A 57671-nucleotide genomic window follows, 5' to 3' on the forward strand; every position below is an offset into this window, starting at 1 on the left:
AGACAGCATGGATCTCGCGGAAATCAATATTGATGAGGCGACGGTCACGACGAGACTCGCTTCGATCGTCGAGGACCGGGATCTGAGTCACTACATCCTTTAGCCCCGCAGGCCTCATGCCTAGCGCAAAGGACGCCATACTTTCCGCTCATTCGCCCGAGGCTCGCGAGCGGTGGGAAGAAATGCAAAGCCGCTGCCCGACTCGCGGAGCTTTCGATGACTTTGATCTCGTTACCGGCCTTTCCCACGTTCAGCAGTTACAGTGCGAGGTCCTGGTCACCTCTGTCGACAACGAAGACCAGTTCGGCGCCATCCTTCCGTTCCGACGAATCGGACCCTTCCGCGACGCCATCCTTCCAAGATTCTGCCCTACCTCACCGGTACTGATCCCGACGGACGCCCCGGTCGCGGTACGGAGTGCCGCCATCGAGTCGGCACTTGCGTGCATGGCCCGTCGGTATCATCGTGTGAGTCTTCATCTTACCGCTGACGTCACCCCGCTCGTTTCGAACGATGCCTGGGGTTCCACACCTCTGTACACGTATCGATTGGACCTGACAAAGCTGACAGCTGACATTACGGCAACCTGGTCGGCTGGAACGCGACGCCTGTATCGCAAGAACGTCGAGTCGTATCGAGTCGAAGAAACGGCCGACACCGCCACGGCGGTTCAGCTCTGCTGGAACTCGTACGCTCGTGCGGGACGTCCACTGCCCATCGATCAACGAGCAATGTCCGAGTTCGCGCATCAGCCGCCAGGTGATGTGTCAACACGAACATTTCTCGCCACCAACCGTGACTCCAACGTTTCCGAAGCCGGACTGGTGGTACTTCAACACGGCGGCATGGCCTTCTACTGGATCGCCGGAAGTATGCCGGGGCCCGGCATGACCGTTATGATCGGTCATGTGCTGCAGGTGTTGCGTGAAAGCGGCCTCACCGATTTCGATTTTCTGGGCGCAAATACGCCTTCCATTGCCGAGTTCAAGCGTCGCTTCGGCCCGACGTTGCACGAGTACACCAGGATGGCCTCCTCCCGGTCGTGGCTACTGGATTCCCTGCTCGCAGCCAGAAACAGATTCCGGTAGCGTCGGTGATGTCAACGAAAGCCGCTAGTCCTACTCGATCCGTCGCCGAAGCCCCAACGTGGCTCGTACTACTCTCGACTGTACTTGCGGCATTCGCAATCTGGATCTTTCGATACGACTACTCCTGGGGTTCTGGCGACCAGGACGAATTCGTGCCGTACCTGTTGCACCTGCTGGACGACAGCCTCCTTTCTGAGGACTGGTTTGTCGGTACGCAGACATCTCAGATTGGCGTCCGCACGTTTTTTGTCTGGCTGCTCCGGATTATTTGCGTCGCGCTACCGCCGCATCTCGCCGTGGCAGCACTTTTTGTCGCATCCTGGGTTGCGATTGCGATCGGAATCGATCGCCTCGTCAGAGTCCTGGGTGGAGGAAGTCTTGCAAGCGCTGCCGCCATTGTTGTGGCACTCTGCCTGACGCCGAAGTGGACGCTGGGCGGGAATGACCTGGTCTATACGATGCTAGTCCCGGAGATGGTGGCGTGGGCGTGGGCACTGCCTGCTCTGCTGTGCTTCTTCCGGCGTCGGTATGCTTTCGCTGGTGTTCTGCTTGGCGTAGCGAGCTGGTTTCAACCGCTTGTCGGTATCCTGGTGGCGGCGATGCTGGCTCTATCGGTGATTCTGGAAAAACGCAATCGTAACGGCTGGCGCCATGCCATAGTCCTCAGCTCGATCGCAGCCGTCCTCGCTCTGCCGGTTCTGATACCGATCGGCCTGCAGAGTCTAGGGGGCGACGCCGCAGCCGACACTTCTCCCTCAATTCTGTTCATACTCACGCAGTTTCGCGCGCCCCACCACTACGTCCCGTCGTCGTTTTCTTTTGGCTCATGGGCGAGGGTGGGGCTCCTTGTCGTCGTCGCCCTTGCGCTTGCGTTTCTACGTGGGCGGCGATCGCAAACACCTTCACAACCGGCGCCTGGAATCATCCTCTTGGCAATTGCGACTATGTGCCTTGCCTCCTGGTTCATGACCGAAGTAATTCCCGTAGATATTGTGGTCAAACTCCAGGTCTTCAAGCTGACAGTCATCGGCAAGCTCCTGTTGATCAGTCTGATTGCGACATCCGCGGAGTCGCTGCTTTATTCGAGGTCTTGGGTTCGCGACTACCGTGTGCAATGGATCGTCGCGGGAGCCTCAGCCGCCGTTTTCATGGCGTCGATCCTGGGCTCCATCTTGCCGAATACAGCGGACGTCCTGTACGCCAGACTATGGAGCGAACACTCGGAATCGGGCCTCGACGCATGGGCAAGAGACTCTTCGCCCTTGAATGCTCTATTTGTGGTCCCGCCTTCAAACAGCTCTCTCCGCAGTCATGGCCAGCGAGCAATCGTTGTGAACTACGCGGCTGTCCCGTTTGCACCACCCGACATGATGGAGTGGTACGCCCGACTGAGGACGGTCGCGCCCGTTCCGCAGCCAGCTACTAGCCACAGTCTTCGACTGCAACTCGACAGTTCCTATTACGCTCAGACATGGAGCCACTGGTCGCAGGTCGCGGATACCTACGGAGTGGACTATCTTGTCCACCGCAGTTCCACGACAGACGACGTGCCGTTTGAGGTTTCATACCGCGACAGCGCGTGGGTTGTGTATCGCCTCATCCGGTCCAGTGCTGCCGCGGACTCCTGAGCGAATGCCCGGGTTGCCCCGTACTCTCCACATCGATGTATGCGCGAGCTTGTAAAGCCGGTTCTGACGCTTCTCTCCGGTTCGGTTTTAGCACAACTCGTCATCTATCTCGCGCGTCCGGTCCTGACGCGCCTGTTCACTCCGGAAGAATTCGGCATGTTCGGCTTCTACATCGCGTCGGTGGCTGTCCTGTCGTCAATGTCCACCGGCAAGTTCGACGATGCGGTCGTACTTCCTCAGGATCATCGCGATGCGTGGTCACTGGTGGGTGCCAGCGTTTCGGTAACGTTGGCGCTTGGGTTGTTTATTCTCGCGCTGCTACCAATGCGTTCGGGACTGGCTGCACTCCTCAAGAACCCGGAGGCGGCCGAGTATCTCGTCTGGCTTCCCCTCAGCATTCTCCTTGTTGGAACCATCCGCGTATTTGACTCCTGGCTCACAAGGCTGAGGATCTTCTCCGGCGTGGCGACAGGACGTGTGGCGTATGCCTTCACGTGCACGCCGTCCCAGGTCGCAGCCGGATCGATGGATGCCGGTGCCGGAGGACTGATCGGAGGGATCATCGCTGGACAGACCGTCCAGGCAGTCGTTCTTGCTTACCGCGGCTTCGCCGGCAAGCGCAAACTGGAAACGCTTTCCATGCGTCTGGCGGATATCCGGAAAGTGGCGCGTCGCTACCGTCGATTCGCCCTGTTCGGGGCTCCCGCCTCGGCTCTCAACGTCGCGTCAGTTCAGACGCCCGCGCTCTTACTGCTCTTCTTCTTTGACGCAGCAGTGCTCGGGCAGTATTCGATTGCATACGCGTCACTCGGCGTACCGCTAACGCTGCTGGGAACGGCGGTCGCACAGGTGTATTACGTCAGCGCGTCGGACGCTGCTCGCACGAACAGGTTGGCGGACATTACGGAGGGTGTCGTGACCCGCCTGGCCGCTATCGCCACGCTGCCTCTGGCGGCGATTGTGGTGGTCGGGCCGGATCTCTTCTCCGTCGTCTTCGGGGAGACCTGGCGTGAGGCCGGCACCTTTGCGCAATTCCTGGCACCGTGGATATTCTTCCTGCTCCTTGCCGCTCCCCTGTCGAGACTGTTCGACGTACTCGAGAAGCAAAGAGAACTGCTGTTCTACAACGCCGCGCTGCTAGTAACCCGCGCAGCATCAATTATCATCGGTGGAATTGCCGGTAGTGAGGTCCTCGCCATCGCGCTGTTCGGACTGACCGGTGCCGCCCTGAGCCTGTTACAGATTTTCTGGATGATAAGACTGTCCGGTTGGTCCGTTCTGCAGGCACTAAGGCGATTCGCCCGCTTCGCTGCGATATCCCTGCCCTTTCTCGCGGTCATCTGGGGAGCTTCCCGCTTTCTCAATCCCCCGTCCGTCTCGGCAGTGACGGTTCTCGCTGTACTTGCCTACGTTCTCGTGCTTCACAGACTGGACGCAACTCTCTTTTCGATTCGCTCCGACACGACGGCCGAAGATCCGCCGGAGGCCTGACGAAGGGCCACCCAAACGCACCGACAATCTCAAGCCCGCGTCACAAAGCGACGCCGATCTTACGGGCCGGGGTCCGGCGTCGCGTCGACCGGTTGGCTTTTAGAGTCGCTCCGATCGAGTTGGTCCTTGAGCTGCAGGATGGCTGGAGGCTCACCGGTGACTGTGAGACGATCGCCCGGCGCAATGATCGTCTGCTGTGTCGGTACGACCATCGAACCGGAACGCTCGATAAGCGACACGGTGGAGTCAACGGGAAGATCCAGATCCTTGACCTGCCTGCCCGCAAACCGGCTTGCCCGAGAATCCTCAGCGACCGAGATGAACAGAAATCGCTCCGGATCAAGCAGGCTCTCTCTGATTTCCTGCTCCGTCACTGCATTTCGCCAGCTCGGCATAAAATCTTCGTCGTCGATGCGACTCGCCAGACTGGCCAGGATCCGTAGATGATTTCCCGGATGTTCCTGGGGGCTCACAAGAAAGACCATCGCATACACGGGTTTCGTCAGGTCCGTGTATGCGTCATCAGACACGTCTTCCATGCTGATCGTCAGGCCCTTTTTGCACCGCACAACAAGCAACTCGGGTTGCTCAATATTCGGCAGACGATAATGGGGCAGTGCGACCCCTTCAGCCACGGGCATGGCGCCGTATCGAGCCCCCTGCATGAAGCCCGACATGAGCGTCGACGCAGTGACAGGAAGTCGCTGGGCAAACATGGATGCAGCACGCTCTGTGAGTCGTTCAAACGGAAGCGGTTCATCCAGATCGATGACAAGCGCGTTCGCGACGAGTCGGTCAAACTGACTCTGGTCTTCGAAGTCCCGCGCCTTCGCAAACGGTGGAAGGAACACCGCTACCCGGTCACCTGGCATCGGCGTAACGAGCTTGTCGGCCGATGCGATGTGCAGCTGCTCCGCTCGCGCAATGAAAAGCAAGATCAGATCGTCGTCATATCGCTTGAGCAAATCCTCAAACGGCAGTGCTGTCGTCAAATGAAACGTTCTAATCTCGCCTCCAGCTGTGAACCGTTTCTCGAGGTCGGCATAGCCTCTGCTCTCTCCGAAGAGAACGTGGCCGCGGAGGTGTTGAGCAAGTGTGCTCGTAGAATCAGTAACCTCATCCGATTCCGATCTGTGAGCAAGCTGTAAAATCCCGCTGGTCTCAAAGATCTCTGAGAAATTCAGGCACGCTAGAGAGTTGACTTCATCATTTGGTGTGAGTGCCAGGAAGCGACCTATTCCACCTAGCTCAAGGTCGTCGACAATGGTCTCGGAGAGCGCATCCGCGACGACCGCCGGGAGCTCGCGCTGTCTGGCGTCCGCGACATTCTCGGCATTTGCGTCTATCAGCATCACCTCAAAACCAAGTTCACGTACTGCCATCGCCATTCGCTGAACCCACAGGTTAGCGCCCAGAAACAGTACGCCCTGCGGATTCGGATGAGCAAGGCCAAGTTTTCGTGCCAACTGCGGCACCGTGAGGCCATAGATGGCCACCGTCCCAACAATGACAAGGAAAACGGTCGGAACGATCGCCGGAGCGTGTTCGGGATAGATGGGACTCAGTCGAAAAGCGAACAGTGACGCCACGGCCGCAGCCACAATTCCACGCGGGGCCAGCCAGGACAGGAAGAGTTTTTCGCCCCATTGAAGCGGCGTACCGACCGTCGACATGAGTACGGCGAACGGCCGAACAAGCAGGATCAAGATCGCCAGAAAGGCAAGGGCGGAAGGCTGCAGCATATAATCCAGCGCGCTCGCATCCAGCTTCGCCGACAGCAGAATGAACAGCGTTCCAATCAAGAGGACCTGCAGGTCTTCCTTGAACTCAGAAATCCGGCGCACCCTCACCCACTTCTGATTGGCCATCATGATGCCAAGCAGAGTTGTTTCCAGGAGTCCGGACTCCTCCTGCAGGCTGTTTGAAAGTCCAAACGTCCCAACGACAATTGCCAACGCCAGCGCACTCTGCAAATAGTCGGGCACGAGCCGCCGATGAAGCATGAAGATCAGAACAGCGGCCCCGATAACGCTGATGCCCACACTCGTGGCTATCGTCAGAAGCAGACCCTCAAGTGCGTGGAATGCGACCGTCGAAAACGCCGCTCCGTCTCCGGCCACGACCGATCTCTCCACAAGCAAGATGGTCTCCAGGACCAGCACGGCCAGAATCGCTCCTACTGGATCGACCGTTATTCCCTCCCACTTGGCAACCGCACCCACGCGGCCCGTGGGTCGGATATGCCTCAGGAGCGGAACAACCACCGTAGGTCCGGTCACAGTGACAATGGCTCCGAGGAGAATCGCGAGGCCCAGAGGAAATCCGACGACGAAGTATGCCGCAATGCCCGCCAGCACCCAGGTAATCAGCACGCCGATCGTTACCAGATTCAGGACCGATGTCCCGACTTCACGAAGTTCGGAGAGCCGGAGGCTGAGGCCACCCTCGAACAGAATGATTCCGATGGAGATCGATACGAAGGCATACAACCAGTCTCCTTGCAACGACTCCGACGGGAGCAGTCCCGTTATCGGGCCCGCGACAAATCCGAACGCAAGCAGCAGCAGAATGGATGGCAGTTTGAAACGCCAGGCGAGCCACTGAGCGACAATCCCCAGCACGATTACGCCAACAACGCCGATGAGGATTTCTTCCATGAGAGACTAACGGTTGACGCGACCCGGTTCCCGGCCAAACATCCACATGTGCCCCAACCTACGAATCCTCTCGAAAACCGTCACCGTCAACGGTGCTGCCGGTCGCTCGAAGAGGAACCGAGGGCGGCCGTGGAGCGGACACGAGCACGTCGGACGCGATCAGAGGATCGAGCGAAACGTGTCCGGAAGTTCGCCGTCAGGCTCAGTGGGAGCCGATCGAGACTGCCCGTTAGCACCGGAGCCACAGAAGGCGTCGAACGCTTCCACCAGATCCATGCCGATGGCGGACGCGCTACGGCCTTCAATGTGCCTGCGCTCAAGGACGAACACCGGGTCTCCGCCACGAAACAGCGCGACAAACGGTGATGACGGCGGGATTCCGGGGAGATACGAGCGCGCCTGCGCCGTTGCCTCCAGATCCTGCCCGGCGAACACTGTCACATACGTGTCTGGCTGGCTATTGCCAGATTGTCTGGCGAGCGCAACCGCCGGCCGTGCCATGGCTGCGGCGCACCCACACACTGAGTTCACGACGAGGAGTACGGTCGACGTATCATCCTGGGCATCAAAAACTGCATCAACATCTTCAGGTGTCTTCAGTTCGTTGATTCCAAGCCGGGTGAGTTCCTCGCGCATGGGGGCAACGAGAGCTTCGGGATAGGGCATCTGCAAGCAATTGAGGTGAGCGAAAAACGAGCGCTCCCCGATAACGTGATAGCGGTCAGGATTGATCCTGGCGAGTCGACTACCGGTTAACACGCGATATGAAGCGCCGATAATGCAAGAATGGAGGGTTCGTGCCCGGCGGGCCCATTCATCGTTCTCCGGACTTAAGTGATGATACACCACCATCTAGCGTCCCTGTCGTTTGCGGTTGTCGTACTGCTCGTTGCGGGCTGCAGCGGCGCCGGCGCATCGCGTTCTGCAGAGCCCAATGAAGACTCCGTTCCGGTACGAAGCCTTCCGGAGGATGTCAGTGACGCGAAAGCCGAGCTCGTTTCGCAGATAAATCGATGGCTGGGTACGGCGTACCGCTACGGCGGCACGGACGCCTCCGGATTCGACTGCTCTGGATTCGTACGGCGCGTCATGCGCGATGCCTTCGACGAGTCCTTGCCTCGGACCACCCGGGCCCAGATGCGCGTCGGATCCGAAGTCAAACGGACAGATCTACGGACGGCAGACCTGGTCTTCTTCCGCACCCCCGCTCGAAGTGATCACGTAGGAGTATACCTGGGAGATGGTGAGTTTGCACATGCATCGTCTAGCAGCGGAGTGATGATTTCGCACCTCAGCGAATCCTACTGGTCGAAATCCTATCGGACCGCTCGCAGGCTGTTTCACCTTGAAGATATCAGCGACTCGGACCAATCATCCGAGACACACGCGGCTCCATCGAGCGCCGCTCGACTTGCCACCGCCCCCCCAACGTCCGGGCGCGTCGGTTGGTGAGCTGAAGTACTCACAAATAGACGCCCGAATCGGATCTTTATCGCGGAGACTGTGTTCATTTGAAATCTGGAACATCCGCGCTTTGCGACCACCTGCCGCCGCCGTCGACTCACCGACTGTGGCGATTCGTTTTTTGTGCGCGGTACAGACATCCCTCAAAGGCCACGATAGCAAGCAATATTCCGCCGTTATGAGTTCATCGAAACCCATCTACCTCACCGAAGATGGCCTGATTCGGCTCAAAGCAGAGCTCCATTTTCTCCGCACCAAAGAGCGGGCGCGAATCGCAGACGAGATCGCCGAAGCGCGTGCCCAGGGTGATCTGTCCGAAAACGCCGAATATGACGCGGCCAAAGAGGCGCAAGGGCATCTGGAAGCGAAGATTGCTAAGACTGCCGATGTCATTGCGAACGCACGGATCGTGGACGAATCGAAGGTAGACGATAGCAAGGCCTTCATCCTGTCGCGTGTGGAAGTCAAGAACAGAAGCAACGGAACGACCAACACGTTCACGCTGGTTTCCGCGCAAGAGGCGGACCTTGCGTCGGGGAAGATCTCAGTAACCAGTCCTATCGGAAAAGGGCTTCTCGGAAAAGCCGTGGGCGACGTCGTAGAGATTCAGGTTCCAGCAGGCAACGTAAGCTTCGAGATAGTCGGGATAAGTCGCTGACGTGAGCGGGGTTTCACGCCATGACGAACCGGGGCACGATCGATCCGCCCGGCACGCGGTTGAAGCGTGGCGTCGTTCGCTTGATCGTCGTCGCGGCGGCCATACTAATCAGCTACTGCGGATTCTGCGCAACGCTGATCATCACTTACCGGTGGATCGACCCTCCAACGACCACCGTCCAGATCCAGCGCCGCGTCGAGGCTCTCATCGGCGGTCGTGAATATTCCCGGACCTACAAGCCCCGTTCGGCGTCCGAGGTTTCGCCACACATCCTGACTTCAGCCATAGCTGCCGAGGACGGGCGCTTTCTTGAGCACCGCGGCTTCGACTGGGACTCGATCGAGACGGCCATGAGGGAAGGCAGGGGCCGGGGTGGATCAACCATTTCGCAACAACTCGCCAAGAACCTGTTTCTCACGACGCACCGGAGTTATTTTCGCAAGGGTCTTGAGTTGCCACTCACAATCTTGATCGAGCTCTTGCTCCCAAAGGACAGAATCATCGAGCTCTACGTTAATGTCGTCGAATGGGGCGATGGCGTATACGGCGCCGAAGCAGCAGCCCGGCATCACTATGGAGTGGATTCACGTAACATATCCAGACGACAGGCCGCCGCCATGGCGTCCTGTTTACCGGATCCCCGTCGGCGGCGGCCTCAAGTTGACGGCCGCTACACCAACATCATCCTCCGTCGGATGGACCGGATGGGCTACTGACCGCCTGATATGACTCCAGCAAACTCGATGATCGACCTGCGCAGCGACACGGTTACCAGGCCATCCCCCGGCATGCGTGCCGCCATGGCCGCAGCCGAGGTTGGCGACGATGTGTTCGGAGAGGATCCGTCTGTCAACCGGCTTCAGGAGGACGTAGCCGAACTTCTTGGCAAGGAAGCCGCGCTATTTGTGCCGAGTGGGACCATGGCGAATCAACTTGCCATCAAATCTCAAACCAGTCCCGGGGACGAGGTTCTTGTTGAGCGCCAGAGTCACATCTTCAACTATGAGTCCGGCGCGCCGGCGTTGCTGTCCGGAGTTCAACTTCACGTCCTGGACGGCGACGCGGGCGTCGTGCACAGTGAGCAGATTACGGCTGCGATACGTCATGGCTATTACTGGGAGACTCCGTCTCGCCTGCTGTGCCTGGAAAACACGATCAACCGCACGGGCGGAACCATATTTCCGATCCAAGAAATGGCCGAAGTATCGGCGACAGCGAGAGACGCCGGATTGTCGCTTCATCTCGACGGAGCGCGACTCTGGAACGCCGCTGCCGCGACCGGAATCCAGGAAGCGAGATACGCCGAACTATTCGACACGGTCACAGTGTGCCTTTCCAAAGGGCTGGGTGCACCCGTCGGTTCGTTACTCGCCGGCCCTGCTGATACCATCAAGTCGGCCCACCGGTATCGCAAGATGTTCGGGGGCGGAATGCGTCAGGCAGGAGTACTCGCGGCAGCAGGGTCATATGCCCTGGAACATCATCGGCAGAACCTTGGAGATGACCACGAGAAGATCCGCCACCTTGCAGAGGGGCTTGCACGAATTCCGAGATTTCGAGTTGACCGCGATCGAATCCAGACAAATATCCTGACCTTCCATGTGCTCGAAGGGACTTCGTTTGATGTAGTTGAGATGCTTCGTTCCAGAAACGTCCTCGTTTTACCCTGGGGTCCTGACATGATCAGGGCTACGGCACACCGCGATGTCTCGCTGGAAGGCGTGTCACGAGCCGTTGACATTATAACCGAACTCTGCGGCCGGGCGTGAGTGGATGATGCCGGTCAGTCGTCACGTTAATGGATGTGTAGGATGAGAGAGAAACGACAATTGGCCGATTTGCTGGACATCGCGACCCGCTACGGCACGCCCACATACGTCACCGACGCACGAACGATCGGCAGCCGAATCGAAGCATTGCGGAGGAGCCTTGGGAACTCGCTGAACAAGCTGCTTTATGCCCTCAAGGCCAACGCCTTGCCTGAGGTGGTCGAGCTCATGGGCGATAATGGTGTCGGTGTCGATGTGGTCTCGCCCGGTGAACTCGCCTTCGCGCTCCAACTTGGCTTTGATCCGAATGACATCTTCTTCTCCGCCAACAACATGACGAACGAGGAGATGGACTACGCCGTGTCCAGGGGCGTAGTCGTCAACATTGGGGAATTCTCAAGGCTCGAGCACTTTGCCCGGCAGTATTCCGGATCCCGGGTTTCGATCCGCATCAACCCGCAGTACGGTGCCGGCCATCATCGGCATGTCATAACCGCCGGTTACGACTCCAAATTCGGAATACCAATCTCGGATCTGGAGGCGGTAGCCGCCGTGGCTGCCAAATACGGTCTGGCCGTTGTGGGATTGCATCAGCACATAGGCAGCGGCAATCTCGACGTAGAACCGTATCGCATGTCGCTCGAAGTCCTGTATCGAGCGGCAGAGATGCTCCCGGCGCTGGAGTTCGTAAACATCGGGGGCGGACTGGGTGTCGCCTATGGCCCCGACGATGATGAGCTGGACCTCAACACCTTCGCATCGGTCGTATCAAAAGCACACAAGACCTTTATGGACCGCACCGGCCGGAAGGTCGAGCTCTGGATGGAACCCGGGAGATATCTTGTGGCCGAGGCAGGTGCCCTGCTCGTGCAGGTCAATACGATCAAATCCAGTCACGGACATACATACGTTGGCACCAATTCGGGTATGAATCACCTGATCCGGCCGGCGATGTACGGCGCGTATCACGAGGTAGTGAATCTGTCGAACCCGGATGGAGAGCGTCACAACTACGAAATCGTCGGCAACATCTGTGAGTCGAGCGATTTCTTCGCTCGCGATCGATCCTTGCCGGAGGCTCGCGAGGGCGACATCCTCGGGATACTCGATGCGGGAGCGTACGGCAGTTCCATGATCTCCGAATACAATCTCAGACCTGCACCAGCCGAGGTATACATTGACGAGGATGGACGCGCGCGGCTGGTTCGCCGGCGAGAGTCGCCCGGCGAACTCGTTGATCGGTTGCTCGCTCGTCGTCTCCAGGCTCCAGGCTAACCTGCCACCGTGACTGTAAGCGATGGCAATCCGATCGCCGTCGCTTCAAGGAGATCACCCGCGACCACGGGACCCACCCCTTCGGGCGTACCTGTGTAGATCAAATCCCCTTTCTCCAGGGTAAAGATCAGTGAGACGTAGTGAATCAGAAATGCGGGCGAGAATATCATATCCCTCGTATTCCCGGATTGGACAAGGCGGCCGTTGACCCGCAATTCCAGGGTAAGATCACTTGCATCGCCGACGGCGCCTGGCGCAACTATAGACCCCAATGGTGCGAACGTGTCGAAGCCTTTCGCAACGGACCACGGGTGTCCGCTTTTCTTGGCCTTAGACTGGAGATCCCGGGCAGTCATGTCGAGGCCGAGAGCGTATCCTCCGATACATTCACTCGCTTCTTCAATGGATACGGCGCGCGAATCACGCCCGACGACCACGACCAGCTCCACCTCGTGGTGAACGTCGTTCGTCACGGAAGGGATAACGACCTCGCCTCCGTCCGGAACCAGCGCGGTGGAAGGCTTGAGAAACAGCATCGGCTCGGCAAGAACCTCGCTCCGCATCTCTGCAGCATGTTTAGCGTAATTCCGGCCAACGCAGACCAGTTTCCCCGGTCTGATACGTTCACCAGAGATCGGCAATTCGATATCCATTCACTGAAAGAGATTGATTGGGCCGGTAGTTATTCATACTTTAGGTGGCTGAATATGCGCGTTGAACTCGCGCCATCCTCCCGCTCTCGCGTCGGTAGCCAATCCGGCGCTCCAAAGTAGAGAAACTCATGTATGCGATCGTAGAAATTTCTGGAAAGCAATACCGCGTCCAGGAAAACGACCGGCTCTTCGTACCACGCCAAGACGTCGAAGTTGACAAGTCACTTACCTTTGACCGAGTGCTCTTGCTCTCTAATGGCGATGATGTCCAGGTAGGAACACCGGTCCTTAAAGGCGCTTCCGTCAAGGCAAAAGTGTTGAGTCAGGTCAAAGCTGACAAGATTTTCGTCTTTAAGAAGAAACGCCGAAAGCGTTACCGGGTGAAAAACGGACATCGTCAACCGTACACCCAGATTGAAGTATCATCCATCAAGGCCAAGTAGAGACGCTTAGTCCAGCTGGGGCAATTTGCAGGTAGGGTATAATGGCACATAAGAAAGGAATGGGGTCGACGAAGAATGGTCGCGACTCCAAACCCAAAATGCTCGGCATCAAGACCTTCGGCGGCGAATTCGTCAAGGCGGGCGGCATTCTTGTTCGGCAAAGGGGTACCAAATTCCATCCCGGCACGAACGTTGGACGTGGTGGCGATGACACGCTTTTTGCACTCGCCGAAGGCCACGTGAGATTCACGCGAGGCCACCGCGATCGGAAGTATGTGCACGTCGATCCCGCAGAGTAGACGCGCACATTTACATTCCGATGAGTAGCTGAAAAGGGTCCCCACGAGTTTGTGGAGACCCTTTCTTCGTTTTCGCAGTAGGCTACAGGCCGCTGAATACGACGCGCGACATCTCCTCGATCGTCGTCTCGCCTGCGATGACCATTGCACGTGCACTATCCTGCAGCGTCAGCATTCCCTGCTTGATCGCAAGTCTTCCGAGGGCCGCCTCGTCGATCGCCTCCTCAGCTTCGACAATCATCTCCCGGATCTCAGGCGTGAACGGCATCGTCTCCGTAATGGCACGACGCCCCTTGTAGCCGACCCCCCGGCACGTCTTGCACTTACCTCCTTCCGTCGCATTGTAGAACGTAATCTTGTCTAGCTCTTCGGGCCTGAATCCAAGGTGCGACAGCTTGCTCTTCTCAATAGACGTCGCCGGCGCCTTGCAGTCCTGGCAGACTGTTCGGATCAATCGCTGTGCCACAACGAGGTTGATCGCGTATGCGATCAGAAACGGTTCAATGCCCATCTTGTAGAGTCGGCTTATCGAACTTGGGGCGTCGTTCGTATGAAGCGTCGAGAACGTCAGGTGACCCGTGTTCGCCAGCTTGATGGCCAGGTCGGCCGTATCCTTGTCGCGCATCTCTCCGACCATGACAATGTCCGGGTCGTGTCGGAGTATTGAGCGGAGGGCTTGATCCAGTGAGAGCTTGTGGCTCAGCTTCACCTGACGCACCTCGGGGATAACATACTCTACGGGGTCCTCCACCGTCAGCACATTGACTTTCGGTGTGACGACGTGACTCAGAGCCGCGTAGAGAGTCGTGCTCTTTCCGGAACCAGTGGGACCCGTTAGAATGACCATCCCGTACGGCTGGTGTATCGCCCACTCAAAACGCTCGAGTGCACTCTCTGCCAGACCGAGCTTTCGCAGATCCTTGATGACCTTTCGGTCGTCGAGGATCCGGATAACGATGCTCTCTGATCGAACCGTCATTTCGGCGTTCGCGATCGGCAGCACCGATACGCGAAACCGAATGAGCGCATTGTCGATCTCTCTCTGTATGAACCCGTCCTGAGCACGCTCCCGCTCGAATCGATCTACGTTGATACTGTTGTCCTTCACGACCGCGAGGAACGCCTCCGGGTGGACGCGGTCTTCAATGTGCCAACTGGTAAGCTCACCGTCGATCCGCAGTCGAATTTCGATTTCTTTACGGGCGTTCGGGAAGATGTGCACGTCGGAAGCACCCTGACGCACGGCTTCTTTCAACGTTGCTTCGAACAGGTTGATGAGCGCCGACCGATTGATCTCGGCCTCAAGCGCGTCCTCGTCAAAGAGTGCGCGCTCAGGATCGTCCACGGAGGCGCCCAGGTCAAACGCGAGCATGCCTTCCGCCGCCTTTCCAAAATCTCCCTTGCGGCGCCGGCGAACCTCATCAATGAATCCGTCAACCTCGACACGCTTCGCGAAACGGATCTCGATCTCCCGAAAACCAAGTTTCTGGAGCGTTCTCATCAGGTCCTGGCGGGCCGGATCGTGCGTGGCCATTATCACGCGTCGTCCTTCTGAGCCTTCCTCGATCTTTACAGGCGCCACGCGGAGTTGCTCGAGCCCTGCCCACTGATCGGCCGTAATTCGGGCACCAAGGCCCTTCAGAAAGTCGGTAGGGTCCATTCCCTCGAGGCTGATCGTCGCAAACGAATACACGATCGCGGCCTGTTCAAATACAATTTCCGGATCGATTTCCGGGTCTTCAGCCAGTTCTCGCCAGAGTGGGTAACTCGTGCCTCCCTCCTTCTTGACCCAACGGTCCCACGCCGCCTGCACATGTTGGATGAGCACGAGTTCCTCGTACAGGAGCTTGATAACAACCCGGTCCCGCAGATCAAGTGGGTTGAATGTGGTTGAGTCCGGCGACTCGGGAACTCCGGCGGATCCGTTCCCACTCGGGCTTGAATCGGGACGGGCTAATGCATCAGCCTGCCAGCGTTGGTCCTTGGATGACTCTGCCATAGTTGTGTCTGAGACGAACAGGAAATGGGCGGAACTTGAGCCGGAATGGAACACCGGTCAATGTTCGTTATCGGCCTCTGAAAGGGTCCGTTAAGGGATTGCAGGCCCCCTATTTTCGGAGTCGTGACCGCGACGTCGGATCGGCCACACGAAATGCCGCCACCGGCCGCACGATATCCTCGTGATCGGAAGCTCTTTCAGGTTCGTGGAATCGATTTCCACGTGACAGCGCTGTTTGTTGAAGAGGAGGACTCTGGATTGACAACATCCTTACGTACAAGGACAGTTCCTGTGATGCTTTTTAAATAAGTGTGATACAAGTGGTTATAGATAATTAGTAATGTAAAAATTGAAGTCTACCGAATCGCTGATCTCGTCGCCGCCACACCTTGGCGCGACACTTGCTTGCATGTGAGTAGCATTCCACCGGGTGCGTCGATCGTCACCAGATCACGCTCCCTTCCACTCTACCCGAGTATCGCCATGATTCATCAGATTCGCGCCGCGTCGGCTCAGGCTTTCCTTGCCAACTACCGACTTCCCCACCGCACTTTCGCGCAGAAGGACCCGAACTTCCCGGTGATCGGCCCGATCTGGGACGCTATGAAAGAGGGCGACTACCGGATCGCAGCCGGCCTCGTCACCGCCGAACTCGAAGGCCAGAGGTTATTCAGCGCCGAGGAAAAGACGGCCATGATGGTCGCTCTCGCCAATGCAGAAGTACTGATGGGCAAGACGGATCGCGCCAAAAAAACCGCAGGAAAGACGCTGGATCTGTTTCCAAACCAGTGGTCCGGCCATAGAGTCCTGATTCATGTTCTCCACCTGAAACAGGCCTACAAGGCCGCATACCTTCAACTGCGCAAGCTCGAGCCGGGCCCCGTGCCGCTGTGGGACTGCCCGATAGGAACCACCGAAAGACACACCGTCATGGCGGCCTGGTCCTGGCTGTTGGGCGAGTGGGAACGCGTCTCCACTCATCTGAAGAAAGCCTACCCAGACGGAATAGATTCGATGCCTGCTGAAATCCAGGAGGACTGGTTCAGGCTCTCGCTGTACCGCGGACGCCCACAGGACGCAGTCGCTGTCGCTTCGCTACTGATTGAGCAGCGCCCTGTCGACCTGGCCGATGAACTGCTGCAGACGTTCGTCCAGAATGGTTGGACCAAGGAAGCACTTCCCCTCTATCGTGCCGCATACGAGAGCGCACCACAGAGCCAGCTGCTTCGACGACGTCTCGTCGCGCTATGCATACGCGAGGGTGAACTGGAGGAAGCGCGGGATCTCACGCGGCCCGGTGCCCTCGACCTGGCAGCATAGGGAACGAGAACCGACGACTGTGCGCTGCTACCTGCGTGCCCGTAGCACGCACCGGAAGATTTTTCCGGAAGATCTTTAAGTCGCGAAGCCGAACTGGCGATAAGAACATTGTCAGCGGCATGCGACCCCGGTCGATAGATCGGGAAATCCCACGGGAAAGGTTCTGGCGATAATGGTTCCCCTGGGTAACGGACGGAATGGCGAACCGTCCCTCAGCGGCCTTCAGGTTACCTGGAGGCCGCTGTTTCTTTTTGCGAGAATCGGACTTCCGTGCTTCGCTACGCGGCCTTTCGGACGTCCGGCTCTGAATCGGGATCTGCCCGCAGCTCAACGATAGTCAGCGTGGTGTCGCCAGAATCATCAAGGTCATCCGGCCGCTCCGAAGCAAGCTGGACAACGTGAGACGCATCGGCGATGAACTCCGATTTCAAGGCGTTCAGCTGTACAACCTGCGACGCAGGTTCGGCCGGCGGGCACGCTTTGCGATTCGATTCCAATGGTTCCTTCATGGTCGTTCCATGCCGGTATGGGTGGCATGTCACTCCGACGCCGTAATCGTGCCAAACGCACAGCCGCACCTGTATCGTTCGTCGCAGATCTGACCCTGGAGCCTCTCGAAAAGCCAGAAAGAGCGATTCTGGCAGCCGAGTCGATGGCAGAGGCCATGCAGCTCGCGGACGATGAAGCGGTCGTTCGCGGCAAGCGTTTCCGGAAAGATGAGGGTTGCCCCCCAGCGGTCTACGAGATCAACCCGTCTTCGCGGTACTTCTTGAGCTTGTTTCGGATTGTGCGAGCGCTGATGCCCAGCTTCTGTGCCGCCAGCTGCTGATTGTTGTTCGTCTCCGACAGGGTTCGCAGGATCATGTGCCGTTCCATCTCCTCGATGGTCTCGATATTAACAGGAGCGTCCGCCCCGTCACCTCCGGCGACCAGGTCGGCGTCTATGAAGAAGCTGTCGAATACGTCAGTCTTTTCGACGGTGGTTCGCTCCGCGGAGAGCAATACACCTCGCTGCACCATGTTCTCAAGTTGGCGCACGTTCCCGGGCCATGAGTAGGTCATGAATTGATCCAGAAGCTCCTTCGAGACCTGCTTCGATGGCAGTCCGTAGAGCTCGCAGTACTTGACCACGAAGTGTTTCGTCAGAACCGGCACGTCCGACATGCGGTCCCTGAGCGGAACGCCGTTTACCGGAAAGACAGAAATCCGGAAGTACAGATCCTCGCGGAAATCGCCCTCGCGAATAGACTCGGACAGGTTCCGGTTGCTGGTCGCGATCACGCGCACATCAACCTTTTGAGGTTCAGAGGCACCGACCTTCATGAACTCGTTCTCCTGGAGGACCCTGAGGAGCTTCGCCTGGGTCGGCAGATCGATCTCTGTGATTTCGTCCAGCAAAAGCGTCCCCTTGTCTGCTTTCTCAAACGCACCGACCATATCATCGATTGCTCCCGTGAACGCACCTTTTCGATGACCGAAGAGATGGCTTTCAACCAGCTCGCGAGGCAAGTTGGCGCAGTTTACGGCGATAAACGGCCCGGAGGCACGGTCACTGCTCTCGTGGATCAACCGCGCCAGAATCTCTTTGCCAGTTCCGCTTTCACCCTGGATAAAAACCGGCGCGGCGTTCTGACTCACTTTCGGTATGACCTCCAGAAGCCGGGCAACGGACGGATGCTCTCCGATGAACTGAACGGTGGGTGCCGATCTCTTGCGCGCCGACGGGCTCTCGGCAGCCGCCCGCGGCGCTGCCTGCGTCTTCCTCTTCAGGACGTCCTGAATCCGTTCAACGACGAGAGACGGCTGAAACGGCTTCGCAATGTAGTCCACGGCTCCGGACCGCATGGTGCGCACGGCGTGCTGCACGTTCGCATGAGCAGTGATCATGATCACACCGAGATCAGGGTAATTCTGACGAATGTGCGCAAGCAGCTCGAGGCCGTCCATGTCCGGCATCATGAAGTCAGTCACGACCAGGTCGAAGTTCTCTGTCTTCAAATGCTCCACGGCCTTGACGGCACTGGAGCAACATGTCACGCTCATGTCGTGACGAGCCACAAGACGTTCAAACATCTTGTGAAGCATCACCTCGTCGTCGACGAAGAGGATGTGTGGAGTGTGGTCCATTGATCTCAGATTCCGGCAGCAATCACGGGTGGGTTGATGTCGAAGATACTAACTATCTCGACAGCTATGATGTCCATCCGCTAGCGGCCGGCTCAAACTCATCCTGTCCGAACCGCCCCGTCGAGAGAGGGGCTAGCGGTCGTCCGACCGACTATTCAGCGTTGCCCGGAGGCATCTTTGGGTCATCGTGCGGTAGGATTTTCCGAACGATTGCCCTGGTCCTAAGCGCAAGTCATTGAGATGGGCCACGTGCGCAACGTGCAACTCAAACGTGTGGAAGGGCGCGTCGCAGCATGTGCCCGCCGGATACGAGCGGCAATCTAACAGGCCCTCATGAGCTGAAATCCCTGTTTTTTGGCTGACCATTGCCGTCCGCCGGACGCGATCGATCGAACCGTTTATGTCAATCTGGCGAACGGCCGATAACGATAAAGTTGACGCATGCACCAGCTCTTCCGTCACTGGCATCAATCTTGGATTGCTTGCGCTCGCACTACCCAGGCATCCAACCCATCGGTCCTACCATGCGCGTTCTAACGCTTCAGTTCAGTGTCCTCATCGGGGTCCTGACATTTGTGAGCCAGATTACAAGCGGGATGGCACTCGAATCGTCGATGCTGCGCGGCCTTGCCACGGCATCCGCCATCTTCCTCGTCATGCTGCTGGGTGACCTCGCAATTCAGGCCGTTGTTCGGTCGCATTCACCGGCACAAGCTTCGTCCGCCCGGCCGGTCCCCAATCGAGACAGCGGAGATCAAAGCGACGCGCTCGCTGCCTAGACACCCGCCTCTCGCATCGCCAGTCATCGCCACATTACAACTGTTGATTCGCATGTCGCAAGATCTACAGAGTCTCGCCGTTCTCTACGCCCGCGATACATCCCCTTCGAACCGTGAAGCCGTCGTCGTCGCAGCGGTTCCACTCGTAAGGTCAGTCGTTGGTCGACTCAGCGTGCCCGATCATCCTCTGGCGGCACGCGAGGACCTGGAAAACGTCGGCCTGCTGGGACTGTTGCAGGCCCTGAACGGCTACGATCCCGATCGCGGGACACCGTTCGTTTCCTATGCCTACGGTCGCATCCGCGGAGCGCTCGTAGACTATCTCAGATCCATCGATGCCCTTCCGCGAGAACGCCGAAGGAAGCTGGCGCAGGCACAGCGGGCCATCGACATTCTGAGGCAAAAGAAGGCCGGTGAGCCGACCGACCACGAAGTCGCCGACTATCTTGAAATGACACTTGTGGAATACCACACGCTCCTACGGGACGCCCAGTGCCGCTTCGCTCTGTCGCTCCACGCACCCACGGACAGCGACGGTGAACAAACAGTCCTCGAGACAATTCCCAACGAAGAGACGCTCAAGGCTTTTGAGCGCATCGATACCAACTCGCTCCATCGGTACATTGGAACGCTCGTCAAGGAGCTGCCGGAACGGGAGCAAACGATCCTGGCCCTGTACTACTACGAAAGCCTGACGCTCAGGGAAATCGCCGCCCTGCTAGACCTCACCGAAGCACGCATATCACAGATCCTCGGCAAGATCCTGAAAACACTCCGTGCCCAGCTCGCCAAGACGCACGCACGCGCCGCCTGAGACCACACCGACGTCCATTTCTCGTCCGCCTCCTCGGTGAGCGGCTTGCCGTTAAGCTTGTGCGAAGCCGCAAAACAATTGGGCTGATTGCCAGTATATTTGTGTTTCCAGCCACCGGTCAGTAGCGAAACACGGCCCATCGACGCACAGCGTCAGATCGCAAATCGCATCCTGGACCCGGACCCACACAACAGCGATCCATTTTTCAGGTGATATAAGTCATGGGACTCATGACCAAGATGCGGGACAACACGGGCGTTGTCCTCTGGATTCTGGTGATTGCGTTTGGCGTCATCTTTATGCTCCAGGATACCAACGTCTTTGACGTTATCGGAGCAACGGGCAACATCATTGCCAAGGTGAACGGTCAGGACGTATCACTTGATGAATACAACAATTACGTCAACAACCAGGTGGAGGCCTATCGACAGCGCACCGGCGAGTCGATTCCGCCTCAGATTCTGGATTCAGAACGAGAGCGAGTATTCAACGAGTTGGTCGACGATCGACTGCGCGAGCAAGAGATGAGCCGAATCGGAATCGTCGTCACAGATGACGAGGTGCGGCAGATGGTTCTTGGCGACAACCCGCACCAGATAATCCGTACGTTTTTCGGTGACGGTCAGGGAAACGTCGACCGGGCGGTGCTACGCAATTTTATTGAGAATCCAGATGCACGGGAGGACCTGATTCGAATCGAGGATTATCTCCGAACCGAACGGCGGCGAGAGAAACTCGATCGCCTTATCGACGCGTCGGTGCGCGTCTCCGACCAGGACGTCCTCAGTGAGTACATAAGCCAGAAGAAGCGCATTAACGTTCAGTATGTGGCTCTTCCGTACGCACTGGTGCCGGATTCCGCGATAACGGTGTCCGAGCGCGACATCAGGAAGTACTACGACGAACATCTGTCGGACTACGAGCGCAAGCGCGCATATTCGCTGGTCTACGTCAGGAGCAGCAAGACGCCGACAAGTAGCGACTCTGCCGCGGTGACGGAAGAGCTGGTCCGGCTGAAGCCTCGCTTCGAGGCCGCCGAGAATGACTCCCTTTTTCTGGCCCAGAATTTCTCGGAGACTCCGCTTTCCGATGCCTTTTTTGGCCGTGGTGACCTGGATGATGCCATTGCCGAGGCGGTCTTCCAATCCCCCCGGAAAGGCGACGTGCTTGGCCCGGTTGCAGCTGGTGGCAGCATGCATCTCGTCAAGATACTGGATGTCAAGTCGGCGGATGACCCGTCCGTTCGTGCCCGTCACATCCTGATCAGGGCTGCCGAAGACGACAACGTTCAGCGAACGGCCGCGAGGGAGCTCGCTCGATCTGTCATGGAACGCATTCGTGCGGGCGAGGATTTCGCCGCAGTTGCTCGCGCGATTTCAGACGACACCCAGTCAGCTCGGGACGGTGGTGACGTCGGATGGTTCAGTAAGGGTCGCATGGTGAAACCGTTTGAAGACGCCGCCTTCGCCGCTCGCGTCGGGCGTTTGATCGGCCCGGTCGAAACCCAGTTTGGATATCACGTCATCGAAGTGACGGGTCGAAGCACCGATGAAGTTCAGATTGCGGACTTCGCTCTGAAACTTGCGCCCAGTGTCGCGACGCTGACTCGCGTGGAAGAAAATCTGGACGACCTGAAGTTCTTTGCCGAGGAAGAGGGCGGTTTCCGAGCAGAGGCCGAACGAAGAGGGCTGACCGTTCAAACGGTTCAGGTAGAGGCAGACCAGCAGTTCATCCCTGGAATTGGAAACAGTCGGGCCTTGCTCAATTTCCTTGCTACGGCCTCCGTGTCGTCCATCAGCCCGGTCGTGGAGCTGAACGACGATTTCATGGTCGCCGAGGTTACAGACATTCAGGAGGCTGGCTACCGGCCTCTGGCGGACGTTCGAGCTGAAATAGAACCGAGGGTTCGATTGGAGAAGAAGCGAGATGTTCAGCTGGCGAAGATGACCAACGCAAACGCATCTGGTCTTTCAGAGCTGGCGTCCGTTCTGTCAACTACCGTCAGAACCGCCAATGGATTGACTATGTCTGAGCCCGTTGTCCCGGGCCTTGGCCGCGAGCCAAAGTTTGTGGGAACCACCTTTGGCCTCCAGCAGGGTCAAGTGTCACGCCCGGTCGCCGGACAGAATAACGCGTTCGTTATCGACGTCCTCAGTATCGCCGAGCCCCCGGAGATCACAGATGCCGAGAAGGAACGCATTCGAAATCAGCTTCTGACGCAGAGACGATCACAGGTTCGTTCTCAGTGGCTAACGTCCATCCGTTCGAAGGCGGATGTGACCGACAATCGCCGATTCTTCTTGCAGTAGCTCCGCCCGTCTGTGCACGCCGCAGCTTCGTCTTGCGGGGGATTCACGCTTCGTGGTCGAAGCTTCCTCGGTACACTACCGCTGCCGGACCTTCCAGTGTTAGCTGCTCAATTCGCTCGCCATCCCGCCGGATGCCGACTGAAAGAACACCGCCCGGCATATGGACGCGGACGGTCGTGGCCTGACTCAAGAACCGCGCGGCAGACACAAGCGCCGCAGCAACAGCGCCCGTGCCACATGCCATCGTCTCGGCCTCAACGCCCTTCTCGAACGTACGGACATAGATTGTGGGCGTCGCCTTCGACCCGTCCACGTCACTTATCTGGACGAAATCAACATTGACGCCGGTCGGAGCAAAACCCGGATCTCGTCGAATTCGTGTGCCTAGACGCGTGACATCCACTGCGCCTACATCTGACGTGAAACACACGGCGTGCTCAGTACCGGTCCAGATCGGATAGGCGTCGATGTTCTCCCCGCTAATCCTGTCGGCGTGCAGCCCCCCGGTATCGACCGTCCGACAAACCAGGTCGAGACCTGGATACGGCGGTGGAAGGTACAGGGTCACCGAGTCTCCCGAGTCACTGATTTTGGCCCGATAGACGCCGGCCTCGGTCTCAAAAACCAGATTGGGCTCCGTGTAGCCCGCTCCACGGGCAAAAAGCACCAGGCAGCGAGCCCCATTGCCGCACATGGTCCCAATTGATCCGTCAGCGTTTAGATACCGCATCCGGAAATGATGGGCGGCATTCTCCGGCTCTTCGAGGGCCAGCAGCCCGTCGGCCCCGATTCCGAAACGACGCCGACAACGCTCACGCGCCATACTGGACAGCTCATGGTCGCCGAAGTTGAAGAAACGATTGTCGATCACGATGAAGTCGTTTCCGGCACCGTTCATTTTGGTAAATTCAACAACAAGCGAACGTGGCATCTCGCGACTTTGCTTTCGGCTGTACTGCCGATACCGATTCTTGACCCTTTGCTGTTTTCCGAAGCTACGCCAACGTTACGGGCACACCAACCATTGACTGAGAAACGTTACACGATCGAGACCGTCGAGCCACTGCTTCTTTTCGGGCTGAACGACGCATACCTGCGCAAGATCGAGTCCGCTTTTCCTGAGACTCGAATAACAGCTCGCGGAAACGAGTTGCTTCTGAAAGGCAGCGCCGATCAGCTGAGACTCATCGAGCGCATCATGGAGGAACTTACGCTCGCCATCGGCCGCAATGGGAACCTGACCGAGAACGACGTTGACACGGTGCTGGCGTTGTTCACAACCAATGGTGAGCGTGGTCCTGCGATGCTCGGAGAACATGTGGTTCTTTACAAGCCTGATGGAGGCACGGTCAAGGCGCGGACGCCGAACCAGATTGCGCTCGTGGAGTCTGCTCGAGGCCACGACATTGTGTTCGCGATTGGACCGGCCGGAACCGGCAAGACATACACCGCCGTCGCTCTCGCTGTCTCGGCATTGAAATCCCGACAGGTTCGTCGCATTGTATTGTGTCGACCGGCCGTCGAGGCAGGCGAGCGGCTCGGTTTCCTGCCAGGTGACTACCGCGACAAGGTCGACCCGTATCTCCGACCCCTCTATGACGCGCTGGAGGATATGATTCCGCGTGAGAAACTTGCGCAGTACATGGAGCAGAATGTTGTTGAGATCGCCCCGATCGCCTACATGCGCGGCCGGACCCTCCACTCCTCTTTCGTCATCCTTGACGAGGCGCAGAACGCCACAACCCAGCAGATGAAAATGTTCTTGACACGCCTTGGAACATCAAGCCGTGCTATCGTGACCGGGGACATCACGCAAATCGACCTTGCGAGTCGCTTCGACAGCGGATTGATCCAGGCAAGATCGATTCTGCCCGATGTGGACGGGATCTCGTTCGTCTACTTTGATACCCGAGACGTGGTGCGGCACAAACTTGTCAAGGACATTATCGCGGCTTACGAAAAGATGGAGAGCGACAAGACAGCCGGCGACCCGTCGTCGTAAAGCGACGAAGACGTCGCCTCTCGTCACCGCGCTCTATGGCCGGCCGGCTGTGCTCTCCTCTACCACTGCGTAGCAGTGGCGGCCCGGCGCCTTCGACGAGAGCGACGCGGGTCCTGTCAATCGCACCAGAATACCGTCCGGCCCATACGGAGGATGTCGTGATCGCTCTGCCATTGATCTTCTCCACGGTCACGCCTGGTTCGTCTCGCAACCTACTCTCCATCAATGGGTTGTCCAGTTCTGTCTGGCGCCACCGAGACACTTCTCGATAAGCCATGCCCTTGGCCATTCGTGAACTGCGAACGCTATCGGCGGGCCCGTCGATTCTCCGGCACGCGCTCAAAGACATTATCAATCAGGCGCGTCTCTCCAAAATGGACGGCCACGGCGGCAACCACGTGATCGCCGGCGGACAGCGTCGACATCGGCTGCAAGGATTCCGCGTCAACCACTTCGGCATATTGCAATTTCGCCAGTGGAGCCAACGCAACACACGCTTTCATAGCGTCCACCACAGCCACGGGATTCGACTCGCCTTCGAGAATGAGCCTCTGCGCTGTAGAGACCGCATCATGCAATACGGTCGCCTGCGCTCGAGCCTCCTCGTTCAGGTACTTGTTTCTCGATGAGAGAGCCAACCCGTCCGGCTCTCGAACGGTTGGACCACCAACAATCTCGATACCGAAGTTCAGATCGAGTGCCATCCTTCGGACGATCACAAACTGCTGTGCATCCTTCCGTCCAAATACGGCGACGGTTGGCATACACGAGTTGAACAGCTTCGCGACGATGGTCGTCACGCCTTCGAAGTGGCCGGGACGAAACGGCCCGCATAGATGATCCGTCAACGACCGGGGCACCACGCGTATCACCTGTGACGACACGCCGTTGGCATAGATGTCGTCGACCGTTGGCGCAAACACGGCGTCAACACCTCCCGCTTCTCCCAACCTCTTCAGATCGCCGGCCAGGTCACGAGGATACCTTCCGAAGTCTTCATTCGGTCCAAACTGCGACGGATTGACGAACACGGACACTATTACGACAGGAGCCGCTTCACGGGCCAGGGACAGAAGCGACAGGTGCCCGGCGTGGAGTGCACCCATGGTTGGTACCAGGGCTACGTCGTTACCGCGCTTGCGAGATGCAAGTGCTAACCTGCGCATCTCGTCAACATCGCTGATGACTTTCATGCATCCTCCCGAGAGTCCGTTGTTGTACGACCAAAATAGACTCCAAACTGCTGGCTTTTGCAAGTTGTCCCTACAGCCACAGGGACGCAACTCTCGGCGTCCAGGCATATCTTGAGTACGGGCCGGTGCCAGACAACCCCGGCCGTCATTTCAAGTGCCGCGACCTTACATAGAAGCCCCTAACACTATGTCCGAGTTTAGAATAGAGAAAGACTCCCTGGGTGACGTCCACGTGCCAGCGTCTGCTTACTACGGCGCCCAGACGCAGAGAGCGGTGGACAATTTTCCGATCAGCGGTTTGCGATTCTCGCGCCGATTTATCCAGGCGCTCGGGATCATAAAGCAGGCTGCCGCGGAGGCCAACCTCGAGCTGGGTCTTCTGTCAATGGAGAAGGCCGAAGTGATTGCCGCCAGCGCCCAGGCGGTGGTTGACGGGGAGCTCGACGACCACTTCCCGATTGATATTTTTCAGACCGGTAGTGGCACCTCCACCAACATGAATGCCAACGAAGTGATTGCAAATCACGCGTCGAAGGCCATGGGTGGCGACCTTGGCAGCAAGCTGGTTCATCCCAATGATGACGTCAACATGTCGCAGTCTTCCAACGACGTCATCCCGTCCGCGATGCATGTTGCGGCCCGATCCGCAATCGAACACGAGCTGCTGCCGGCACTCGATCGCTTCCTCGATGCGCTCCGGGCAAAAGAGGCCGAGTTCGATGACGTACTCAAGAGCGGGCGAACCCACCTTATGGACGCCACTCCGGTTCGGCTGGGACAGGAATTCGGCGGTTATGCGGCCCAGATCCAGAGCACGATAAAACGTCTCGAACGGGCGTCATCCGAGCTGTCGGAGCTTGCTCTCGGTGGTACAGCTACTGGAAGCGGTATTAACAGGCATCCCGACTTCCCCGCAAAAGCGATCGATCGTATTTCCAGTAAGACTGCGCTCGATTTTCACGAGGCTTCAAATCATTTCGAAGCCCAGGCTTCGAAAGACGCCTATGTGTCGTGCGCGGGTGCACTAAACGCCGCTGCCGTCTCGGTGATGAAGATCGCCAATGATATCCGACATCTGTCCAGCGGTCCCACCTCCGGTTTGTCCGAAATCAAACTGCCGGCGATACAGCCCGGTTCGTCGATCATGCCAGGTAAAGTGAACCCGGTCATGAGCGAGGCCATGATGATGGTTGCTTCACGCGTCATGGGTAACCACACCACCATTACGATTGCCGGGCAGCATGGGAATTTCGAGCTCAATGTCATGATGCCGGTCATGACGCACGCGATGCTCGAGAGCATCGTCATACTGACCGGGGCGTGTGATGCATTTCGTACGAACTGCCTGAACGGGATAGTCGCCGATCGCGACCGCTGCAAGGAGTTGTTGGAGTTAAATCCGTCCATAGCAACCGCCCTGAACAGCGCGATCGGCTATGACGCCGCGGCCAAAGTAGCCAAGAAGTCCGCCGCCGAACGCATCTCCGTCCGAGACGCCGCCAAGGCACTCGGACTCCTGGACGACGCAGAGCTTGATCGCTATCTGGATGTGAAGGGCATGACTGAACCGGGTATCCCGGGCGACTAGTACTTTCCTCGAATCGCTGCGGCGGCGACACAATAATCGGGCAGCGTCGAGCGTTATCATCCGCGTGTGGCGTGAGAGTGATACCTCCGTTAGGCTCAGCGCGCCGTGACCTCCGGGTTGCGGCGCGCTTTGCCGAAAAATGCCACGGGAGGCACCCGCCCGGCACGCTTTTTTCTAGACCAACATCAGAGTTGTTGCGACCATCACATCTGCCAATTTGTCTGAGAGAGTTGACAAAATGGAAGATCCAAATCGGTTTACAGGTATCATGAGCATCAAGGGAAAGGCATCGATCGCCGTCATTATAGTTGTCACATTTGTATCCGGAATCCTCGTTGCTACCGTCGGGACTAATGTTCTCGGGTTAGCCAACAGAGTGGGTAGCGATACCCAGGCCGGGACGCTCGTGGAACCCTCGAACGGGCCTGCGGAGTCATTGGCCGGCGCGGCAGTTGCATTTGAAGACGTCTTCGTACAGATCGCGGAGTCGGTGAACCCATCGGTTGTTCAGATCCGCTCCGAGCGAGTTTCAAAGACCGAAGGGTTCGCCACCAATCCCTTTGAAGGAACGCCGTTCGAAGACATGTTCAGGAGAAACATTCCGCCGCAGCAATTCAGGTCCAACGCCCTGGGCTCCGGAGTCATTATCAATGCCGACGGCCACATAATTACGAACAACCACGTGATCCAGGAAGCCGAGGAACTGGAAGTACAGATGTTCAATGGCGAGTATTACGATGCCGAAGTGGTCGGGACAGATCCAAACAGCGACCTTGCGGTCATAAAGATCAACGCTCCACAGGATCTCACCACCGTCAGGTTTGGCTCGTTCGATGAAGTCCGAATCGGCCAGTGGGTCATGGCGTTCGGTTCTCCACTCTCAGAGGATCTTGGAAATACCGTAACCGCCGGAATTGTGTCTGCCGTCGGACGCACAAGCCTGGCCCTTTCACAGCTCAACACCTTTTCTTCCTTCATCCAGACGGACGCCGCCATCAATCCGGGTAACTCGGGAGGACCGTTGGTTAACCTGCGTGGAGAGCTCGTGGGAATCAATTCGGCAATCTTCAGTCGATCGGGAGGAAGCCAGGGGATCGGATTTGCAATACCCGTCGACGTAGTGAGCAATGTGACCACTCAGCTGATTCAGACCGGCGAAGTCAAGAGAGCGTTTCTCGGCGTTTCGTTCGGTCCGGTTAGCCCCTCCCTCTCTGATGCTTTCGGTGTTCCGCGAGGCGCCGCACAGGTAGAGGGCGTTACCGCCGGGAGTGCGGCTGAAAATGCCGACCTCAAGTCAGGTGACATCATCGTCGCAGTGAATGGAGTGCAATTGAAGGACTACAACCAGCTACGCACAACCATTGCCAACATGCTGCCTGGCGAAAATGTTGATCTGTTGGTGGTGCGCGATGGAAAGAAGAGGACCATCACGGTAAAGCTCGGGCAGCGAGATGATGACGCTATTGCGAGAAGTGAGGATGCACCCACTGCCAATCCTGACACCGAATTGGAATCTCTTGGCATGACCATCAGAGACACCTCGCCCGATCTTCTACGACGTTTCGGATTCTCGGATGAGAGCCTGAAGGGAGCGGTAATCACTGAGATTGATCGTAGCAGTGATGCGTATCGCGAAGCCGAACTTCGGCAGGGTGATGTCATAACCGAGTTGGACAGAAAGCCGATTACATCACGAGCGCAACTGCTTCGGGCCTATGAGGCCGTGGATGCTGGCGATATGTTTCTGGTTCGAATTGTCAGACCCGCGGGAACGAGTACGCGGAGCTCTATTACGGCGCTCAAGAAGCAATAGGGATAAGCGGTAGCGCCAGAGGCCCCTCACTTCGGTCCCCGTGCCGTGAGGCGATTTCGGGACGCCCCGCGGAGTTCTGGCTGCAGTGGATGAAAATGCATAAGTTGCCGCTGATGACCGTCCGGTGATGGTCGACGACCAACCTTTGGGGTATCCCGTGTATGCCTGACCTGAAGCGTTTTGTGGGCCGTGTCGCTGACGCGATGGGACCGGCGGCCACACCCGAGAGGGTTGAATCAATCTCCAGACTCCTCTTGGACGAGATTCTGCAGTCCGGCAACACAGTTTCGCAGGCACCGGATTCGGTGCGACCGTCGGAGCACCGCGTTGTGGTTTCGGCCATGGGCCCCGGCATTGAGGCTGTTCGGGCGTCCATCTCACGCATCGTGACAGATATCGGCGGAGTGATCGTCGAAGTCGGCCGGGACCAGAATGAAGAACGCCCTGACCTCTTCATGGTTGTGGCACTTCCCGAGTCGGGCATATCGATCGCCGAACTTCAGACCAGGTTGGACGCCGTTTCGACTTCGAAGGACGCCACGGTGAGCGTTCAGCACGAGGAACTCTACAACGCCATGAACCGCTCGTGATTGCCAGCGACAGACGTTGATTGTGGGGGTGAGACTTTATGCAGCGTGAGGCCAGCGATCAACGGCAAATCTCAATCACGCGTCTCCATCTGGAGTCGGTGACGCTTGGAATCTCGTTGCGCGATTGCAGCAGCAGACTGGCGTCGACGGCTAAGGCCCGAATCTATGACAAGGTCAGGCGTGCCGGTGGGCAACTCGCCCGCTGCGTGAACGACACGGTGAACCACTACGGTAGTTCAGCGGAACACGTTTTCGCGACCGTGTCACCCGTTTCCACCTTGTTCGACGCAATGTCGGAGTCCGATTACGTTGGAATCGCCGAGACGCTGAATGCTGCAGCAATCGACATCGGTCTTGAGGCAATCGGCGGGTACAGCGCCCTCTGTTCAGCAGGAATGTCTGCAGGAGATCAAGCGCTGATCCGATCTCTGCCGGCTATGCTCAGCTCGACGGATCGCATGTGTGCCTCGGTGGAGTGTGCGAAATCGCAGAAAGGTATCGGCATTGCTGCGAGTGAACTGATTTCGTCAGTCCTGGCCGGCATCAGGTCGGTTTCCGGCCCCGCCGGTTACAGGCCCGACCGAATTTCCGTGCTCGCCAATGCGTCCGGCAACAGTCCCTACGTCCCCGGATCGTTTCATGGCATTGACGAGCCGGAAGTTGCGCTCCACATCGCCGTATCATCGAAGTACGTGCATCAACAGCTGCTGCACCGCATCGACGACGGGTCAAGTCTCGATGACGCGGCGGACGACGTCGCTAATCAGGTGGAGCGACTCAGGAGGGGTGGACGTTTTCTCAGCATTCGTTGCGCTGAGACACTCAGCCAGCGTTCCGGTATGGACGTCCGACCAGGACGAGTGGATATCTCGATGCCTGTCGCCGAAAGTTCAGTGATTCACGGCAATCGGACGGAGCACAACGGTGTCAGCGCTGCCTCTGCGAGAACTACGACTGAATCCGCGGCCCTGGCTGCACGTCAAGGACTGCTTTCGTTGGCTCGTTCGACATCCTCCTTCGCTGGCGCGCCCATCATCCGCCGCGTCGTCAAGCTTGATTCAACATCGTCGCCGCGAGAAGTGACCGGACTGATCCTGCCTCATCTCGCTGAGGCTGTCAGGAACGGCGTCGAGTTGATTCTCTCCATTGAATCGACCCGGCAGGCTTGACAGGTCTCCCGGTCAGGTCGTTCAGTCCGTATTCGCGTCTGTCGCAGGGGCCAATCTGGTCTTGACGACAACCTCCCCTTCCAGTGAGCGGTGCACAGGACAGCGGTTCGCGATCTGCTCAAGGCGTGACCGCTGCTCAACATCAAGGTCGCCGACCAACTGCAGTTCCCTTTCGATCACATCGATCATACCTGAAAACTCGGTGTCGCAGTCACAGTCACGGGCGTGAACCTTGGCGTGCGACAACCTGACCGACACCGAATCAAGTGGCCATTCCTTCCTGTCCGCGTACATCCGCAACGTGATGGCCGTGCACGCACCGAGCGCACCGACCAGGAGATCATACGGTGTGGCACCCTGATTCGTCCCGCCCACCGAACGCGGCTCATCGGCCACCAGCGAGTGCCCGTTTGCGAGGATCTCGGTTCGGAAGTGATCCGATCCGATCCGCGCCACGATACGGTTGTCATCAACCGGTGTCTCCTTTTGCTCCTCCTGAGAAACGCCTATGTATTTGCGAGCCCATGCTGATATCACGTGACCGACGTACAGTGAGTCCTGCTCCCGCGTGAGGAGGTGGTCCGCGTTGTCCAGCGAGATAAAACTCTTTGGATGCCTGGCTGCATCGAAGATCCTGGCCGCGTTTTCAATTCCAACGATGCGGTCGAATGGAGAGTGAAACACCGCAAGCGCTCGACCGAGTCGACCGATGTGCTCGGACGGATCGTGGCCCGCCAGATCGGCAACAAACTGCCGCTTGATGGTGAATGGTCGGCCGCCGAGATTCACCACTGCCGAGCCTTCGCCACTGATTTCTTCGATAGACTCTTCAAACAGATGTCTGATATGACCCGGATCAAATGGGGCGCCAATTGTAGCCACTGCGACAGCCGCAGGTATACTCGCAGCAACACGCAACACTGCTGCTCCGCCCAGCGAATGCCCGATCAGGATTCGCGGAGCCTCGAAGCGGTCGGCCAGCATGCGTGCAGCGGAACGCAGGTCATCTACATTGCTTGAGAAATTTGTGTCGGCAAATTCGCCTTTGCTCTCACCAAGACCGGTGAAGTCAAACCGCAGCACAGCAATCCCCTGCCGTGTGAGCGCTCGTGCGATGTTGCCCACGGCGCGGAGGTTCTTCGAGCATGTGAAGCAGTGAGCAAACAAGGCGAAGGCAACGGGTTCTTCATCCGGTGGGAGATCGAGTCTCGCCGCAAGCGTCTCACCACTCGCATTCTCAAAAGCCAGCTTCTTGAATAGCATGAATCTTTCTCCCTATTTCGGACTCGGAGTTTGTTCGTAACGAGCGACAACATTCCAGAACTGGCCCCGCCAGCGGCACATGTCAGGTAGTCTAAGTCAACGAGAAATCAATTGCACCGTACCAGCATTGACCCTCCTCCCTGGCCATGCTCTGTATTCAGAGAGCAGAGCTTGTTGCGAGGCTCTGCCGCCCGCGCGGCACGGAGGAAGTTACAGAACCTGCCGCCACCGTAGGACTCTACAACATTGCCTGGGTGTCGCGATTCAGCGGGCGAACCCAGACCGGATTGCAAAGAGAAACGTGGTGATTCTCGCTCCGGACGGGCTTGTCGTTGAGACCGTGGATATATTTCGCTACGGATCGTGCCGCCGGCGCGGACAATCTGTTCCGCCTCCGGTTTATCAAGACTCAATACGTCGACGTCATCGCGACTGGGATTCTTTCATTGACTACGCTTAACGTTCAGTTCGCAGACGGACGATCGCACGCGGTTGTCTTCGATCAGCTCGAGCAATTGCCCACGCAAATGGCTGCGAGAGGGCTCGGACCCGGTCCCTGCGTCATCGTAACGGATGACAATGTTGCCGGACTCTATTTGGAAAGGCTTGGTACTACTCTGGATCAAGCTGGTTATAGCACGTCGACGTTCTCCGTACGTCCCGGAGAATCTTCAAAGTCGCTGCGAGTTCTGGAGGAACTGTACGACACTGCACTCGGCGCGCGAGTCGATCGAGCGACACCCGTCATCGCTCTGGGCGGCGGCGTAGTCGGCGATCTGGCTGGTCTCGGCGCCGCCACCCTATTACGAGGAGTCCCGCTCGTCCATGTCCCGACAACTCTTGTGGCACAGATTGACAGTTCCATCGGTGGCAAGACCGGTGTAAATCACGCCGCAGGCAAGAACCTCATTGGCTCGTTCTACCAACCGCGTTTGGTCCTGACCGACATCGATGTCTTGCAGTCACTTGATGACCGTGAATGGAGATCGGGACTGGCTGAGATGGTCAAGCATGCCATGCTGGACAGCCATGAACATACGACGACGGTTCTGAGTTATTGGGAGCAGATCGTTGCGCGCAAAGCGGATACGCTGCGCATTGTTGTTCCGCGATCTGCTGCGTTCAAGGCGAGCATAGTCGCCGACGACGAAATGGAGCACAGCCGGCGCGCAGTCCTGAATCTCGGACACACGGTCGGTCATGCCATCGAGCGCGCAGCAGGCTATGGAGAGTTGTCGCATGGCGAATCCGTGGCGGCAGGTCTTGCGGTCGCACTCCGGATTTCGGACATGAAGTATCCTCGGCAGGACCGCGGCCTCGCATGGGATTTACTGCACCGACTCGGATGGCCGTCCACTCGACATCTTGACGTTCGCGATATCATGGACGGCCTTGCGACCGACAAGAAGGTCCTGTCCGGAATTCAACGATTCATTCTACTGCCCGCGCCGGGAAGCCCCGAGATAAGCACGACCGTGTCGATCCAGGATATCGAGGCCGCGTACGATTGGTTGATCAGGCCGAAATCGACCGGTGATTGAGGCACTATTGGCTCACTTGGTCGTTATCAAGGAGAGGCGGAGCGACCGTCTCTACATCCCCGCAACCCCGCCACGCGTCCGGTGTCCTTTCGCCCGCTGATCCATATCCCCAGAGGAGCGGCAGGAATAGCCCTCTTAGTTACCCTGCTATTGGTCGGCGGATTCTTCATCGCTACACGCACCGAGGTGGGGCGAGACGTTCTCAAGTCTGAGATTGAACGTCGCTTTAATAGTCAGGCAGACGGAACGCTTCGCATCGGCACCCTCACGGGCAATCTAGTCTATCGCTTCATCGCAAGGGATGTTGAGTTGCTCGATGACGAAGGCGCAATTGTAGTGCGCATTGACTCACTGGTAGCGAGCCCGCGCTGGAGAAGACTGGCGCAGGGGCGTGTAGAACTGGGACGCCTCCACGTTTTCGGGATGCATGCAAACCTCGTTCGGGACGTCGGGGGGGAGTGGAATCTTCAGAAGGCTCTCGCATCCAGATCGGTGCGAGACAGCTCCGACGTCGGACTGAGGTCCATTGCAATCGGAGACCTTCGAATTACCGGGTCATCCGTGTCAACCTCAAGCGCGGCTCCACCGTCCAGGATCGTAGAGAGTGGCGCCTTGTTTGACTATGAAAACTCTCGTCTGGCGATCCGAACTCTACATTCAATTCTGGATTGGAGGCCTTCGGACGCGCAGATTGATCTGATTCATTTTTCCGCAAGTGTCGAAGACAGAAACTTCGATCTGTCGGAGATGACGGGGCAGGTTGTTTTTAATGACAACACGATCCTGGCAAACCAATTCTCGATCAGCACACCGCGAAGCAGCGTTCAATTCAGTGGAGCGCTCGATAACCTGGAGAGCGAGAAAGCCAGTGATGCGCGAATCGATATCAGTCTCACGGCTGATCCGATTGATCACACCGAGCTCAGCCGGATTCTACCCAAAAGTCCATTTCGGAGCAGCACGGCAGTGGTCGCTCGGGTTCAGGGCCCTGTATCAGCGCTGGTTATTGAGGAGCTCAGCATGGCCCGCCGAGCGTCGCACCTGACACTCGATGGTACTCTGGTTGGGCTTCCCGATTCCCTCGACTTTGAAGTCTCTGTTACTCGTGGCACCCTTCGTCGCAAAGAGCTAAGAGAACTCCTGCTCGACACCAGTCCCCTTGATCGCACATATGTTGACAGCCTCGATATTTCATTGCTTGCCCGGGGGGTCATTCATGATCCGTTCGAAAGCGCGTCGATCTCGGGCGACGTCTTCCTGGATATAGGCGGTGACGCGGGTCGAGTCTCTGGGCGCGTTACGGCCAGCCATCCGACCGGTGAAGCATGGACTATCTCAAGCAACCTGTTCTCCGGCGACCTTCAACTGGACCGCGTAATACCGGGCCTCCGCGGATTCACGTCGATTAACGGCGACGTGAGTGTGTCCATGCGAGGATTTGTTCCAGCAGAAATGGAGTTGACGGCAGAGTTCAGCCTTGGCCAGTCGTCGATCATGTCAAGGACAGTCGACTCCCTGAGGGCGGTTATGGTTCTCGATGACGGACGCCTCCGGAGCGAGCTGCAGGCTTCACGCGGTGACGGCCGCGCCGAGGCGCGGGTTGAGGCGGACATTAGCGAGAAACCATATCGATACGCAGTTGACGCCAGCGTCGACCGGATGGATTTTGGCCCGCTGCTGGCGATCGACTCGCTAACGTCGTCAATCACGGCACGAGGTGAAGCGAAGATCAGCATGTCCGACTTGAATGATGTCATCGGCGAGTTTGCCATTTCGGTCGACAGTTCGCTCGTCGAATTTGCGGGGCGAAGTCGGCACATAGACCCGGGCACGCTTGCCGCGGAGTTAAGCCGGCCCGAAACCGGCATCTCTTCCCTGCTCATATCCGGCGACGTACTGGCCGGTGAGCTGAATGCGCGCGGTCAGCTGTCTACCGTCGCGGACCTCACGAGGCATTGGATACAGCAAATACGGGCCGCTCGGAACGAAGAGCTGCCTGCGACAGTCGCGATGCTGTCAGCCTCAGCTGATTCGATAGATGGTGATCCAGAGCTCGCGCAGCCCGTTGTTCTGAATGGCTCGCTTTCGGTATTGAATCCGGGTACACTTGGAGCCTTTCTGCCGGCATGGCCCGACGTAAGTGCGGCATTGAGAGCCGACTTCAGTGCGAATCTCGCCCGATCCAGAGCCTCCGTTCGCCTCGGCCTGGATGGAGACTCGCTGCAAGTAGGTCGTATTCGGCTGGACCGGTATTCCGGTTCGTTCTCAGCCTCGACGAATGAAGGTTCTCGCTTGATAGAGAATCTCGCCGTGGCTGGCTCATTCTCTTCCGAGCGATTTTCGATGGGGGGCAACGGCATTCGCGACATAGGTGTCGAACTCGAATATCGGGACACGGCGGGCGAGATTACAATCACAGCGCGCCAGGGTGAGCGGATCGGACCTCTCGATATATCCGCCGGCCTTGCTCTTTCATCCGATCAACTGGCGATTACACCCCGGCGCTTCAGCATGCGTGCCGGTGGCTATGATTGGGAGCTCACCGACACGTCTCCCATCCGCATTACGCGGAACTCCGTACGTACTTCGCTTCTGGCATTTCAAAATCCATCCACCGGATCGATCCCCGGACAACGGGTGGAGTTGCGCGGCGGTATTTCAAATTCACTGTCCGACCGACTGCTGATCACAACCGACGATGTCGATCTCGCTCAGGTGTCAAACATCCTCTCCATGAACCGGAGCCTGGCCGGGAGATTGGGCGGCGAATTCACTCTCTCCCGTCAGGACGGTACGCCCGTTGTGGAAGCCAGAGCATCCGTGATTGGCCTCGGGCTTGATGAGCGAATTCTGGGCGATCTGGTGATGTCGAGTTCGCTGACTCCGGGTACGGCTGAGGGCATCCTTGACCTGACGCTTTCTCCCACGACGCTCGATAGTACCGCAGGTACCCGAGTTCAAAACCAGGCGAAAGTCGCGGGCACCTTCAGCCTGCCGTCGTTCGATACGAACGGCAATCGAACCGACCCCGGATCTCTGGACCTGACCGCTGTGCTCGATCGAGCCGATCTCTTCTTCTTCGAATATATCTTCCCGGGCACCGTGCAGAACGTGACGGGGTATACGGCCGGCAGCGTTCATATCGGTGGAAACCTGTCGCGACCCGTCTTCGATGCAAGCTTGCAAATCGTAGAGGGACGCTTTCGTGTACCGCGCTTCAATCTCGCGATGGCCCTGACCGCTGACGTGGAGGTCGACAGATACGGAATTCATGTCAAGCGAGCCGACGTTGTCGGAAAGACGAACGGCTCGGTTCAATTGAGTGGAGATATCCTCTTCAACGACTACAAGTTCTTCTCCTTCAACCTGGAAGGCCAGCTGAACGAGTTTCAGATCATGGATGTCGCAAGCTCCAGAGAACTTCCATTCTATGGACACATCTGGGCGTCCGGAACCGCGACACTCAGCGGACCTCTATCCAAGACAGTGCTGCGGGCCACCAATGCGAGTGCAACATCAAGCAGCGAACTGTATATCCCGATTGTAGAATCAAGGGAGAGTTCCGATGCAGGGTTCATTGTCTTTGCCGATTCCACCGGTGAGATGCCGGACCTTGTTACGCTAACGCGAAGACGCAATCTGCTTTCAGGCCGTCCGACCGGCGAACGTGGGTTCACCGAAGGAATGGACATGGAGCTCAATATCGATGCGCCGCCCGGGTCCACAGTCCATCTTGTGATCGATCCCCTACTCGGTGATGTCATCAATGGAGTGGGTTCCGGCAGGATTCAGATCCTACGTCAGGAAGGCGAATTTCAGACGTTCGGATCGTTCCAGGTGAACTCCGGTGACTACCTGTTTACTGCGGGTGAAGTATTCGTGCGGCGGTTCCTCATCGAAGAAGGCGGAGAGATCAGATGGGACGGTGATCCCGCGAATGCAAGACTGGATATTCCCGCCGCTTTCAGGACGAGAGCATCACGAGCTGGATTGCAGGCTGGCGGCGACGGTTCGGCCTCACTTATTCCTGTCGTCGTCAACCTGCAGATAACCGGAAGAGTGGCGGCCCCCGAAGTTGCCCTCTCGCTGAGCATCGACAGGAGCAGTCAGACGATCGGCAGCACCTCGGATCAGGAATTCCTTGAAACGATTCTGAACAATCCGCAACTCTCAACAGAGTACGCCACTAGTGTCTTGCTCACGAACTCATTCGCGTTGACGACGGCCAGTGCTAGCGGTGGTGAGGCGCTAGGAACGGGCGCGTTCAACAGCCTCTCCCAACTGATCGCGGCGCAGCTGAATCGGTATTTGAGCACGGCGTTACCCAACGTAGATTTCAGCTTCGGTGTCCAGGGCCAGACATCGCAGGAGCTTGACATCACGTACGGTGTGGCTCTCCGCCTTCTTGATGAGCGACTGGTCATTCGTGGCCAGGGTGTATATCAGGGCGCCGAAGCCTCGACGGCAGAGAGCTTGCAAGGCGAGTTCGTCGTTGAGGTGCGTGTCAGCAACCACGTCTCCGTGGAGGTCTTCTATCGACGCGAAGGAGATCTCCTCGTGCGCACGCTGACAAGCACCGCGGGAGCCGGAGTGTCATATCGCACCGAGTTTCCAACATGGAGGCGGTTTTTTCAGCGAATGTTCGGTTGGATGCGTCCACGAAGAAACAGAGACGCCGATCGACCCGATACAGTTACAGCCCGGAAGCTATTTCGGAGTTCGGCAACACCCGTTGTGGTAGTTCCACGACTTGAGGAGATATTGGTAGATGGTCAGTAGCAAACACGACAGTATTCGGAAGCAGGTACTTGGCCTCCTCCGAAACCACGGCAAGCGCAGTTTCCGATTCAAAGAGATCGCGAAGACCCTTGGGTTCAAAGACAACAAGACATACAAGCTGTTCAGCGAAGTGATGGAGGATCTGGTCGAAGAGGCCCTCATCGCTCGCGTGAAAGGTGGAAAGTACAGACATCGAAAGCCGGGCGGCACGGCCGTGGGGCGGCTCACCGTCAATCCAAAGGGCTTTGGTTTCGTCGCCGTGGAGGATACGCTCCACGACTACTTCGTCAGCCCATCAAACCTGAAGACCGCTCTCGATGGCGACACTGTCCGGATATCGACGGCGGCCGGCTCACGTGACGGCCAGAGACGAGAGGCCGAAGTGATGGAAATCGTAGAGCGCGGACGTACTTATGCTGTGGGTACCTTCCGGCGACGCGGTAAGTTCGCGATTGTTCATCCGGATGACCTCAGGCTGATACGCGACATTTACGTAGACAAAAAGGACTTTGGCGGAGCAGTCGACGGCCAGAAGGTCCAGGTGTCTATCGACCAGTTCGATGATCCGCATGGTTCGCCGGAGGGTCGTGTTCTCTCGGTTATCGGTAACGCCGATGAACCGGAAGTTCAGGTCCTCTCTCTTGCCATGAGTCTGGGAGTCAAAGCGGAATTCGACGAAGACGTCGAACGCGAATTGCGCGATATCCCCGATACGATCGACCCGGACGAGGCAAATCGCCGACTGGATCTGAGAGACAAACGTACGTTTACGATCGACCCGGAGGATGCGAAAGACTTCGACGATGCCATTCACATTGAAGCAATGGGGCCGGACGCGTGGGAGGTCGGCGTTCACATCGCCGACGTAAGCCACTTTGTCCAAGTGGACAGCGCGACCGATCGAGAGGCGCTATCGAGGGGTACGAGTGTGTATCTCGTTGACCGCGTGATACCGATGTTGCCGGAGCGATTGTCGAACGGTCTGTGTTCGCTTCAGTCCAACGTTGATCGACTCGCGTTTAGTTGCATCATGAAGATGAACGGTCGCGGCGACGTACTGAGTTATGACCTTCAGCCCTCCGTGATTCACTCGCAGCGTCGCCTCACCTACGCGCAGGCTCAGGCAATCATCGACGCCGGATCAAGTGAGGACCAGCTCGAACGGGATCTCCTTGCGGCCAACACCATTGCTCGAGTGCTTACGAAACGGCGCCTCGCCGAGGGCTCGATCGACTTCGATATGCCAGAGGTCAAGGTTCGACTGGACGAGAGGGGACATCCGGTCGAGATGTTTGTCAAGACGCGCATGGAAGCAAACCGGCTCGTAGAGGAGTTCATGCTGCTCGCAAATCGGACGGTGGCGGGACACGTACAGCGCGTCCTCGATAATCGTCCGTTCGTGTACCGCGTACACGACCGGCCGGACCTGGAACGAATCAAGAGTCTTGCCCTGTATGTACGAGCTTTCGGACATCGACTTCGAATCAAGGATGGATCGATCGATTCCGGAGACCTGAACGACCTGTTGCACCAGGTGGCCGGGAAACCAGAGGAACCGGTCATCGAGCAAGCAGCCCTGCGGGCAATGGCCAAAGCGGTCTACACGACAGAAAACATCGGGCACTATGGACTGGGATTCGAGGACTATACTCACTTTACGAGTCCCATCCGACGCTATCCCGATCTTATGGTCCACCGACTACTCAGGCAGTATAGCAGCGGAACATCGAGTGTCGACGAAGCGTGGCTCGAGGAAGTCTGCAAATCATGCTCGGAAAGCGAGCGCAGGGCGGAGAAGGCGGAGCGAGAGTCGATCAAACTCAAACAGGTTCAGTATGCGCGCGACCACCTTGGCGATTCATTCGATGGTGTCGTCACTGGCGTTACGAAATTCGGAGTGTTCGTGGAGATTAGTGACCTGCTTGTTGAGGGGATGGTCCACGTGCGTGACATGGACGACGATTACTATGAGTACGATGAGGCGAGCTTTAGCCTTCGCGGTGTTGAGTCCGCACGCGTCTACCAGCCAGGGACGGCCGTGCGAATCGTCATCGTTGCTGCAAACGTGGAGACGCGCGAAATCGATCTGTTTTTTTCGGATGAGTAACCTGGTCGCGAGTCCCCGGTCGAGACGCGATGTCTCGTTTTCGTGTCGAATCGGAACCTGGAATCGAGGCATTCGGTCGATTTGGGGGTATTCGGAGGTTTCGCCGACCTTGGCCCAGAACTTGACATATCAGAGCATTGAAGTGCTCACGAGACGTTTTCCACTGCTATAACCACTGCCAGGATCGTTGAAGCTAGTTAAGGAAAGACGAACAGACGCCGCACGATTGGATCGGGTACCGCAGCCGATTTCATTCCTGGCGGTGATAGCCAAGCTAGGGCACAACCAGCTCCGTGAGGCGATTCGTCATTTTCGACACCAGCCCAATCCGGTTGCGTGGGCATTGCTCGGCGTGTTTGGACTGCTGATGGCCTTTGCCCTCGTCACTGCCGGTCTCCGCTTTCATCGTATCACGATCCTCCTGGGCGTACACGTTCCGGTAGCTCTGTTCAACGACTATCTGCTGAGCGTCTTCATCAGCCTCTTTGGAATACGCTTTCTTTTCCAGAAAAGCCCCCGATTCCGACTCCAGCCATACCTGCATCTTCCTCTGAAGCGCTGGCACCTGGTTGCCTACTTTCAGGGCAGTTCCCTGTTTACGATTCACAACCTGTACCCGCTTCTTTTTCTACTGCCGTTCTGGTCACAGTTCATACTTCCGGCCTATACGACCGCCGGGGCGCTCTACTGGCTATTCGCGATCCTGCTGTGCCTGGGCATATCGACCTTGCTGAACAACTGGATTCGTTCCGTGCTCACGAACTCCGAATTGGTCTTCATATTCCTCGCTATCCTCGTGTGGTTGCTGGTCGCGGCCGACACCATACTGAGCACGTTCATCGTCAACGACTTCTCGACGTTTCTCTTCGCCGGACTCGCGAACAGTGATGCTGTCCTTCTGCTACTGGTTTCCGCCACGGCAATATTCACGCTTGTCCTTTCGAGTTTCAGCCTGTACAACTCCCTGGTGGCATCAAGCTATCGTAGCGTGTCCAGACGCCGTGCATGGACTACGTTCGACCGGCTGTTTGGAGCAGGACCGGTCGGGGCGCTCATACAATTGGAATTGAAGATGATGTGGCGCAATAAGCGCCCTCGACATTATCTCATTATGTCGGTGCTGTTCTCGACCGCCTACCTCCTGTTTCTGTTGATCAACCCCGCTACGTCACGCGGTGCCATCTTCGGTGCGATTATCGGATTGTTCGCATCGGGTGGTTTTGCGCTCAACTACGGTCAGTTGATGTTCGCCTGGGAAAGCACCTTCTTCGACGGATTGCTGGTGCGGCACGACAAGGTGAGCGACATCATAAAGGCAAAACTGATCCTGCTTCAGACCTCTTGCGCGATACTCTTCCTCTTCAGTATGCCCGTTTTCGCGCTACTCCGACCCGAGCTGGTGCCGCTGCACGTCGCCTTCCTCATGTACAATGTCGGCATCACGTGTGTGCTGATCATGTTGCTGGCGATAAGAAATCGGAAAAGGGTCGATATACAGAAGGGTGGAAGTTTCTTCAACTACGAGGGCTTCTCTGCAGCACACTGGTTCTGGCTGCTTCCGGTGGCCGTCCCTCCGACAATACTTCTATATTTGCTGGACGACAAGCTTAACGTTGCACTGTTGGTGATATCGATTGTGGGTGCCATAAGCATGATAGGCTCTCATCTCTGGGTAGACTATTTCTCAGACCGGCTCTCTCGGAAACGATACGAGATGGCCAGAGGATTCAGGACGCATGCAAGTTGAAATTCCCCGGTTGCTGAAGCGGTTTGGTTCAAGGGTCGCTCTTGACCTCGGTGATCTCACAATCAGCGACGGCGAGACATTCGGCCTGGTCGGAAGCAATGGTGCCGGGAAAACCACCTTTCTCCGTCTCGTGCTAGACCTGTTGCGTGCTTCAGATGGCAGTGTCTCCATCGACGGCCACCTGGCTTCAGAGTCGATGGAATGGAAGTCGAAGACGGGATCGTTCCTCGATCGAGGCTTCTTGATCGAGTTTCTGACCGCCGATGAGTACTTCCGCTTTGTCGGGAACTCATACGGGTTCTCAGCCAGGGAATCAGCTGAAGCACTCAAGCCTTATCAGGCGTTCTACCCCGACGAGGTCTTTGGTGAGACACGCCTGTACATTCGCGAAATGTCGATGGGTAACGCCAAGAAGATTGGCCTGATTGCGGCCATGTTCACCGCTCCCCGACTGCTCGTGCTGGATGAACCGTTCGCAAACCTGGACCCGCGATCACAGATAAGACTCAAGTCGTACATCAGGACCCTCAATGAAAAACTTGGGACGACCGTAATCGTGTCAAGTCACGACCTGATGCATGTCACCGATGTCTGTCGCCGGATTGCCATACTTGAGAATGGCAGAATCGTCCGCGACCTCAACACATCCGAAGGAACACTCATCGACCTTCAGCGCTATTTTTCGGCCGAAGCGGTTTGACTTTGATGGTCGTTCAGCCGTCGATTCCGGGATCGACGCGCCGGACGATCACATGACAGTTCTCTTGGACTGAAACCAGCTCTTCAGCAAGAGCGAATCCGGACGAATCAAACCCTCTCCGAGCGACAGAATCATCGTCATGCCACGAGGCCGGGTCCGGAACGTCAGTCGCACAAACAATCACCCATCCACCCGAACGAAGCAGCGGCCTGACACGCTCGAGCGCGGACTCCCACCACAGGAGACTTCGCTCGGCAGCAGTCGCGATGATCCATCCGAAATGCTCAGGTTCGAGGCCGGAGGTTGACGAATCATTGTCCCACCAGTCGGTACACTCGATGTCGAAACCCAGAGCGGATATCTGCGATGCCAGCGGTTCATCGCATTCGCCGAAGAGAAGTACTTGTTCGGGAAGAGGGACAGCGGCAAGCGTCCGCAACACGTGGTCGTAGGGACTCACTGCAGACATTTGCTCACCCCAGAGTCTTGCCCCGACGAGGCGTGGAACTCCACTCGTGGGCCTTTACCGGACCGTGGCAAGTTGGACAACCGGGTGAGCGCTCCGAATCACGCTTGCGAACAGGGTGCCTTCGAGTATTATCGTCGGTCTCACCTGCCGACTCGGAAAGTGCAGAGGCCGTCGCGTCAGAGAATTGGGCACCGACCATTTCCGCCAGAGATGCGATAAAGAGAGGATGACAATTCAATCCCGACGCAACCTCGTAGGAACCAATTCCCAGCTCCCCTGCCGTTTGTCGTAGTAGAATATCCAGCGTGTACGCCGTCCAAACATCGTCCGTGGCCACGCCCAGCGGGACAACCATCACAGCTTCAGCACCTTCTGTAACCAGCCGCTGTACCACTCGCCGCATGTCGCGTTGATCACGTCGTCCCTGCCGTACGCCCGGACAGAAGCACGCTACATTGTATGGTCTCGAATCATTGCGCATCGTGCCCAGCCGACTGACGGTCGTATGCGCAAGCTCGCACAGAGAATCATGGTCATGCAACGGCCCGTGCGTCGATGCGTGCTCGGCGCAGAAGACTATCTCAACGTTGCGACGGACCCTCTTCGGGAAGCGCTGTAGCGCCTGATCCATCCGCTCCGAAACAGCTTGCAGATACTTTGGATGTGCGGAATACTCAAGGACAGCAGAAGCAGGTGCTGTCCCCTCTGTCTGCAGAGACATCAACGTCGACCAGTACGCCAATGAGGTCCCGGTCGTACTCATCGAATACTGCGGATATAGAGGGACAAGAACTATTCGGTTCACGTTGCGGGCCCGCATCTCCGCCAGCGCATCTTCACTCGACGGAGACCCGTGTCGCATCGAGATATACGTGGAAAACCTTGCGCCGGTATAGGGTCCCAGTCGTTCGTTCAGCTCCTCCTGCAAGGCCGACGCCTGTTCGCGAACCAGTCGATTGGCCGGGCATTCTCCGCCGATTTCTTCATAGTCCTGCCACACAAATCTCGCCGCTGCACGTGCGGCGACGTTTGCGAGTCGGTGTCGCCCAAGCACGGGGCCCCTCGAGTCAAGCACCGGATCCATCCACCGTGAATAGAGGAAGGCTTCCAACTCCGAACGATCATTCGGTCCACCAAGACCCAGCAGCACCACACCGACATGATCGTCACCGCCCAGGGCCAACCCTCCCGATGGGAAGTACCGCCCTGTGGCCAGACGATCGTCGGGATTAAACCTCTGCAGGAACTGGCGCGGTGTCATCGATGACGGGTTTGATGGATCGATTATGGTTCTCATATCGGCCGCTATCCGGCGATAATGAGGACCTCGCGACGTGGCCGTCCGTATCGACGACATACGCGGGGCTGGGGGACAAACAACCTCATGTCTGCACGGTTACGTACGCGAGATTACATTCGTAAAAGCGCGTGCGTATTCAGAACAAGTGGGTTTTCGGTGGATTTCGCGATAAAACCGATGACCCGGGTTATCCGGCGGTAAAACAGGAATGACGATTATCGAACACTCTCCCAGCGAGGAAGAGATTCTCGACTTCATCGACGGACAGATCAGGCAGTTCCAGGAAGAAGGTGCCGAGGCGGGTTTTATCGTGGTGGGACCCACGGCTTACCGACGGCTGTGCAGGGCTATTTCCGTTGCGGGTCGGCGAGGAAGGGGTACCTTCGAAACGTACAATTTCGTCCCGATTGTGTTGGATCCATTCCGATCGGATGGTGCCTGCGTCCTTCCGGGAGCGTCAGAGTGCAACAAGGGCGTCGACACCTACCGCACCTAGCATCTACATGCCGCCCCATTCGCCTGGGTTGGCTCCGCGATCGACCCATTCCCGGAAGTCCTCCCTCTCGCTGCCCCACGAGAGCGGTGGGAGCGCTTGCCAGGACATGGCATGCCCGAGCGTAGGATGGTCGATAGTCAGCAAATAGCAGTGCAGGGCAAGGTTGCGTCCATCGAATTCCCGGGTCGCACCGTACCTCATGTCGCCCACAATAGGATGTCCGATCCGAGCCAACTGATGACGGATCTGATGCTTCCGACCCGTCTTTAGACGTACGTTTACTATTGTCCCTCTCGCCGTTTCCTTGACCTTCTCCCAATCCAACTCCGCATACTGAGCACCTTCTTCACCCCTCGAAGCAGCCACAACTCCCCTCTCAGACTTCTTCAAATACCCGGCCTCTGTCGTCCCCTGGCCGACGACAGAACCCTCCACAAGTGCTACGTATTGCTTCTCTACGTCGCGGTCCAGAAACTGACGACCCAGACGTGATGCCGCCTTGGATGTCCGAGCCAGCACCATCACGCCCGACGCCGGCCGATCGAGCCGATGCGCAAGTCCGAGAAATACGCGTCCCGGCTTGTCGAACTTCTCCTTCAGGTAGCCCTTCCCCGCTGTCAGCAAGTCAGGATCACCGGTACGGTCCCGCTGCGACGGCATCCCGGCGGGCTTGCAAACGACGAGCAGGTGATTGTCGCAGTATAGAACGTACTCGGAAAACGGCGTCGGCATCTCAGTGTAGTCTGACCATCGACCGCGTCATCACCATACCATCCAGCCCTGAATAGCGGATGAAGTATATGCCCGATGGAACTGCAGAGCCATCCGCCGCGACGCCATCCCATCGGAACTCTGCGGCGGCACCACGACCAGACTCGTACGACACCAACTTTCGTCCGAGCAGATCGAAAATCTCGAAGATGCCTCCGAACTCACCACTCGCGGTCACGCGTACGTAGGAGACAAACGGGTTTGGATAGACGATCAGGTCACGTCCACTGATTCGGCCAGTGCGATCGGTCGCGACGGCACCCGAATTCGACCTGCCCGGCGTCGCTGTGGCAAGAAAGGCCCACGTGTCCGAGCCATCAGGCGTTCTACCAGATGCTACATCCTGCTGCTGTGCGCCAAAAGTCAGCGTGTCAAGTGGCACTCCTGCCGAATCGTAAAGTCCAACGTACTCGCCAGACCTGGCAAGTCGAAAATTCGCATGCATGGGTCCCTGGGTCCCATCTTCATCGGCCCATACGATCAAGTAACCTCCCGGAGCGATCGACGTGTCCGGAAGAGACCATTTGGCCGGGCGATTTCGATCGTCAGTGAGCGTAAACCCACTTACGTTCACAGGCGTCGAATCGCCGTTGTAGAGCTCGATCCAGTCATCAAATTCGCCCGCAGAATCCACGGCGGTCATCACGTTCGACGCCATGATCTCATTGATGTGCAGAGACACGCTTCCAAGCACAACGATACTCTTAATGTCCGTAGTGACGCGCTGGCCAGAACGATCAACCGCCACCACGTAGTAATCAATAGTTGCCGGCATTTCAGGAGATGTCACGGCAGCCGCATAACGATCTACGCCCAGGTCCGGCCGGAGTGACATCGGCACCTCCTGCTCGACCCCGCTGCCGACACGATGGTACAGCCTGACATCCGGCGCATCTTCATCTTCGACGCGCACAGAAATCGTGACCACCGCGCCCGGTCGACCCGAAGGCGGCGACACGATGAGCTCTGACACTACCGGCACAATGTCTTCAATGTCCAGCTGGGTCGCGGCCGTGCGCGCCCGTTCACTCACGAAAGGCAACAGGCCGTCCACCACGTGTCCGCCGAGTGCTCCGAAGAACGAATCGTTGAACTGATCGACAGTGTAGCCGTAGTCGAACGTTCGGTAGAGATCTTCGACCGCCGCGTCCTCGACCAACGATCGAAGAGCAAGTATGCGAGAGTGCAAGGGACCTGGCTCGAACGATCCACTGAGCAATCTTCGGAGATAAAGTGTATATCTCGAACGGAATTCCGGGACCGACAGAATACGATCGGCGAGCGGGCGAACTTCCCCGGGATCCGGATGCCCCCACGCGTAAACGTTGCGCGTCGTCCAGTCAAGCCCGGGATAGATCCCCTCCCACCAAATCCCCATAATGTTATCGAAATCGTAGGGCACGTATTCGAATCGACCCGTGTCTGGATTCGAGTAGAGGTAGTAATTGTTCTTCAGGAACCAGTACGAATCCCAGCTTCCGGTCAACGCGGTTACGGCCAGTGCACGAAGAAAGCCGTTCACGTTGAAGACATCCTGGATCGCACCCGGAAAGTCGGCAGCACTCGAGTGGTTGAGGACGTCAATCAGGTGAACCAGATCGTCGTATCCCTCAAACTGGTCATCCTTAAGTCTCAAGTCGTACGGCGACCTGTCTGCCCCGGACTGCCGATACAGTTCGGGATCGCTACCCAGCCATGCGAGGTCCGCCGGCCAGAGGCACTTGTACAAATTGCCCGCATCGGTTCCGAACGCTCTTTGGAGAAACTGCTCGTCGACGTGCTCGACATTGACGTACAGCCCGAAATACTGGCCGTTGATATACAGACGAACATGATTGGCGCGGGAAGAAGGCACGCCTACAGATCTGAACAGGTCCCAGCCGATCTTCGACCGCACTATGGATGGGTCGTTGTGCTCTCCGTTAAGGTTTAGTTTCTCCAGGCCGAAGAACTTCTGGCCCCGTCGGAACGTGTTGAACGAGACCTTGAATGACTTCTTCGCCGCGTCCCTCGAGGTATTTCCCCGGAAGCGAAAACCGACACTGTCGACGGTTACGGAATCCACGCCTCGCATGAACGCAAAGGTCGCGGGTTTTTCCTCATCACTATATTGATTTCCAGGCAGGAACAGGGCGTCGAGGTGGACCTGATTGATCGTGATGTGCACGACGGGAACCGATGTATCGTCAAACACAAAGTCGTCGCCAGCTCTAGTCTGAGCAGCCGAGAGCAATGGTCCGAACCAGACAAATGCAAACACAAATGCAGCCAGCACGATCCACACATAACGCTGCGATCCCACCCTCGCGGGTTTGTGCCCACGAGTCGTCTGCCTGCTATCTTGCAGATATGACATCAGTTTGGTCTCCGGACTGTTCGGTCGCAGTTCGAATAGCACCGTGCCCCGCTACGATCATTGTTGCCCCACGTCAGTATGCGCCCACTTAACGAACACCTTGTCAGACTCAGCGCCACAAAATAGGTCAGCGGCAGAGGTTCCGCGCAAGGTCCTGCACCTGTTGGTGGCTGTCGTGCCGTTGCTCGCGGTACAATGGGGCCAGCGGATCACGTTGATGATCGCACTACCGACAGCCATCCTGGCGGTTTGTGCCGACGTTCTCCGGTCGCGAAACAGAAAATTCGAGGACTTCATCCAGCGATGGTTCGGTTTCATGATGCGCCCGTCGGAGGAATCCGAAGGTGGACGTATTGTCATCAATGGCGCCACGTGGGTAGTTATTTCGTTTGCGCTTTTGATCGCGCTGTTTCCCCTGCAGATCGCCGCTGCATCCTTTTTGATCTTCATTCTTGGCGACGCATTTGCCGCTCTGGTCGGACAGCGAATCGGGCGACACACGTGGCCCGGAGGCTCGCGAACTATTGAAGGTTCGGTCGCGTTTATTGTTGTTGGAACGCTCGCGGCAGCCACCTTCCCCGGACTTTCTATGTGGAGTGCGATTCCAGCTGTCATCGTCGGTGCTCTGGCGGAGGCGTTACCGTGGCCGCTGAATGACAACATCCGCGTGCCGCTGGTGGTCGCGCTGACACTCGCACTCATCGAATATGTGCCAAACCTGATATAAGATGATACATACACTGAGATGTGTATCGGGTTGTACTATAACGATTTCCGGTCAACGATCTAAGCATGGCCAAGTTTGCTGAATCAGCCGTCAGACTTCTGGCGGGACAGGACGCTTTTCCGCTGCCGCGGGTTATCCGTACGAGATATCCCATCGTGCTGATGCACGGCTTCGGCGTCCTTGCCGGAATGCGCCGGGGAGGCCACCTCTATGCGGCAGCGACGTTTCTCAGAATGCACGGCGTGCTGGCGTTTGCTCCCAACGTAGCCCCGTACAATACGGTATCCTTTCGGTCGTCGATGTGGGCTGACCGACTTGCAGACATTCGCGACCAGACCGGAGCCTCGAAGGTCAACCTCATCGCACACTCAATGGGCGGACTCGATGCGAGATGGATGATCGCCAAACGCGGAATGCATGACACCATAGCCTCGGTCACGACCGTCTCGACTCCCCATCACGGGACCTACATCGCCGACTATGTCCTTTCCCAACCGGAGAGAATTCGCGAGATACTGGCCAACCTGGCGGACTGGGTGGGCGCTCATGCCGTGGCGGGTGGCGAGGCCGACTTCCGCACGGCACTCAGCGAACTCACCCTTGAGCACGTGAGCACGGCGTTTAATCCGGCGATCGAAAATCATCCCGACGTTCGCTACGCGTCTTATGCCGGAGCGGCCGGCAAGGGAACGGAAACGCCAATCAATCCCATTCTGAAGATCGGAAACTCGATTCTGTACGCGGCCGAGGGACCGAACGACGGCATCGTCTCTGTCGAGAGCGCGAAATGGGGTCGTTTTGAAGAAACGTTGGAAGCAGATCACGCCGCTCAAGTTGGACTTTCCCTGGGCATAAACTCGCGCTTCTCCTCCAACGACTTCTACTTGCGCCTCGTTCTTGAACTGGCCAAAGATGGGTGCTAGAATGGTCAGACCCGTCGACATCACGCGATCACCCGATGCACCGACCGATGAGATCAGGAGCCTGCCACAGCGAGGATCCGGAGTGCTTCAGTGGCTCGGCACGTTCGTATTGAAGATCATGCGGTGGCGTATCGACAATACGCTGCCGAGCATCCCAAAGGCGGTGGTGATCGTCGCCCCGCACACGTCGAACTGGGATTTCGTCCTTGGACTGGCTGCTGCACTGGCTCTTGATGTAGACGCCCATTGGATCGGAAAACACACGATCTTTCGGTGGCCTTTTGGTCGGCTCATGCGCTGGCTCGGTGGCATACCTGTAAACCGTCAGGCCACTTCAGGATTCGTAGAGCAGGTCGTAGAGCGTTTCAACCAGAGCGACCAGTTAGTGCTCGGCATCGCGCCGGAAGGCACTCGAAGGAAGGTCCAGCGATGGAAAAGTGGCTTCTACCACATCGCGGCCGGAGCGAAGATTCCGATCGTTTGCGCCTATCTCGACTATCAATCGCGCGTCGTTGGATTGGGGCTGAATCTGATGCCGACCGGCAATTTCGAAACCGACCTGGCTGTTATTCAGGATTTCTACGCCCCGTATAAGGGCAAGCGGTCAAGCGACTGATGGAAGCCACTCCCGCAGAGCGCCGGACAGACTTGATATCCGTGCGTTAGCCTCTACAGCGGAGTCGAGCGTTGAAAGAAAATGTTCACCCCACCCGGGAGCGTCCATTTCGTCCCAGAGAACATTGTGCCAAAGTAGAACAGCGCATCCACCAAACTTCCGGCAACGATCCAGAATTCGCGATGTCGCCGTCACGGCCTCGTCGAGCGAATAACCCTGACGATTGAATAGCGCTCCGTCCATCACAGCGAGTGGCATTTCCCACATCGACGTCTCCCTGTTTCGATGCACGTCAAATAGCCGGAATGGCATACACGTGCTTCGTCGGAATCCCTCCTGACCCGCAAAGCCAAGTGTCGAGTCGATCGTAAACCCTGCAGACTCGTGAAGCTTCATCGTGATCGGCATGTCATATCGAAGGAAGTGCTGTCGGACTGTGGTCGGCTTTTCACCGATTGAAGAACGAAAGATCTCTACCTCATCCGCCAGGTAGCCGCCATGCGCGTTGGAGTAGTAGCTTGGATGGAGGCCGAGCTCAAAGTTATCTGCTGCCGCAGTCTGCTGAAATGTCGAAAGCCATCGGCCCGTTAGCGAGTAGTGAACGTCGTTCGGGCCGTGGGCTCCCGCCTTGAAGAGAATTGTCGCGGTTCCGTCCCGCGATCTGATCTCATCGACCATTCGGGCGAGTGCGGACCGATACACGTCGCCCGGCGTGACTGCGTCGACGACAAAATCACGAAACCGACGCACCCTCGCTCCGACCCCGACTTTGCGCGCGTTGAGCATTAGATGGTGCACCACCTCTCGATAGATCATGCCCTTTCGCCATTTCCACAGGTAGTCGACGTCGACCGTAGGACACACGGCCCAATCACTTCCTCCCCAACGCCTCCTGGCCCATTCAATTCCCGCGGTTGCCAGTTCAGCCGCCAGCCATTCCCTGTATGCATCAACAACCGGCTTGTCGGCAAAACCAAGCCGCGCCTGAATCGAGTCCTCAAAACGGAAACGTCCGTTTCTGTCCCGGGGAGTTACACGCGACTCCTGCCAGCCCGACAGCAAGTAGAACGTGCTCGCGATGATGTCCGGCGCGCCCCGTTCATCGGCAAACAGTGCGGGCCACGATTCACCCTCCCAGTCAATCCATGCGACCGCCGCTTCGTCGAGCCGCCTGGAGCGGAGAAACATCTCTTCCGCCCTGATGGAATACGAGAGTTGGAGTTCATGCGGATATCGGTCCTCCGCCGGTCCATAGTAGAGCACCGGTACGACGTCCGATGCCGACGAGTCGACCCACCTCGGCCGCAAAGACAGCGGCTCGAGCAAACTCGCAATGGCATAGCGTGCCATTGCGCTGTACTCCTCGGCGACGTTCGTACGTACAGCAATCGACACATCCGATCCGGTGCCGTCTACATGCTGATCGCCGGCAAATGGATGGTGCACCGGACCAGTCATTAATGCGATATCACTTCAGGAGTATATTTGGGCGAACATCAGAAGCAAACAGGTCCAATCCACGTGAAAACACGGGATTCAAATCACAACGCGTCAAGGTACAAGATTTTTTCGGATCCCGTTCATGGCTTCATCTCGGTTCCCCGGCAACCCATTCTTGAGCTGATACATACGCCTGAGGTTCAGCGACTCAGGCGGATTCGTCAACTCGGAGTCGGGTACCTCGTTTTTCCGGGCGCGGAGCATACGCGCTTCGGTCATGCGCTGGGTGCCATGGCGTTGATGCATGATGCGCTCGTGAACCTCCAGGAGAAGGGCACGCCCGTGTCGGGCGCAGAATTCACGGCCGCGCAATGCGCCGCCCTTTTGCATGACATCGGCCACGGTCCGTTTTCACACACCCTGGAGAACATACTCATCCGTGATTTCAGACACGAAATGATGAGCCGCGAGATGATCCTCAGGCTTGCCGACCGCTTCCCGGATCTCGATCTCGCGCTGCAGATCTTCGACGGCACATACGACCGACCCTTCTTTCATCAGCTGGTTTCGAGCCAACTGGACATGGACCGGCTGGACTATCTGCGGCGCGACTCCTTCTATACGGGGGTGGTCGAAGGCGCCGTCGGCGTTCAGCGAATCATCAAGACCATACGCGTCCATCCGTCCGAGGGCGGGCCGGATTCATCCATCGTGATAGATGCGAAAGGAACGTATGCGGTTGAGAACTTTCTGATCGCGCGTCGCCTCATGTACTGGCAAGTGTATCTCCACAAGACGGTTGTCGCCGGTGACCACGTTCTGCACTCGATCATAACGCGGGCACAAAAGCAGTTAGCCGACGGGGACTCCTACGTAGCGGATGTGTGTTCACCTGCATTTCTGTTCTTCCTGAAACAGGATCTAACGAGTGAGGACATTCAGAGGGACGACGTGATTGAGATGTACTACGAACTGGATGATACAGACGTGCTGTATTCGATCAAGCGCTGGGCAAGAACGTCCGACCCAATTCTGGCGGACCTGTGTGCACGGTTTTTGACGCGCGACTTCTTTCGCGTCTCATTCCTCGAAGAAGAACCCAGTGTGGAATCCATGGCCGCACGGAAAGAACGAGTCAGAGACTGGCTTGTCGCGACCGGCCTGTCGAGTATCGACGAATCGGAGAAAGATGTCGACCTCTACTTTAGTGCTGCCCATTCTCGTCACTCTCCGTACGAGTCCGTAGAGGATTCAATAGTCGTAATGCAGAGAGACGGGCGACTGTACGAGTTGTCTGAGGGTGCAGATACGGCTGCCGTGTCCGCACTACGACGGTTCGAGATCAAACCGTACGTCAGTTGCCCGAGAGAAGTGATCTGACTCCAAAGAAGTTAGAACCGCACCGCCAGCGAGTACTCAAAACCCACAATATTCAAGAGAATGAACATTTCCCTAAAGAACCGCACGGCGCTTGTGTGTGGAAGTACGTCGGGAATCGGACGTGCGTGCGCCGAGACGATAGCAGCGCAGGGCGCGAATGTGATCCTGCTCGCGCGTGACGCCGACAAACTCAGGACGGCTGCAGATACGCTGTCGACTGACGCGGGACAACAGCACACCTACCTCCAGGCCGATTTTGCGGAACCGGACTCCGTTGAGAGTGTCGTGCGCGACGCCCTCCGACAACGAGGCCCTGTCGACATTCTCGTAAACAACACGGGCGGTCCCCACGGCGGTGCCATTGTCGACGCTGAACCCGACGAGTTCGAGCGTGCACTCCGGAGCCATCTGGTCTGCAATCATATCCTGGCAAGGCTTCTTCTGCCGGGAATGAAGTCTCAGAACTACGGACGAATCATCAACATCGTCTCTACCTCAGTGCGACAGCCTATTCCGGGTCTCGGAGTATCCAACACCACGCGGGCGGCGGTAGCCGCATGGGCCAAGACCTTGTCAAAAGAGGTCGCGGCCTTCGGCGTTACGGTGAATTGCGTTCTGCCAGGAGCCACGCGAACGGGACGCCTCGCATCGCTGATGAAGGACAGAGCTGATCGTGCTCAGACATCTATCGAAGTCGAAGAGCAACAGTGGATGTCTCAGATTGCCGCCGGCCGATTTGCCGAGCCAGAGGAAATCGGCTGGGCTGTCGCATTCCTCGCTTCCGCGGCGGCAGCCTACATTACAGGAATCAACCTTCCGGTCGACGGAGGCAGGATCGACTGCAACTGATACGCCTAACTGCTCGAGCTATCCCATGACGTTTAGTCCCAACGAGTCGTATGCGCTCGCGCTCGACGCAGACGATAAGCTTGCCGCGTTTCGCAGTCGCTTCCACATACCGACGGATGGCGAAGGACGCGAGCTCATTTACTTCGTCGGGCATTCTCTCGGGCTGCAGCCACACTCGGTGCGCGCGGCCATTGAGGCAGAGCTGAGTGCGTGGGCAAACCTCGGCGTCGACGCCCACTTCCGTGGCTCACTACCGTGGACACAATACGGCGAAACTCTTGCTCCCCTCCTCGCCCCGGTCGTGGGAGGAAATGAGGACGAAGTCATCCTGATGAACGCGCTCACCGTGAACCTCCATCACATGATGATCTCGTTCTATCGTCCAGGCGACACTCGTTTCAAGATTTTAATGGAGGAGCACGCATTTCCATCGGACCGATACGCAGTGGCTTCGCAGTGCGTGCTTCACGGCTATGATCCCGCCTCGACTATAATCACGGTCCGCGCCCGACCGGGCGAACATACACTGCGAGACGAAGACATCGAGTCCGTCATCCAGGAACGCGGTTCCGAGATCGCCCTCGTCTTGCTAGGCGGCGTCAACTACTACACCGGACAGCTCTTTGACCTGGAACGCATTGCCCGAGCCGGTCGCGACGCTGGCTGCGTCGTCGGATTCGACCTCGCTCACGCTGCGGGGAATGTCGAATTGAAACTCCACGACTGGGATGTTGACTTCGCCGTCTGGTGCTGCTACAAGTATCTCAATAGCGGCCCGGGGAGTCTCTCGGGTTGCTTTGTACACCAGCGACATTTTGCCGATCACGATATTCCCCGACTCAAGGGATGGTGGGGTGAAGGACTATCTAAACGCTTTCAGATGCATGGGTCCTTCGAGCCGATGCATGGTGCTGGTGGGTGGCAGATTAGCAACCCGAATGTCTTGTCGCTTGCTTCAATCCGCGCCTCGCTGGCTCTCTTTCACGAAGCGGGCCTGGACGAGCTTCGACACAAGCAGCGGAGACTCACGTCCTATGTCGAATATCTGCTAGATCACCACTTGCGCCGGGAAATCGAAATACTGACGCCAGCAGATGCGGTGCGGCGTGGATCGCAGCTTTCGCTGATGGTTCACGATGACGGTCGGGCCGCATTTGACCGGTTGAGGGAAAACGGCGTCGTCTGTGACTGGCGGAATCCGAATGTCATTCGGGTAGCGCCCGTTCCCCTGTACAATACGTTCCACGAGGTATGGCGATTCGTCAACCTCATGAGGCGGAAGTGAGACCCACTGGCCATGGTGCCGACGCTCTACCCGCGGGACCGCCGACCGCGCCGCCGTGCCGGAGCCTCGGGATCGGATATACTTGCGTCGTCCACGAAGGAAGGAACACGGTCACGCCGGACACTGGACGCTGATCAGGATTCGCGGTCTGCCTCTTTGGTGCACACGGAAAAGCGTCATGGCCAGTCCCGCGCAGCCGGTCGACGAAACGACCTGCAACCTGACGTGCCTACTTGGCTGGATTGTCGTCAAGGATGTAGATCTGATCCAGATTCCGACCGAGCTGTCCGTAGTCCAGTCCGTATCCAATAACGAAAAGGTCGTCGATTCGAAAGCCGACGTAGTCAAGTTCGATCTCGATCTGCGTGGCTTCATGCTTGTGCAGAAGCGTCGCTACACTCAGGGAGGCCGGTTCGTACTCCTGAAGCCGGTGCAGAATGAACTCGATTGAAAGCCCGGTGTCGACGATGTCTTCGACGACGATGACGTGCCGGCCTTTTATGTCGGCGTCAATCTTCTTTAGTTCGCGCACTACGCCGCTGGAGATCTTGTTTGCTCCGTAACTCGAAAGCTTGAGGAAATCGACTTCACAGTCCACATCTACAGACCGGAGAAGATCAGCCAGAAACATGAACGACCCGTTCAGGATTCCGATCAACACAGGGGTCTTGCCGGCAAAGTCACGTGAAATCTCGGCACCGAGTTCATCCACCCGATTCTGGATCGTCTCGTCGCTCAGATACAGACGAAAACGTTCACCACGGCAGTACACGGCGGACTCTTTGCTCGTCAGATCAGTCGACTTCATGTTCCCGAGTGATGTTGTGAAATCAAGGATTGCTTGCGCAGGCAAACTAAGCGTCGTCGCTCAACATAAGAAACGGCGACTATGAAGACCGCGTCCGAAGAAAGCAGAGCATGACTGCGGCTCGGCTCGCATCGGAGATGGCGAATCGCGCTGAAAGGCTCAATCCAACCACCCACGCCACGTGCTTGCCGGAGCGTACAACGAGCGACTTTTGCCGATCGAGCGTCGGCACCTTGAAATCCGTCAGCAAGTCACTCACCTTCTTCGATCCGGCTGAACCAAGAAGTGATATACGGTCTCCCTCCCTCCAACTACTCACGATTAGTTCACTACCGACTGCATCGGCGTCAAGGAACACCATATCGCGAGAACCCGAATCGAGCGTATCAGGAATGTCCGCAAGTCTCAGTGCACTGAGGATGCCCTCCGGTACACGGATAGTCTCTCCCACGGCCAGGGTCTTCGAGAACGATGACTGAACGGCCATCACTTCTTCTGAGATCACAAACTGTAGTACCTCCCGCTCCCGAACAATAGCGAGCGTGCCAATCTGCACGCGCTTTCCCGGCTGCTGGTTGATCAGTTGCTCGATCTGGTCTGCGATGACCTTCGACCTGGGTACGTCGGGAGCAAAATTCGCCAACGCGTCCAGAATCAATCTTTTGCGAACTACTGAGGGCAATTCCCTCAGCTCTGCGAGATCGAGAACAGGCTCGTCGTTCTCTACGCCGCCGCTCTTCGGTACCGCATAACCGGAATCGACAAGTTGTCGAGCGATTGAGGCCATCCGCAGGATGTTCGGTACTGATGACGGGCCGAAGTGCTGCTGGACGGAAGGAATGATCTCCTGTCTTAGTGCGACGCGACGATACTTCAGGTTCTTGTTGGATGAATCTTCGCGCCAGTCCAGACCGGCCTCGTGTGCGTAGTCTTCGATCTCACTACGGCGGGCAAAGAGAAGCGGCCTAACGATCTGAATCGCCCCT

General features: G+C 57.4%; 48 protein-coding genes (1 of these 48 running past the window's edge). 31 read left to right on the forward strand and 17 right to left on the reverse strand.

All coding sequences use genetic code 11. The annotated features are described in order from the left end of the window. The first annotated feature begins 116 nt into the window (after positions 1 to 116). From HKN37_09850 to HKN37_09860, 3 genes are read left to right on the forward strand one after another with little or no spacing between them, the layout of a single operon-like run. Positions 117 to 1088, forward strand: a complete 972-nt coding sequence (locus tag HKN37_09850) for a GNAT family N-acetyltransferase (GenBank protein NNE46948.1) — start codon at positions 117 to 119, stop codon at positions 1086 to 1088. Between the two features lie 8 nt (positions 1089 to 1096). Further along, positions 1097 to 2716, forward strand: coding sequence for a hypothetical protein (locus HKN37_09855; GenBank protein ID NNE46949.1), 1620 nt, complete (start codon positions 1097 to 1099; stop codon positions 2714 to 2716). A 39-nt stretch (positions 2717 to 2755) separates the two neighbouring features. Further along, complete coding sequence (locus HKN37_09860; GenBank protein NNE46950.1) at positions 2756 to 4207, forward strand: oligosaccharide flippase family protein; 1452 nt, start codon at positions 2756 to 2758, stop codon at positions 4205 to 4207. A 59-nt stretch (positions 4208 to 4266) separates the two neighbouring features. Here the strand turns inward: HKN37_09860 and HKN37_09865 are convergent, their stop codons facing one another. Further along, positions 4267 to 6864, reverse strand: coding sequence for a PTS transporter subunit EIIA (locus HKN37_09865; GenBank protein ID NNE46951.1), 2598 nt, complete (start codon positions 6862 to 6864; stop codon positions 4267 to 4269). 159 nt (positions 6865 to 7023) lie between these two features. Beyond that, entirely contained in the window at positions 7024 to 7530 is a 507-nt protein-coding gene (locus tag HKN37_09870; protein ID NNE46952.1) for a BrxA/BrxB family bacilliredoxin, read from the reverse strand. A gap of 171 nt (positions 7531 to 7701) precedes the next feature. Between HKN37_09870 and HKN37_09875 the strand changes: the two genes are divergently transcribed. From HKN37_09875 to lysA, 5 genes are all read left to right on the forward strand, one after another. Beyond that, positions 7702 to 8316: a hydrolase Nlp/P60 gene (locus tag HKN37_09875; protein ID NNE46953.1), complete on the forward strand. Its 615-nt coding sequence runs from the start codon at positions 7702 to 7704 to the stop codon at positions 8314 to 8316. 190 nt (positions 8317 to 8506) lie between these two features. Continuing rightward, positions 8507 to 8986 (forward strand): transcription elongation factor GreA, encoded by a 480-nt coding sequence (greA, locus tag HKN37_09880; GenBank protein ID NNE46954.1) that lies wholly within the window; start codon positions 8507 to 8509, stop codon positions 8984 to 8986. Between the two features lie 20 nt (positions 8987 to 9006). After that, positions 9007 to 9702, forward strand: a complete 696-nt coding sequence (mtgA, locus tag HKN37_09885) for a monofunctional biosynthetic peptidoglycan transglycosylase (protein ID NNE46955.1) — start codon at positions 9007 to 9009, stop codon at positions 9700 to 9702. 27 nt (positions 9703 to 9729) lie between these two features. Next, positions 9730 to 10755: an aminotransferase class V-fold PLP-dependent enzyme gene (locus HKN37_09890; protein NNE46956.1), complete on the forward strand. Its 1026-nt coding sequence runs from the start codon at positions 9730 to 9732 to the stop codon at positions 10753 to 10755. Between the two features lie 42 nt (positions 10756 to 10797). Beyond that, a complete protein-coding gene (gene lysA, locus HKN37_09895) occupies positions 10798 to 12030 on the forward strand; it encodes a diaminopimelate decarboxylase (protein ID NNE46957.1) in 1233 nt (410 codons plus the stop codon). Here the strand turns inward: lysA and HKN37_09900 are convergent. After that, on the reverse strand, positions 12027 to 12683 hold the full coding sequence (locus tag HKN37_09900; protein ID NNE46958.1) for a fumarylacetoacetate hydrolase family protein: 657 nt from the start codon (positions 12681 to 12683) through the stop codon (positions 12027 to 12029). The genes lysA and HKN37_09900 overlap by 4 nt on opposite strands. Positions 12684 to 12811: 128 nt before the next feature. Here HKN37_09900 and rplU point away from each other — a divergent pair, with 128 nt between their 5' ends. After that, the gene (rplU, locus tag HKN37_09905) at positions 12812 to 13126 is read left to right on the forward strand and encodes a 50S ribosomal protein L21 (protein ID NNE46959.1); all 315 of its coding nucleotides are present in this window, start codon (positions 12812 to 12814) and stop codon (positions 13124 to 13126) included. A gap of 41 nt (positions 13127 to 13167) precedes the next feature. Further along, a complete protein-coding gene (gene rpmA, locus HKN37_09910; protein NNE46960.1) occupies positions 13168 to 13425 on the forward strand; it encodes a 50S ribosomal protein L27 in 258 nt (85 codons plus the stop codon). Positions 13426 to 13507: 82 nt separating this feature from the next. On the opposite strand, the gene HKN37_09915 is transcribed toward rpmA, so the two are convergent. Next, positions 13508 to 15424, reverse strand: a complete 1917-nt coding sequence (locus tag HKN37_09915; GenBank protein NNE46961.1) for a type II/IV secretion system protein — start codon at positions 15422 to 15424, stop codon at positions 13508 to 13510. A gap of 411 nt (positions 15425 to 15835) precedes the next feature. On the opposite strand from HKN37_09915, the gene HKN37_09920 reads away from it, so the two are divergent. Next, positions 15836 to 16744 (forward strand): tetratricopeptide repeat protein, encoded by a 909-nt coding sequence (locus tag HKN37_09920; GenBank protein ID NNE46962.1) that lies wholly within the window; start codon positions 15836 to 15838, stop codon positions 16742 to 16744. A gap of 278 nt (positions 16745 to 17022) precedes the next feature. Here the strand turns inward: HKN37_09920 and HKN37_09925 are convergent, their stop codons facing one another. Then, positions 17023 to 17253 (reverse strand): hypothetical protein, encoded by a 231-nt coding sequence (locus tag HKN37_09925; protein ID NNE46963.1) that lies wholly within the window; start codon positions 17251 to 17253, stop codon positions 17023 to 17025. 229 nt (positions 17254 to 17482) lie between these two features. Next, entirely contained in the window at positions 17483 to 18871 is a 1389-nt protein-coding gene (locus HKN37_09930; GenBank protein NNE46964.1) for a sigma-54-dependent Fis family transcriptional regulator, read from the reverse strand. A 524-nt stretch (positions 18872 to 19395) separates the two neighbouring features. Here HKN37_09930 and HKN37_09935 point away from each other — a divergent pair. The 3 genes from HKN37_09935 (at position 19396) to HKN37_09945 (ending at position 22773) form a co-directional block, all read left to right on the forward strand. After that, entirely contained in the window at positions 19396 to 19650 is a 255-nt protein-coding gene (locus tag HKN37_09935) for a hypothetical protein (protein ID NNE46965.1), read from the forward strand. A 52-nt stretch (positions 19651 to 19702) separates the two neighbouring features. Next, positions 19703 to 20464, forward strand: coding sequence for a FliA/WhiG family RNA polymerase sigma factor (locus HKN37_09940; GenBank protein NNE46966.1), 762 nt, complete (start codon positions 19703 to 19705; stop codon positions 20462 to 20464). Positions 20465 to 20685: 221 nt separating this feature from the next. Continuing rightward, positions 20686 to 22773: a peptidylprolyl isomerase gene (locus HKN37_09945; GenBank protein NNE46967.1), complete on the forward strand. Its 2088-nt coding sequence runs from the start codon at positions 20686 to 20688 to the stop codon at positions 22771 to 22773. Positions 22774 to 22816: 43 nt separating this feature from the next. Here the strand turns inward: HKN37_09945 and HKN37_09950 are convergent, their stop codons facing one another. Next, entirely contained in the window at positions 22817 to 23704 is an 888-nt protein-coding gene (locus HKN37_09950; protein ID NNE46968.1) for a diaminopimelate epimerase, read from the reverse strand. A gap of 93 nt (positions 23705 to 23797) precedes the next feature. On the opposite strand from HKN37_09950, the gene HKN37_09955 reads away from it, so the two are divergent. After that, complete coding sequence (locus HKN37_09955) at positions 23798 to 24775, forward strand: PhoH family protein (GenBank protein NNE46969.1); 978 nt, start codon at positions 23798 to 23800, stop codon at positions 24773 to 24775. 33 nt (positions 24776 to 24808) lie between these two features. On the opposite strand, the gene HKN37_09960 is transcribed toward HKN37_09955, so the two are convergent. Both HKN37_09960 and HKN37_09965 read right to left on the reverse strand, forming a co-directional pair. Then, complete coding sequence (locus HKN37_09960) at positions 24809 to 24949, reverse strand: hypothetical protein (GenBank protein ID NNE46970.1); 141 nt, start codon at positions 24947 to 24949, stop codon at positions 24809 to 24811. Between the two features lie 131 nt (positions 24950 to 25080). Next, the gene (locus HKN37_09965; protein ID NNE46971.1) at positions 25081 to 25968 is read right to left on the reverse strand and encodes a pantoate--beta-alanine ligase; all 888 of its coding nucleotides are present in this window, start codon (positions 25966 to 25968) and stop codon (positions 25081 to 25083) included. A gap of 187 nt (positions 25969 to 26155) precedes the next feature. Here HKN37_09965 and HKN37_09970 point away from each other — a divergent pair, with 187 nt between their 5' ends. The 4 genes from HKN37_09970 (at position 26156) to HKN37_09985 (ending at position 31128) form a co-directional block, all read left to right on the forward strand. Next, the gene (locus HKN37_09970; GenBank protein NNE46972.1) at positions 26156 to 27556 is read left to right on the forward strand and encodes a class II fumarate hydratase; all 1401 of its coding nucleotides are present in this window, start codon (positions 26156 to 26158) and stop codon (positions 27554 to 27556) included. Between the two features lie 238 nt (positions 27557 to 27794). Further along, the gene (locus tag HKN37_09975) at positions 27795 to 29369 is read left to right on the forward strand and encodes a Do family serine endopeptidase (GenBank protein NNE46973.1); all 1575 of its coding nucleotides are present in this window, start codon (positions 27795 to 27797) and stop codon (positions 29367 to 29369) included. Positions 29370 to 29530: 161 nt separating this feature from the next. Next, a complete protein-coding gene (locus tag HKN37_09980) occupies positions 29531 to 29959 on the forward strand; it encodes a hypothetical protein (GenBank protein ID NNE46974.1) in 429 nt (142 codons plus the stop codon). A 38-nt stretch (positions 29960 to 29997) separates the two neighbouring features. Further along, positions 29998 to 31128, forward strand: coding sequence for a DUF711 family protein (locus tag HKN37_09985; GenBank protein NNE46975.1), 1131 nt, complete (start codon positions 29998 to 30000; stop codon positions 31126 to 31128). A 21-nt stretch (positions 31129 to 31149) separates the two neighbouring features. Here the strand turns inward: HKN37_09985 and HKN37_09990 are convergent, their stop codons facing one another. Then, a complete protein-coding gene (locus HKN37_09990; protein ID NNE46976.1) occupies positions 31150 to 32391 on the reverse strand; it encodes an OsmC family protein in 1242 nt (413 codons plus the stop codon). A gap of 332 nt (positions 32392 to 32723) precedes the next feature. On the opposite strand from HKN37_09990, the gene aroB reads away from it, so the two are divergent. From aroB to HKN37_10015, 5 genes are all read left to right on the forward strand, one after another. Beyond that, positions 32724 to 33932 carry a 3-dehydroquinate synthase gene (gene aroB / locus HKN37_09995; protein NNE46977.1) on the forward strand — a complete coding sequence of 403 codons (1209 nt, stop codon included), beginning with the start codon at positions 32724 to 32726 and terminating at the stop codon, positions 33930 to 33932. Positions 33933 to 34013: 81 nt separating this feature from the next. Beyond that, complete coding sequence (locus HKN37_10000; protein ID NNE46978.1) at positions 34014 to 38711, forward strand: hypothetical protein; 4698 nt, start codon at positions 34014 to 34016, stop codon at positions 38709 to 38711. Next, complete coding sequence (gene rnr, locus HKN37_10005; GenBank protein ID NNE46979.1) at positions 38701 to 40818, forward strand: ribonuclease R; 2118 nt, start codon at positions 38701 to 38703, stop codon at positions 40816 to 40818. The genes HKN37_10000 and rnr overlap by 11 nt, the downstream gene beginning before the upstream one ends. A 187-nt stretch (positions 40819 to 41005) precedes the next feature. Further along, positions 41006 to 42565 carry a hypothetical protein gene (locus HKN37_10010; protein NNE46980.1) on the forward strand — a complete coding sequence of 520 codons (1560 nt, stop codon included), beginning with the start codon at positions 41006 to 41008 and terminating at the stop codon, positions 42563 to 42565. Further along, positions 42555 to 43265, forward strand: coding sequence for an ABC transporter ATP-binding protein (locus tag HKN37_10015; GenBank protein ID NNE46981.1), 711 nt, complete (start codon positions 42555 to 42557; stop codon positions 43263 to 43265). Before HKN37_10010 ends, HKN37_10015 begins: the two co-directional genes overlap by 11 nt. A gap of 13 nt (positions 43266 to 43278) precedes the next feature. On the opposite strand, the gene HKN37_10020 is transcribed toward HKN37_10015, so the two are convergent. Both HKN37_10020 and hemH read right to left on the reverse strand, forming a co-directional pair. Next, positions 43279 to 43734 carry a hypothetical protein gene (locus HKN37_10020; GenBank protein ID NNE46982.1) on the reverse strand — a complete coding sequence of 152 codons (456 nt, stop codon included), beginning with the start codon at positions 43732 to 43734 and terminating at the stop codon, positions 43279 to 43281. Positions 43735 to 43738: 4 nt separating this feature from the next. After that, positions 43739 to 44995 carry a ferrochelatase gene (hemH, locus tag HKN37_10025; GenBank protein NNE46983.1) on the reverse strand — a complete coding sequence of 419 codons (1257 nt, stop codon included), beginning with the start codon at positions 44993 to 44995 and terminating at the stop codon, positions 43739 to 43741. 247 nt (positions 44996 to 45242) lie between these two features. Here hemH and HKN37_10030 point away from each other — a divergent pair, with 247 nt between their 5' ends. Continuing rightward, the gene (locus HKN37_10030) at positions 45243 to 45530 is read left to right on the forward strand and encodes a hypothetical protein (protein NNE46984.1); all 288 of its coding nucleotides are present in this window, start codon (positions 45243 to 45245) and stop codon (positions 45528 to 45530) included. A 3-nt stretch (positions 45531 to 45533) separates the two neighbouring features. Here HKN37_10030 and HKN37_10035 read toward each other — a convergent pair whose 3' ends face one another. Further along, the gene (locus tag HKN37_10035; protein NNE46985.1) at positions 45534 to 46262 is read right to left on the reverse strand and encodes an RNA pseudouridine synthase; all 729 of its coding nucleotides are present in this window, start codon (positions 46260 to 46262) and stop codon (positions 45534 to 45536) included. Position 46263: 1 nt separating this feature from the next. Next, the gene (locus tag HKN37_10040; protein ID NNE46986.1) at positions 46264 to 48657 is read right to left on the reverse strand and encodes a T9SS type A sorting domain-containing protein; all 2394 of its coding nucleotides are present in this window, start codon (positions 48655 to 48657) and stop codon (positions 46264 to 46266) included. 100 nt (positions 48658 to 48757) lie between these two features. Between HKN37_10040 and HKN37_10045 the strand changes: the two genes are divergently transcribed. From HKN37_10045 to HKN37_10055, 3 genes are all read left to right on the forward strand, one after another. Beyond that, a complete protein-coding gene (locus HKN37_10045; GenBank protein ID NNE46987.1) occupies positions 48758 to 49384 on the forward strand; it encodes a phosphatidate cytidylyltransferase in 627 nt (208 codons plus the stop codon). A 65-nt stretch (positions 49385 to 49449) separates the two neighbouring features. After that, positions 49450 to 50307 carry an alpha/beta fold hydrolase gene (locus tag HKN37_10050; GenBank protein ID NNE46988.1) on the forward strand — a complete coding sequence of 286 codons (858 nt, stop codon included), beginning with the start codon at positions 49450 to 49452 and terminating at the stop codon, positions 50305 to 50307. A 1-nt stretch (position 50308) separates the two neighbouring features. Continuing rightward, entirely contained in the window at positions 50309 to 50923 is a 615-nt protein-coding gene (locus HKN37_10055; protein NNE46989.1) for a glycerol acyltransferase, read from the forward strand. Here HKN37_10055 and HKN37_10060 read toward each other — a convergent pair. Beyond that, entirely contained in the window at positions 50912 to 52369 is a 1458-nt protein-coding gene (locus HKN37_10060; GenBank protein ID NNE46990.1) for a hypothetical protein, read from the reverse strand. The genes HKN37_10055 and HKN37_10060 overlap by 12 nt on opposite strands. Before the next feature lie 75 nt (positions 52370 to 52444). Here HKN37_10060 and HKN37_10065 point away from each other — a divergent pair, with 75 nt between their 5' ends. Genes HKN37_10065 through kynU form a run of 3 tightly spaced genes read left to right on the forward strand, consistent with a single transcriptional unit; the run spans position 52445 to position 55877 of the window. Next, positions 52445 to 53743, forward strand: coding sequence for an HD domain-containing protein (locus HKN37_10065; protein ID NNE46991.1), 1299 nt, complete (start codon positions 52445 to 52447; stop codon positions 53741 to 53743). A gap of 60 nt (positions 53744 to 53803) precedes the next feature. Further along, positions 53804 to 54592 carry an SDR family oxidoreductase gene (locus HKN37_10070; GenBank protein NNE46992.1) on the forward strand — a complete coding sequence of 263 codons (789 nt, stop codon included), beginning with the start codon at positions 53804 to 53806 and terminating at the stop codon, positions 54590 to 54592. Between the two features lie 25 nt (positions 54593 to 54617). Continuing rightward, positions 54618 to 55877 carry a kynureninase gene (gene kynU, locus HKN37_10075; protein ID NNE46993.1) on the forward strand — a complete coding sequence of 420 codons (1260 nt, stop codon included), beginning with the start codon at positions 54618 to 54620 and terminating at the stop codon, positions 55875 to 55877. A gap of 229 nt (positions 55878 to 56106) precedes the next feature. Here kynU and hpt read toward each other — a convergent pair whose 3' ends face one another. Together hpt and tilS are read right to left on the reverse strand one after the other, a co-directional pair. Continuing rightward, complete coding sequence (gene hpt, locus HKN37_10080; GenBank protein ID NNE46994.1) at positions 56107 to 56685, reverse strand: hypoxanthine phosphoribosyltransferase; 579 nt, start codon at positions 56683 to 56685, stop codon at positions 56107 to 56109. A 79-nt stretch (positions 56686 to 56764) separates the two neighbouring features. Continuing rightward, positions 56765 to 57671, reverse strand: the 3' portion of a protein-coding gene (gene tilS / locus HKN37_10085) for a tRNA lysidine(34) synthetase TilS (GenBank protein ID NNE46995.1). It continues 464 nt past the right edge of the window; 907 of the gene's 1371 nt are visible here — the last part of the coding sequence; its start codon lies beyond the right edge, outside the window — the gene reads right to left on this strand; it ends in the stop codon at positions 56765 to 56767.

The organism is Rhodothermales bacterium, from assembly GCA_013002345.1.
GTDB lineage: Bacteria > Bacteroidota > Rhodothermia > Rhodothermales > JABDKH01 > JABDKH01.

Excerpts from the sequence above, each read along its gene's own strand:
- HKN37_09850 (NNE46948.1), top strand. The coding sequence starts at position 117 with ATGCCTAGCGCAAAGGACGCCATACTTTCCGCTCATTCGCCCGAGGCT.
- HKN37_09855 (NNE46949.1), top strand. The coding sequence starts at position 1,097 with ATGTCAACGAAAGCCGCTAGTCCTACTCGATCCGTCGCCGAAGCCCCA.
- HKN37_09860 (NNE46950.1), top strand. The coding sequence starts at position 2,756 with ATGCGCGAGCTTGTAAAGCCGGTTCTGACGCTTCTCTCCGGTTCGGTT.
- HKN37_09865 (NNE46951.1), bottom strand. The coding sequence starts at position 6,864 with ATGGAAGAAATCCTCATCGGCGTTGTTGGCGTAATCGTGCTGGGGATT.
- HKN37_09870 (NNE46952.1), bottom strand. The coding sequence starts at position 7,530 with ATGCCCTATCCCGAAGCTCTCGTTGCCCCCATGCGCGAGGAACTCACC.
- HKN37_09875 (NNE46953.1), top strand. The coding sequence starts at position 7,702 with ATGATACACCACCATCTAGCGTCCCTGTCGTTTGCGGTTGTCGTACTG.
- greA (NNE46954.1), top strand. The coding sequence starts at position 8,507 with ATGAGTTCATCGAAACCCATCTACCTCACCGAAGATGGCCTGATTCGG.
- mtgA (NNE46955.1), top strand. The coding sequence starts at position 9,007 with ATGACGAACCGGGGCACGATCGATCCGCCCGGCACGCGGTTGAAGCGT.
- HKN37_09890 (NNE46956.1), top strand. The coding sequence starts at position 9,730 with ATGATCGACCTGCGCAGCGACACGGTTACCAGGCCATCCCCCGGCATG.
- lysA (NNE46957.1), top strand. The coding sequence starts at position 10,798 with ATGAGAGAGAAACGACAATTGGCCGATTTGCTGGACATCGCGACCCGC.
- HKN37_09900 (NNE46958.1), bottom strand. The coding sequence starts at position 12,683 with ATGGATATCGAATTGCCGATCTCTGGTGAACGTATCAGACCGGGGAAA.
- rplU (NNE46959.1), top strand. The coding sequence starts at position 12,812 with ATGTATGCGATCGTAGAAATTTCTGGAAAGCAATACCGCGTCCAGGAA.
- rpmA (NNE46960.1), top strand. The coding sequence starts at position 13,168 with ATGGCACATAAGAAAGGAATGGGGTCGACGAAGAATGGTCGCGACTCC.
- HKN37_09915 (NNE46961.1), bottom strand. The coding sequence starts at position 15,424 with ATGGCAGAGTCATCCAAGGACCAACGCTGGCAGGCTGATGCATTAGCC.
- HKN37_09925 (NNE46963.1), bottom strand. The coding sequence starts at position 17,253 with ATGAAGGAACCATTGGAATCGAATCGCAAAGCGTGCCCGCCGGCCGAA.
- HKN37_09930 (NNE46964.1), bottom strand. The coding sequence starts at position 18,871 with ATGGACCACACTCCACACATCCTCTTCGTCGACGACGAGGTGATGCTT.
- HKN37_09935 (NNE46965.1), top strand. The coding sequence starts at position 19,396 with ATGCGCGTTCTAACGCTTCAGTTCAGTGTCCTCATCGGGGTCCTGACA.
- HKN37_09940 (NNE46966.1), top strand. The coding sequence starts at position 19,703 with ATGTCGCAAGATCTACAGAGTCTCGCCGTTCTCTACGCCCGCGATACA.
- HKN37_09945 (NNE46967.1), top strand. The coding sequence starts at position 20,686 with ATGGGACTCATGACCAAGATGCGGGACAACACGGGCGTTGTCCTCTGG.
- HKN37_09950 (NNE46968.1), bottom strand. The coding sequence starts at position 23,704 with ATGCCACGTTCGCTTGTTGTTGAATTTACCAAAATGAACGGTGCCGGA.
- HKN37_09960 (NNE46970.1), bottom strand. The coding sequence starts at position 24,949 with ATGGCAGAGCGATCACGACATCCTCCGTATGGGCCGGACGGTATTCTG.
- HKN37_09965 (NNE46971.1), bottom strand. The coding sequence starts at position 25,968 with ATGAAAGTCATCAGCGATGTTGACGAGATGCGCAGGTTAGCACTTGCA.
- HKN37_09970 (NNE46972.1), top strand. The coding sequence starts at position 26,156 with ATGTCCGAGTTTAGAATAGAGAAAGACTCCCTGGGTGACGTCCACGTG.
- HKN37_09975 (NNE46973.1), top strand. The coding sequence starts at position 27,795 with ATGGAAGATCCAAATCGGTTTACAGGTATCATGAGCATCAAGGGAAAG.
- HKN37_09980 (NNE46974.1), top strand. The coding sequence starts at position 29,531 with ATGCCTGACCTGAAGCGTTTTGTGGGCCGTGTCGCTGACGCGATGGGA.
- HKN37_09985 (NNE46975.1), top strand. The coding sequence starts at position 29,998 with ATGCAGCGTGAGGCCAGCGATCAACGGCAAATCTCAATCACGCGTCTC.
- HKN37_09990 (NNE46976.1), bottom strand. The coding sequence starts at position 32,391 with ATGCTATTCAAGAAGCTGGCTTTTGAGAATGCGAGTGGTGAGACGCTT.
- rnr (NNE46979.1), top strand. The coding sequence starts at position 38,701 with ATGGTCAGTAGCAAACACGACAGTATTCGGAAGCAGGTACTTGGCCTC.
- HKN37_10015 (NNE46981.1), top strand. The coding sequence starts at position 42,555 with ATGCAAGTTGAAATTCCCCGGTTGCTGAAGCGGTTTGGTTCAAGGGTC.
- HKN37_10020 (NNE46982.1), bottom strand. The coding sequence starts at position 43,734 with ATGTCTGCAGTGAGTCCCTACGACCACGTGTTGCGGACGCTTGCCGCT.
- hemH (NNE46983.1), bottom strand. The coding sequence starts at position 44,995 with ATGACACCGCGCCAGTTCCTGCAGAGGTTTAATCCCGACGATCGTCTG.
- HKN37_10030 (NNE46984.1), top strand. The coding sequence starts at position 45,243 with ATGACGATTATCGAACACTCTCCCAGCGAGGAAGAGATTCTCGACTTC.
- HKN37_10035 (NNE46985.1), bottom strand. The coding sequence starts at position 46,262 with ATGCCGACGCCGTTTTCCGAGTACGTTCTATACTGCGACAATCACCTG.
- HKN37_10040 (NNE46986.1), bottom strand. The coding sequence starts at position 48,657 with ATGTCATATCTGCAAGATAGCAGGCAGACGACTCGTGGGCACAAACCC.
- HKN37_10050 (NNE46988.1), top strand. The coding sequence starts at position 49,450 with ATGGCCAAGTTTGCTGAATCAGCCGTCAGACTTCTGGCGGGACAGGAC.
- HKN37_10055 (NNE46989.1), top strand. The coding sequence starts at position 50,309 with ATGGTCAGACCCGTCGACATCACGCGATCACCCGATGCACCGACCGAT.
- HKN37_10070 (NNE46992.1), top strand. The coding sequence starts at position 53,804 with ATGAACATTTCCCTAAAGAACCGCACGGCGCTTGTGTGTGGAAGTACG.
- kynU (NNE46993.1), top strand. The coding sequence starts at position 54,618 with ATGACGTTTAGTCCCAACGAGTCGTATGCGCTCGCGCTCGACGCAGAC.
- hpt (NNE46994.1), bottom strand. The coding sequence starts at position 56,685 with ATGAAGTCGACTGATCTGACGAGCAAAGAGTCCGCCGTGTACTGCCGT.